General features: G+C 68.7%; 56 protein-coding genes and 1 tRNA gene (2 of these 57 cut by a window edge). 34 read left to right on the top strand and 23 right to left on the bottom strand.

Annotation, left to right across the window (positions count from 1 at the left end):
* The 4 genes from ACZ6YV_RS19700 to ACZ6YV_RS19685 form a co-directional block, all read left to right on the top strand.
* Positions 1-224, top strand: partial view of a regulatory protein RecX gene (locus ACZ6YV_RS19700; protein ID WP_378246175.1) — the end only. It extends 304 nt beyond the left edge of the window; 224 of the gene's 528 nt are visible here — the last part of the coding sequence; its start codon lies beyond the left edge, outside the window; it ends in the stop codon at positions 222-224.
* Positions 225-853: 629 nt separating this feature from the next.
* Positions 854-1477, top strand: coding sequence for a VOC family protein (locus tag ACZ6YV_RS19695; protein WP_465510951.1), 624 nt, complete (start codon positions 854-856; stop codon positions 1475-1477).
* 50 nt (positions 1478-1527) lie between these two features.
* Positions 1528-1968 (top strand): iron chaperone, encoded by a 441-nt coding sequence (locus ACZ6YV_RS19690; protein WP_465510950.1) that lies wholly within the window; start codon positions 1528-1530, stop codon positions 1966-1968.
* 86 nt (positions 1969-2054) lie between these two features.
* Positions 2055-2492, top strand: coding sequence for a GNAT family N-acetyltransferase (locus tag ACZ6YV_RS19685; protein WP_465510949.1), 438 nt, complete (start codon positions 2055-2057; stop codon positions 2490-2492).
* 45 nt (positions 2493-2537) lie between these two features.
* On the opposite strand, the gene eda is transcribed toward ACZ6YV_RS19685, so the two are convergent.
* Together eda and edd are read right to left on the bottom strand one after the other, a co-directional pair.
* Positions 2538-3158 (bottom strand): bifunctional 4-hydroxy-2-oxoglutarate aldolase/2-dehydro-3-deoxy-phosphogluconate aldolase, encoded by a 621-nt coding sequence (gene eda, locus ACZ6YV_RS19680; RefSeq protein WP_005164729.1) that lies wholly within the window; start codon positions 3156-3158, stop codon positions 2538-2540.
* Positions 3155-5044, bottom strand: coding sequence for a phosphogluconate dehydratase (gene edd, locus ACZ6YV_RS19675; RefSeq protein WP_465510948.1), 1890 nt, complete (start codon positions 5042-5044; stop codon positions 3155-3157). The genes eda and edd overlap by 4 nt, the downstream gene beginning before the upstream one ends.
* Positions 5045-5308: 264 nt before the next feature.
* Here edd and ACZ6YV_RS19670 point away from each other — a divergent pair, with 264 nt between their 5' ends.
* The 5 genes from ACZ6YV_RS19670 to ACZ6YV_RS19650 all read left to right on the top strand — a co-directional run bounded on the left by ACZ6YV_RS19670 (position 5309) and on the right by ACZ6YV_RS19650 (position 9989).
* Positions 5309-5596 (top strand): hypothetical protein, encoded by a 288-nt coding sequence (locus ACZ6YV_RS19670; RefSeq protein WP_378246133.1) that lies wholly within the window; start codon positions 5309-5311, stop codon positions 5594-5596.
* The gene (locus ACZ6YV_RS19665; protein WP_465510947.1) at positions 5593-6423 is read left to right on the top strand and encodes a hypothetical protein; all 831 of its coding nucleotides are present in this window, start codon (positions 5593-5595) and stop codon (positions 6421-6423) included. The genes ACZ6YV_RS19670 and ACZ6YV_RS19665 overlap by 4 nt, the downstream gene beginning before the upstream one ends.
* Before the next feature lie 51 nt (positions 6424-6474).
* Positions 6475-8418, top strand: a complete 1944-nt coding sequence (locus ACZ6YV_RS19660) for a fumarate reductase/succinate dehydrogenase flavoprotein subunit (protein ID WP_465510946.1) — start codon at positions 6475-6477, stop codon at positions 8416-8418.
* The gene (locus tag ACZ6YV_RS19655; protein WP_378246139.1) at positions 8415-9167 is read left to right on the top strand and encodes a succinate dehydrogenase/fumarate reductase iron-sulfur subunit; all 753 of its coding nucleotides are present in this window, start codon (positions 8415-8417) and stop codon (positions 9165-9167) included. The genes ACZ6YV_RS19660 and ACZ6YV_RS19655 overlap by 4 nt, the downstream gene beginning before the upstream one ends.
* Before the next feature lie 750 nt (positions 9168-9917).
* Positions 9918-9989 (top strand) — tRNA-Arg (locus ACZ6YV_RS19650).
* Positions 9990-10192: 203 nt separating this feature from the next.
* Here the strand turns inward: ACZ6YV_RS19650 and ACZ6YV_RS19645 are convergent.
* The 5 genes from ACZ6YV_RS19645 to ACZ6YV_RS19625 all read right to left on the bottom strand — a co-directional run bounded on the left by ACZ6YV_RS19645 (position 10193) and on the right by ACZ6YV_RS19625 (position 14085).
* On the bottom strand, positions 10193-10636 hold the full coding sequence (locus ACZ6YV_RS19645; protein WP_465510945.1) for a class I SAM-dependent methyltransferase: 444 nt from the start codon (positions 10634-10636) through the stop codon (positions 10193-10195).
* A 124-nt stretch (positions 10637-10760) separates the two neighbouring features.
* Positions 10761-11666 (bottom strand): amino acid ABC transporter permease, encoded by a 906-nt coding sequence (locus ACZ6YV_RS19640; protein ID WP_465510944.1) that lies wholly within the window; start codon positions 11664-11666, stop codon positions 10761-10763.
* On the bottom strand, positions 11663-12358 hold the full coding sequence (locus ACZ6YV_RS19635) for an amino acid ABC transporter permease (RefSeq protein WP_465510943.1): 696 nt from the start codon (positions 12356-12358) through the stop codon (positions 11663-11665). Before ACZ6YV_RS19635 ends, ACZ6YV_RS19640 begins: the two co-directional genes overlap by 4 nt.
* Positions 12359-12442: 84 nt before the next feature.
* Positions 12443-13300 (bottom strand): glutamate ABC transporter substrate-binding protein, encoded by an 858-nt coding sequence (locus tag ACZ6YV_RS19630; protein ID WP_465510942.1) that lies wholly within the window; start codon positions 13298-13300, stop codon positions 12443-12445.
* Between the two features lie 56 nt (positions 13301-13356).
* A complete protein-coding gene (locus tag ACZ6YV_RS19625; RefSeq protein ID WP_465511031.1) occupies positions 13357-14085 on the bottom strand; it encodes an amino acid ABC transporter ATP-binding protein in 729 nt (242 codons plus the stop codon).
* A 383-nt stretch (positions 14086-14468) separates the two neighbouring features.
* On the opposite strand from ACZ6YV_RS19625, the gene ACZ6YV_RS19620 reads away from it, so the two are divergent.
* A complete protein-coding gene (locus ACZ6YV_RS19620; protein WP_465510941.1) occupies positions 14469-15158 on the top strand; it encodes a response regulator transcription factor in 690 nt (229 codons plus the stop codon).
* 4 nt (positions 15159-15162) lie between these two features.
* A complete protein-coding gene (locus ACZ6YV_RS19615) occupies positions 15163-16569 on the top strand; it encodes a sensor histidine kinase (RefSeq protein ID WP_465510940.1) in 1407 nt (468 codons plus the stop codon).
* On the opposite strand, the gene ACZ6YV_RS19610 is transcribed toward ACZ6YV_RS19615, so the two are convergent.
* Positions 16559-17470, bottom strand: a complete 912-nt coding sequence (locus ACZ6YV_RS19610) for a TAXI family TRAP transporter solute-binding subunit (protein ID WP_465510939.1) — start codon at positions 17468-17470, stop codon at positions 16559-16561. The two genes, ACZ6YV_RS19615 and ACZ6YV_RS19610, sit on opposite strands and share 11 nt — an antisense overlap.
* 16 nt (positions 17471-17486) lie before the next feature.
* On the opposite strand from ACZ6YV_RS19610, the gene miaB reads away from it, so the two are divergent.
* Positions 17487-19001, top strand: coding sequence for a tRNA (N6-isopentenyl adenosine(37)-C2)-methylthiotransferase MiaB (gene miaB / locus ACZ6YV_RS19605; protein WP_465511030.1), 1515 nt, complete (start codon positions 17487-17489; stop codon positions 18999-19001).
* Entirely contained in the window at positions 18998-19471 is a 474-nt protein-coding gene (locus ACZ6YV_RS19600; protein WP_378246155.1) for an Rv2732c family membrane protein, read from the top strand. The genes miaB and ACZ6YV_RS19600 overlap by 4 nt, the downstream gene beginning before the upstream one ends.
* Here ACZ6YV_RS19600 and ACZ6YV_RS19595 read toward each other — a convergent pair.
* Both ACZ6YV_RS19595 and ACZ6YV_RS19590 read right to left on the bottom strand, forming a co-directional pair.
* A complete protein-coding gene (locus ACZ6YV_RS19595; protein WP_465510938.1) occupies positions 19468-19923 on the bottom strand; it encodes a hypothetical protein in 456 nt (151 codons plus the stop codon). The two genes, ACZ6YV_RS19600 and ACZ6YV_RS19595, sit on opposite strands and share 4 nt — an antisense overlap.
* 194 nt (positions 19924-20117) lie before the next feature.
* Positions 20118-21431, bottom strand: a complete 1314-nt coding sequence (locus ACZ6YV_RS19590; RefSeq protein ID WP_465510937.1) for a DUF349 domain-containing protein — start codon at positions 21429-21431, stop codon at positions 20118-20120.
* A 235-nt stretch (positions 21432-21666) separates the two neighbouring features.
* Here ACZ6YV_RS19590 and ACZ6YV_RS19585 point away from each other — a divergent pair, with 235 nt between their 5' ends.
* From ACZ6YV_RS19585 to dapF, 3 genes are read left to right on the top strand one after another with little or no spacing between them, the layout of a single operon-like run.
* On the top strand, positions 21667-22356 hold the full coding sequence (locus ACZ6YV_RS19585; RefSeq protein WP_465510936.1) for a class III extradiol dioxygenase subunit B-like domain-containing protein: 690 nt from the start codon (positions 21667-21669) through the stop codon (positions 22354-22356).
* Complete coding sequence (miaA, locus tag ACZ6YV_RS19580) at positions 22353-23255, top strand: tRNA (adenosine(37)-N6)-dimethylallyltransferase MiaA (protein WP_465510935.1); 903 nt, start codon at positions 22353-22355, stop codon at positions 23253-23255. Before ACZ6YV_RS19585 ends, miaA begins: the two co-directional genes overlap by 4 nt.
* 10 nt (positions 23256-23265) lie before the next feature.
* On the top strand, positions 23266-24093 hold the full coding sequence (dapF, locus tag ACZ6YV_RS19575) for a diaminopimelate epimerase (RefSeq protein WP_465510934.1): 828 nt from the start codon (positions 23266-23268) through the stop codon (positions 24091-24093).
* Here dapF and ACZ6YV_RS19570 read toward each other — a convergent pair.
* Entirely contained in the window at positions 24090-25334 is a 1245-nt protein-coding gene (locus tag ACZ6YV_RS19570) for an MFS transporter (RefSeq protein ID WP_465510933.1), read from the bottom strand. The genes dapF and ACZ6YV_RS19570 overlap by 4 nt on opposite strands.
* Before the next feature lie 61 nt (positions 25335-25395).
* On the opposite strand from ACZ6YV_RS19570, the gene ACZ6YV_RS19565 reads away from it, so the two are divergent.
* The 3 genes from ACZ6YV_RS19565 (at position 25396) to ACZ6YV_RS19555 (ending at position 29019) form a co-directional block, all read left to right on the top strand.
* Entirely contained in the window at positions 25396-25893 is a 498-nt protein-coding gene (locus ACZ6YV_RS19565; RefSeq protein ID WP_465510932.1) for an ArsR/SmtB family transcription factor, read from the top strand.
* Positions 25894-25936: 43 nt separating this feature from the next.
* Positions 25937-27370, top strand: a complete 1434-nt coding sequence (gene hflX / locus ACZ6YV_RS19560) for a GTPase HflX (protein WP_465510931.1) — start codon at positions 25937-25939, stop codon at positions 27368-27370.
* 635 nt (positions 27371-28005) lie between these two features.
* On the top strand, positions 28006-29019 hold the full coding sequence (locus ACZ6YV_RS19555; protein WP_465510930.1) for a hypothetical protein: 1014 nt from the start codon (positions 28006-28008) through the stop codon (positions 29017-29019).
* Between the two features lie 81 nt (positions 29020-29100).
* Here ACZ6YV_RS19555 and lexA read toward each other — a convergent pair whose 3' ends face one another.
* Complete coding sequence (gene lexA, locus ACZ6YV_RS19550; protein WP_378240450.1) at positions 29101-29817, bottom strand: transcriptional repressor LexA; 717 nt, start codon at positions 29815-29817, stop codon at positions 29101-29103.
* A gap of 319 nt (positions 29818-30136) precedes the next feature.
* Between lexA and ACZ6YV_RS19545 the strand changes: the two genes are divergently transcribed.
* From ACZ6YV_RS19545 to ACZ6YV_RS19535, 3 genes are all read left to right on the top strand, one after another.
* The gene (locus tag ACZ6YV_RS19545; protein ID WP_465510929.1) at positions 30137-30631 is read left to right on the top strand and encodes a LysM peptidoglycan-binding domain-containing protein; all 495 of its coding nucleotides are present in this window, start codon (positions 30137-30139) and stop codon (positions 30629-30631) included.
* Between the two features lie 301 nt (positions 30632-30932).
* The gene (gene nrdR / locus ACZ6YV_RS19540) at positions 30933-31421 is read left to right on the top strand and encodes a transcriptional regulator NrdR (protein WP_037304189.1); all 489 of its coding nucleotides are present in this window, start codon (positions 30933-30935) and stop codon (positions 31419-31421) included.
* A gap of 34 nt (positions 31422-31455) precedes the next feature.
* Positions 31456-34272 (top strand): vitamin B12-dependent ribonucleotide reductase, encoded by a 2817-nt coding sequence (locus ACZ6YV_RS19535; protein WP_465510928.1) that lies wholly within the window; start codon positions 31456-31458, stop codon positions 34270-34272.
* A 109-nt stretch (positions 34273-34381) separates the two neighbouring features.
* Here ACZ6YV_RS19535 and ACZ6YV_RS19530 read toward each other — a convergent pair whose 3' ends face one another.
* Both ACZ6YV_RS19530 and ACZ6YV_RS19525 read right to left on the bottom strand, forming a co-directional pair.
* Positions 34382-34678 (bottom strand): DUF1330 domain-containing protein, encoded by a 297-nt coding sequence (locus tag ACZ6YV_RS19530; protein ID WP_465510927.1) that lies wholly within the window; start codon positions 34676-34678, stop codon positions 34382-34384.
* Positions 34679-34986: 308 nt separating this feature from the next.
* Positions 34987-35445 (bottom strand): MarR family winged helix-turn-helix transcriptional regulator, encoded by a 459-nt coding sequence (locus ACZ6YV_RS19525; protein WP_465510926.1) that lies wholly within the window; start codon positions 35443-35445, stop codon positions 34987-34989.
* A 113-nt stretch (positions 35446-35558) separates the two neighbouring features.
* Here ACZ6YV_RS19525 and ACZ6YV_RS19520 point away from each other — a divergent pair, with 113 nt between their 5' ends.
* Together ACZ6YV_RS19520 and ACZ6YV_RS19515 are read left to right on the top strand one after the other, a co-directional pair.
* Positions 35559-36557 (top strand): outer membrane protein assembly factor BamB family protein, encoded by a 999-nt coding sequence (locus ACZ6YV_RS19520; RefSeq protein WP_465510925.1) that lies wholly within the window; start codon positions 35559-35561, stop codon positions 36555-36557.
* A complete protein-coding gene (locus ACZ6YV_RS19515; RefSeq protein ID WP_465510924.1) occupies positions 36547-37209 on the top strand; it encodes a hypothetical protein in 663 nt (220 codons plus the stop codon). The genes ACZ6YV_RS19520 and ACZ6YV_RS19515 overlap by 11 nt, the downstream gene beginning before the upstream one ends.
* On the opposite strand, the gene ACZ6YV_RS19510 is transcribed toward ACZ6YV_RS19515, so the two are convergent.
* The gene (locus ACZ6YV_RS19510) at positions 37197-37553 is read right to left on the bottom strand and encodes a DoxX family protein (protein ID WP_465510923.1); all 357 of its coding nucleotides are present in this window, start codon (positions 37551-37553) and stop codon (positions 37197-37199) included. The genes ACZ6YV_RS19515 and ACZ6YV_RS19510 overlap by 13 nt on opposite strands.
* Before the next feature lie 123 nt (positions 37554-37676).
* On the opposite strand from ACZ6YV_RS19510, the gene ACZ6YV_RS19505 reads away from it, so the two are divergent.
* Both ACZ6YV_RS19505 and ACZ6YV_RS19500 read left to right on the top strand, forming a co-directional pair.
* Entirely contained in the window at positions 37677-38750 is a 1074-nt protein-coding gene (locus tag ACZ6YV_RS19505) for a helix-turn-helix domain-containing protein (protein ID WP_465510922.1), read from the top strand.
* Positions 38747-39283, top strand: coding sequence for a PIN domain-containing protein (locus ACZ6YV_RS19500; RefSeq protein WP_465510921.1), 537 nt, complete (start codon positions 38747-38749; stop codon positions 39281-39283). Before ACZ6YV_RS19505 ends, ACZ6YV_RS19500 begins: the two co-directional genes overlap by 4 nt.
* Positions 39284-39309: 26 nt before the next feature.
* Here the strand turns inward: ACZ6YV_RS19500 and ACZ6YV_RS19495 are convergent, their stop codons facing one another.
* From ACZ6YV_RS19495 to ACZ6YV_RS19485, 3 genes are all read right to left on the bottom strand, one after another.
* Positions 39310-40359, bottom strand: a complete 1050-nt coding sequence (locus tag ACZ6YV_RS19495; protein WP_465510920.1) for a DUF2293 domain-containing protein — start codon at positions 40357-40359, stop codon at positions 39310-39312.
* Positions 40360-40377: 18 nt separating this feature from the next.
* A complete protein-coding gene (locus ACZ6YV_RS19490; RefSeq protein WP_465510919.1) occupies positions 40378-40641 on the bottom strand; it encodes a CGNR zinc finger domain-containing protein in 264 nt (87 codons plus the stop codon).
* A 93-nt stretch (positions 40642-40734) separates the two neighbouring features.
* Positions 40735-41322 carry a TetR/AcrR family transcriptional regulator gene (locus tag ACZ6YV_RS19485; RefSeq protein WP_465510918.1) on the bottom strand — a complete coding sequence of 196 codons (588 nt, stop codon included), beginning with the start codon at positions 41320-41322 and terminating at the stop codon, positions 40735-40737.
* A gap of 92 nt (positions 41323-41414) precedes the next feature.
* On the opposite strand from ACZ6YV_RS19485, the gene ACZ6YV_RS19480 reads away from it, so the two are divergent.
* Entirely contained in the window at positions 41415-42071 is a 657-nt protein-coding gene (locus ACZ6YV_RS19480; protein ID WP_465510917.1) for an FMN-dependent NADH-azoreductase, read from the top strand.
* Positions 42071-42385, top strand: a complete 315-nt coding sequence (locus ACZ6YV_RS19475; protein ID WP_378240466.1) for a DMT family transporter — start codon at positions 42071-42073, stop codon at positions 42383-42385. The genes ACZ6YV_RS19480 and ACZ6YV_RS19475 overlap by 1 nt, the downstream gene beginning before the upstream one ends.
* Before the next feature lie 70 nt (positions 42386-42455).
* Here ACZ6YV_RS19475 and ACZ6YV_RS19470 read toward each other — a convergent pair whose 3' ends face one another.
* Complete coding sequence (locus ACZ6YV_RS19470) at positions 42456-44462, bottom strand: prolyl oligopeptidase family serine peptidase (protein WP_465510916.1); 2007 nt, start codon at positions 44460-44462, stop codon at positions 42456-42458.
* A 118-nt stretch (positions 44463-44580) separates the two neighbouring features.
* Here ACZ6YV_RS19470 and ACZ6YV_RS19465 point away from each other — a divergent pair, with 118 nt between their 5' ends.
* The 3 genes from ACZ6YV_RS19465 to ACZ6YV_RS19455 are packed head-to-tail and all read left to right on the top strand — an operon-like array spanning position 44581 to position 46471.
* Positions 44581-45513 carry a neutral zinc metallopeptidase gene (locus ACZ6YV_RS19465; RefSeq protein ID WP_465510915.1) on the top strand — a complete coding sequence of 311 codons (933 nt, stop codon included), beginning with the start codon at positions 44581-44583 and terminating at the stop codon, positions 45511-45513.
* On the top strand, positions 45510-45992 hold the full coding sequence (locus tag ACZ6YV_RS19460) for a hypothetical protein (protein ID WP_465510914.1): 483 nt from the start codon (positions 45510-45512) through the stop codon (positions 45990-45992). The genes ACZ6YV_RS19465 and ACZ6YV_RS19460 overlap by 4 nt, the downstream gene beginning before the upstream one ends.
* Positions 45993-46039: 47 nt before the next feature.
* The gene (locus ACZ6YV_RS19455; RefSeq protein WP_378240471.1) at positions 46040-46471 is read left to right on the top strand and encodes a CBS domain-containing protein; all 432 of its coding nucleotides are present in this window, start codon (positions 46040-46042) and stop codon (positions 46469-46471) included.
* Positions 46472-46552: 81 nt separating this feature from the next.
* Here the strand turns inward: ACZ6YV_RS19455 and ACZ6YV_RS19450 are convergent, their stop codons facing one another.
* Positions 46553-48118 carry a DUF4139 domain-containing protein gene (locus ACZ6YV_RS19450; protein WP_465510913.1) on the bottom strand — a complete coding sequence of 522 codons (1566 nt, stop codon included), beginning with the start codon at positions 48116-48118 and terminating at the stop codon, positions 46553-46555.
* Positions 48119-48200: 82 nt separating this feature from the next.
* Here ACZ6YV_RS19450 and ACZ6YV_RS19445 point away from each other — a divergent pair, with 82 nt between their 5' ends.
* The 3 genes from ACZ6YV_RS19445 (at position 48201) to ACZ6YV_RS19435 (ending at position 52234) form a co-directional block, all read left to right on the top strand.
* The gene (locus ACZ6YV_RS19445) at positions 48201-50012 is read left to right on the top strand and encodes a Xaa-Pro dipeptidyl-peptidase (protein WP_465510912.1); all 1812 of its coding nucleotides are present in this window, start codon (positions 48201-48203) and stop codon (positions 50010-50012) included.
* Positions 50013-50166: 154 nt separating this feature from the next.
* Entirely contained in the window at positions 50167-51021 is an 855-nt protein-coding gene (locus ACZ6YV_RS19440) for a M23 family metallopeptidase (protein WP_378240474.1), read from the top strand.
* 148 nt (positions 51022-51169) lie between these two features.
* Complete coding sequence (locus tag ACZ6YV_RS19435; RefSeq protein WP_465510911.1) at positions 51170-52234, top strand: DUF4192 domain-containing protein; 1065 nt, start codon at positions 51170-51172, stop codon at positions 52232-52234.
* On the opposite strand, the gene galE is transcribed toward ACZ6YV_RS19435, so the two are convergent.
* The 3 genes from galE to ACZ6YV_RS19420 all read right to left on the bottom strand — a co-directional run.
* Positions 52209-53162, bottom strand: a complete 954-nt coding sequence (gene galE / locus ACZ6YV_RS19430; RefSeq protein WP_465511029.1) for a UDP-glucose 4-epimerase GalE — start codon at positions 53160-53162, stop codon at positions 52209-52211. The two genes, ACZ6YV_RS19435 and galE, sit on opposite strands and share 26 nt — an antisense overlap.
* A gap of 123 nt (positions 53163-53285) precedes the next feature.
* Positions 53286-54467: a galactokinase gene (gene galK / locus ACZ6YV_RS19425; RefSeq protein ID WP_465510910.1), complete on the bottom strand. Its 1182-nt coding sequence runs from the start codon at positions 54465-54467 to the stop codon at positions 53286-53288.
* A protein-coding gene (locus ACZ6YV_RS19420; RefSeq protein ID WP_465510909.1) for a metal-dependent transcriptional regulator crosses the window boundary here: on the bottom strand, positions 54464-54782 show its 3' end. Its footprint extends 401 nt past the window's final position; the window shows 319 of its 720 coding nt (coding positions 402-720); the start codon falls outside the window, past its right edge; the stop codon is at positions 54464-54466. Before ACZ6YV_RS19420 ends, galK begins: the two co-directional genes overlap by 4 nt.

Below are 54782 nucleotides of genomic sequence, written 5' to 3'. Positions count from 1 at the left end.
CCGACGAGGTGGACCGAGAGGCAGAGGAGCAGCGCGCCCGAGAGCTGGTACGGAAGCGCATGCGCTCCTTGGGCAACGTCGACGAGCAGACGGCGATCCGCCGCTTGCTGGGCTTCCTCGCCCGCAAGGGCTATCCCCAAGGGCTGGCCTACACCGTGATCCGCGACGAACTCCGCGAGTTCGGCGCCGAAGCGGCTCTCCTGGACGACCCCGCCCTCGACTGAGCTTCCCTTCACGTGACCTGTCCACCGGCCGCGCGGGCCCACTTGCCCGCCGGCCGGTGTTCTGCGTTCATGAGGCGCAGGGCTCGTGAGTGGCAAGTCGCGTTCTAACGACACTTACCACTCACGACCACCCCGCCCCACCACACGTCCTGCGCCCTTGCCCACCTGAAGTACGTGAAGGTCCCCTTCATTGCGCCTAGCGCATTGAAGGGGGCCTTCACGTACTTGCCTTCGCGCGCGAAGGCCGACTTTCCTCCGCTGAGCCGAGGCAAAGGGCCCTTCACACACCTCCACCGTGACCAGTGCCAGAAGCGGCGATACCGGACGCCGGTGAAGGCCCCCTTTACTGCCGTCAGGGTAGGGAAGGAGGCCTTCACGGACGGGCCGCCTCCAGACAGCGCCCCCTCACCGTGGTCGTGAGTGGCAAGTGCTGTTCTAACCGTCTTCACCACTCACGACAACTTGGACGAGGCGCCCTCTCTCTTGAAGTCCGTGAAGGCCTCCTTTACTACCGTCAGGGTAGGCAAGGAGCCCTTCACGGACCTCCCGGCAAGGCTCTGACCAGCGCCGACGAGACCGATCAGGAATCAAGAAGCACCAGACACCCGCTGAGAAATAGCGTTACCGGCATGAACTTCATCGACGCCATCACCCTCGAAGTCACCGACACCGAGGCCGCCGAACGCTTCTACTCCACCGCCTTCGGTCTCGGCCCCGAGCTGCGCCTGCGGGCCTCGCAGGAGCCCTCCACCGGCTTCCGCGGCTACACCCTTTCCCTCACGGTTTCCCAGCCCGCCAACGTCGACGCGCTCATCGACGCCGCCCTCGCCGCCGGCGCGACCGTGATCAAGCCCGCCGCGAAGTCGATGTGGGGTTACGGCGGCACCGTCCAGGCCCCGGACGGCGCGATCTGGAAGATCGCCACCTCGGCGAAGAAGAACACCGGCCCGGCCACCCGCGAGATCGACGACATCGTCCTGCTGCTGGGGGTCGCCGACATCGTCGCGAGCAAGAAGTTCTACACCGAGCACGGTCTCACTGTCGGGAAGAGCTTCGGCCGCATGTACGTCGAGTTCGAGTCCGGTTCGGACCCGGTCAAGCTGGCGCTGTACCGGCGCAAGGCGCTGGCCAAGGACGCCGGCGTGGCCCCAGAGGGCGCCGGTTCGCACCGCATTGCGATCTGCGGCACCGCCCCGTTCACCGACCCGGACGGGTTCGCCTGGGAGAACTCCACCCTCGCCGCCCAGTCCTGATGTGCCATTACCGGATGCCCCCGCTCGCCGCTTATCAAGGAGAAAACACCATGAGCACCACGTACGAAGGATTCTCGGCCGAAGAGAAGGCCGCGATGAAGGAACACGCCCAAGACATGAAGAAGGCCGCGCGCCGTAGCTCGGCTGCCGACAAAGCAGTGGCAGCGGAGCAGGACGTGGTCGCGAAGATCGCCGAGATGGCCGACGAGGACCGGATGCTGGCCGAAATGGTCCACGCCGTCGTGAAGGCGAACGCTCCGATGCTCGCACCGAAGCTCTGGTACGGACAGCCCGCGTATGCGCTGGACGGAAAGCTCGTCTGCTTCTTCCAGGCGGCGGCCAAATTCAAGACGCGGTACGCGACGCTCGGTTTCAACGAAGCGGCCCAGCTGGACGACGGCGAGATGTGGGCGACAGCCTTCGCGCTGACCGCGGCCACCCCCGCGGTGAAGAAGCGCATCGCCGCTCTGGTGAAGCAGGCCGTCAGCTAAGAGTGGCAATGCGCTTTACCGCGTGATTGGCCACTCCCGCCCCGGTAAAAGAACCCTAGGCTCGGGTGGATCACTGGGAGGGTCACATGATCAGCATCGAGCCACTGAAGCCCGAAGACCGCGAAGCCTGGGAAAGCCTGTTCCGCGCGTACATCGCTTTCTACGAACGTGTTGCGCCCCAAGAGGTCTACGACCGCGCCTGGCGCGAATTCTCGACCGGGGAGCGGATGCACGCGCTCGGGGCCCGGCTGGACGGCGAGCTCGTCGGGATCGTGCACTTCCTGGTGCACCCCAGCACTTCCGCGCTCACCGACGTCTGTTACCTGCAGGACCTGTTCACCGAACCGGAAGCCAGGGGCAAAGGCGCCGCGAGGGCCTTGATCGAGGCTGTCGCCGGCTGGGCGCGCGACCGCGAGTACGACCGCGTTTACTGGCACACCAAGGAATCCAACGCCACCGCGCGCCGCCTGTACGACCGGGTCGCGATCAACCGGGGTTTCATCCAGTACCAGCTCCCGCTCTGAAAGCCGTGAAGGCCACCTCCGCGAAGGCGGCCTTCACGAAAAGGATCAGAGCTTCGAAGCCTCCGCCGCGAAGGCTTCGATCTTCCCGAAGTCCTTGGCCGCCAACGCGTCCTTCGGCGTCAGCCACGAACCACCGATGCAGCCCACATTGGATAGTGCGAGGTAGTCCGGCGCGGTCTTCACGGTGATCCCGCCGGTCGGGCAGAACCGCAGCCCGGGCAGCGGCCCGCCGATCGACTTCAGGTACGCCACACCGCCGCTGGCTTCGGCGGGGAAGAACTTCAGCGCGGTCAGCCCGCGTTCGGCCAGCCGCATCGCCTCCGAAACCGTGCTCGCGCCCGGCAGGAACGGCAGGCCGGTGTCGAAAGCGGCGTCCAGGACCGAGTCCGTGCAGCCCGGCGTGACGAGGAACTTCGCGCCGGCGTCGGCGGCCTGCTTGGCGTGCTCGGGCGCGGTGACCGTCCCGGCGCCGATGACGATCTCCGGGACCTCCGCGGCGATCCGCTCGATGGAGGCGAGTGCCGCCGGGGTGCGCAGGGTCAGCTCGATCACGCCGATCCCGCCCGCGAGCAGGGCCCGCGCGGTGGGCACCGCGTCGGCGGCGTCGTCGAGCACTACGACGGGCATCACGGGGGACAGGCCGAGCAGGTCCGCGCCGGTGGTCACTGGGTTACCTCCACAGGGTTCAACGTGTGCGCCGGAGCGCCGAAGTGTTCCGGCGTGAGCGGTCCGAACACGCTCGCGCCCTGATCGGCGGGGCCGACCGCGCGGCGCAGCGCCGCGAACAGCTCCCGGCCGGTGCCGGTCCAGGATGCCTCCGAAGGCGGGGAGTCCACCAGTTCACGGCGGGCGAGTTCTTCGTCACCCACGAAGACGTCGAGTGTCCCGGCCCTGGCGTCGAGGCGGACGACGTCGCCGTCGGCGATCCGCGCGATCGGGCCGCCCACTGCGGCTTCCGGGGTCACCTGGATCGCCGCCGGGATCTTGCCGGACGCGCCGGACATCCGGCCGTCGGTGAGCAACGCCACCTGGTGCCCGCGGTCCATCAGCACCCCCAGCGCCGGGGTGAGCCCGTGCAGTTCCGGCATCCCGTTGGCCTGCGGGCCCTGCTGCCGGATGACCACGACGACGTCGCGGTCCAGCTCGCCGGCCTCGAAAGCGTCCTTGAAGGACTTCTGGTCGGTGAACACCCGCGCCGGGGCCTGGACGATCCGGTGCTCCGGGGCCACCGCCGACACCTTGATCACCGCGCGGCCGAGGTTGCCCGCGACCATCCGCAGCCCGCCGTCGGCAGCGAAGGGACGCCACGCCGGGCGGAGGACGTCCTCGTCGAGGCTGTGCGTCGGGACGTCCCGCCAGACCAGTTCGCCGTCGGAGAGGATCGGCTCCTGCCGGTAGCGGTGCAGTCCCGGTCCGGCGACGGTCTGGACGTCCTCGTGCAGCAGACCGGCGTCGAGCAGCGTGCCGACCAGGAACTGGATGCCCCCGGCGGCGTGGAAGTGGTTGATGTCCGCGCTGCCGTTCGGGTACACGCGGGCCAGCAGCGGGATCACCGACGACAGGTCGGAGAAGTCGTCCCAGGTCAGCTGGATGCCCGCGGCCGCGGCGATCGCGACGAGGTGCATCGTGTGGTTGGTCGAGCCGCCGGTGGCGAGCAGCGCGATGACGCCGTTGACGACGGCCTTCTCGTCGATCACCCGCGAGACCGGCGTGTACTCCTCGCCGCGCGACAGCTTCACGACGCGGCGTCCGGCCTCTTCGGTGAGTACGCGCCGCAGCGGCGAGTTCGGCTGCACGAAGCTGGCGCCCGGCAGGTGCAGGCCCATCACCTCGACGACCATCTGGTTCGAGTTGGCTGTGCCGTAGAAGGTGCACGTCCCCGCTGAGTGGTACGAAGCCGCTTCGGCGTCCAGCAGGTCTTCACGGGTCGCCTTGCCCTCGGCGTAGAGCTGGCGCACGCGCGCCTTCTCCTTGTTCGGCAGGCCCGAGTTCATCGGCCCGGCGGGCACCAGGATCGCCGGGAGATGCCCGAACGACAGCGCGCCGATCAGCAGGCCGGGCACGATCTTGTCGCAGACGCCGAGCAGCAGCGCCGCGTCGAACATGTCGTGCGAGAGCGCGATCGCGGTCGACATCGCGATCACCTCGCGGCTGAACAGCGACAGCTCCATCCCCGGGCGGCCCTGCGTGACGCCGTCGCACATCGCGGGCACGCCGCCGGCGAACTGGGCCACGCCGCCCGCCTGGCGGACCGACCCCTTCAGCATCGCGGGGTACTCCTGCATCGGCTGGTGGGCCGAAAGCATGTCGTTGTAGGACGAGACGATCGCGACGCCCGGCGCCCGCACGGCGCGCAGTGCCGCTTTGTCGACACCTTCCATGGCGGCGAAGCCGTGGGCGAGGTTGCTGCAGTCGAGGCCTCGCCGCATCGGCCCTTCTTCGTGGGCGGCGGAGACGCGCTCGAGGTACGCGGCGCGGGTCCCGGCGCTGCGGGCGGCGACGCGCTCGGTGACTTCGGCGATGATGGGGTGGACGTTCGGGGCGGTGCTCATTGTCCGGCTCCGGATCACTGATCGTGGTGGTCCGCGGGACGGCAACGCTGACGTCGCTGGGTCGTGACAGTGGCCACAGTAACCCAGGGGAAAGCCCGGATCAAAATCGATACAGAAGATCGACTCGCGTGACCTCCGTCACGTCACTGGGTTCTACTGTGCTACTTGTCACATTGCACAACGCGCGGCAGAGTCGAGACGGCGAGGAATCGCTTGCCTTCGAAGGCTCAAGCGGCCAACCGAACCGACCATCGGGAGGTACCGATGTCCACCACAGAGATCGCCGAGCTTCGGCGAGCCATCGGTCAGTTGAGGCAGTGCGTCGGCGCACTGCGGTCCCGATACGGCGACGCCTCGGCGGTGAAGCGCCTGGCGAACGACGTGGAGCGTCTCGACATCGACGCGACCGACCTCGACACGACCCCGCACGCCGTCCCGGCGCAGGCGAAAGCCGCCGAACGTGTCCCTGTCCCCGACACGCCTTACGACCCGGCGCTGTGGCACGGCGCCGATGACGAGGGTGTCGGCGGCTACAAGCGCGACCAGCGGTGAGCGCCCCCGCCGGCAAGAAGGCCGGACGGGGTACGGGGGTCCACGCACCGACGCGGGCCCGGATCGCCGAACGAACGCTGCGCACCGACCGGTGGTGGCTCTCCCCGCTGCTGACCGTCCTCGGCCTCTCCACCTTCATCATCTACGCGACGATCAGGGCCTTCGTGCGCACCGCGTACTGGGTGCCCGAGTACCACTACCTGACGCCGTTCTACTCGCCCTGCGTCTCGGAATCCTGCGTCGAAGGCTCCCGGCATTTCGGGGCCTGGTTCGGTGAACTGCCGGGCTTCATCCCGCTCGGCTTCCTCGTGCTGCCGTTCCTGCTGGGCTTCCGGCTGACCTGCTACTACTACCGCAAGGCCTACTACCGGGCCGTCTGGTTCTCGCCGCCCGCGTGCGCGGTCGCCGAACCGCACGCGAAGTACACCGGGGAGACCCGGCTGCCGCTGATCATCCAGAACGTCCACCGCTACTTCTTCTACGTGGCCGTGGTCGTCTCGCTGGTCAACACCTACGACGCGATCACCGCGTTCCACGGCATCGACGGCGGGTTCGGTTTCGGGCTCGGCAACATCGTGCTGCTCGGCAACGTGGTCTTGTTGTGGGCGTACACGTTGTCGTGCCACTCGTGCCGGCACGTGACCGGCGGCAGGCTCAAGCACTTCTCGAAACATCCGGTCCGCTACTGGATCTGGACCCAGATCACGAAGCTCAACACCCGCCACATGGCGCTGGCGTGGACGACGCTCGGCACGCTCGTGCTGACCGACCTCTACGTGATGCTCGTCGCCAGCGGCGCGATTTCGGATCTGCGGTTCATCAACTAGCGGCGCGGGAATCTCCCGTCCCCGGCGACAAGCTTTGAGGTGGCTCTTTCTATGACCGAGGTCGAACGGCTCAACTATGACGTGGTGGTGATCGGTGCCGGCGGCGCCGGTCTCCGCGCGGTCATCGAAGCCCGTGAACGCGGCTTCAGCGTCGCGGTGGTGTGCAAATCGCTGTTCGGCAAGGCGCACACGGTGATGGCCGAAGGCGGCTGCGCGGCGTCGATGGGCAACGCGAACTCGAACGACAACTGGCAGGTGCACTTCCGCGACACCATGCGCGGCGGGAAGTTCCTCAACAACTGGCGGATGGCCGAACTCCATGCCAGGGAGGCACCGGACCGGGTCTGGGAACTGGAGACCTACGGCGCGCTGTTCGACCGCACCGCCGACGGCCGGATCAGCCAGCGCAACTTCGGCGGGCACACGTATCCGCGGCTGGCGCACGTCGGCGACCGGACCGGGCTCGAGCTGATCCGCACGATGCAGCAGAAGATCGTTTCGCTGCAACAAGAGGACTTCAAGGAGACCGGCGACTACGAGGCGAGGATCAAGGTCTTCGCCGAATGCACGATCACCGAGCTGCTGACCGATGGCCCGGGTCCGGGTGCCCCGGATGGGCGGAGCCGGATCTCGGGCGCCTTCGGGTACTGGCGCGAGAGCGGCCGGTTCATCCTGTTCGAGACGCCGGCGGTGGTGCTGGCCACCGGCGGCATCGGGAAGTCGTTCAAGGTCACCTCGAACTCGTGGGAGTACACCGGTGACGGGCACGCGCTGGCGCTGCGGGCCGGGGCGACGCTCATCAACATGGAGTTCGTCCAGTTCCACCCGACGGGCATGGTCTGGCCGCCGAGTGTGAAGGGGATCCTCGTCACCGAAGGCGTCCGTGGTGACGGCGGGGTCCTCAAGAACACCGAGGACAGGCGGTTCATGTTCGAGTACGTCCCAGACGTCTTCAAGGGGCAGTACGCGGACAGCGAGGAAGAAGCCGACCGCTGGTACACCGACCAGGAGAAGAACCGGCGCACCCCGGACCTGCTGCCGCGCGACGAGGTGGCGCGCGCGATCAACTCCGAGGTCAAGGCGGGCCGGGGGTCACCGCACGGCGGGGTCTTCCTCGACATCGCCAGCAGGCTGCCCGCGGAGGAGATCCGCAAGCGGCTGCCGTCGATGTACCACCAGTTCAAGGAACTCGCCGACGTCGACATCACCAAGGAGCCGATGGAGGTAGGCCCGACCTGTCACTACGTGATGGGCGGGATCGAGGTCGACCCGGACACCGCGTCGTCGAGCGTGCCGGGGCTGTTCGCCGCCGGTGAGTGCTCGGGTGGCATGCACGGATCGAACCGGCTCGGCGGCAACTCGCTCTCGGATCTGCTCGTCTTCGGCCGCCGGGCGGGGCTCGGTGCCGCGTCCTACGTCGCGGAACTGACCGACCGCCCCAAGGTCAGTCAGTCCGATGTGGACGCCGCCGCGACGATGGCGCTCGCGCCGTTCGACCCGCCGGGCGACGGTGTCGAGGAGAACCCGTACAGCCTGCACACCGAACTGCAGCAGTCGATGAACGACCTGGTCGGCATCATCCGCAAGTCGGAGGAGATCGAGCGGGCGCTGGAGAAGCTCGGGGAGCTGCGCGAGCGGATCAAGCGGGTCACCGTCGAAGGGCACCGGCAGTTCAACCCCGGCTGGCACCTCGCCGTCGACCTGCGGAACATGCTGATGGTCAGCGAATGCGTCGCCAGGGCCGCGCTCACCAGGACCGAGAGCCGGGGCGGCCACACGCGGGACGACCATCCGGGCATGGATTCCCAGTGGCGCAACAAACTCCTGGTCTGCTCGGCCGCGCCGGGCGAGAACCCGGTGGTGCCGGACATCGACATCGAGGTCAAGGCGCAGCTCCCGCTGCGGCAGGACCTGCTGGAGTTGTTCGAGCTGTCCGAGCTGGGGAAGTACTACACCGACGAAGAACTGACTTCGCACCCCGGGAGTCCGGCATGAGCTACAAGGCGAGTTTCCGGGTCTGGCGCGGCGACGCCGACTCGGGTGAGCTGCAGGACTACAGCGTCGAGGTCAACGAGGGCGAGGTCGTCCTCGACATCATCCACCGGCTGCAGGCCACCCAGGCCTCGGATCTGGCGGTGCGGTGGAACTGCAAGGCGGGCAAATGCGGTTCGTGCTCGGCGGAGATCAACGGCAAACCGCGGCTGCTGTGCATGACCCGGATGTCGACCTTCACCGAGGACGAGGTCATCACCGTGACGCCGATGCGGACGTTCCCGGTGATCCGCGACCTCGTGACCGACGTGTCGTTCAACTACACCAAGGCCCGCGAGATCCCGTCGTTCACCCCGCCAGCGGACCTGAAGCCGGGGGAGTACCGGATGCAGCAGGTCGACGTCGAGCGCTCGCAGGAGTTCCGCAAGTGCATCGAATGCTTCCTGTGCCAGAACACCTGCCACGTGGTCCGCGACCACGAGGAGAACAAGGAGTCCTTCGCCGGGCCTCGGTACCTGATGCGGATCGCCGAACTCGAAATGCACCCCCTCGACGTCGCCGACCGGCGTGACGAGGCGCAGGAGGAACACGGGCTCGGCTACTGCAACATCACCAAGTGCTGTTCGGACGTGTGCCCGGAGGGCATCCACATCACCGACAACGCGCTGATCCCGATGAAGGAACGCGTCGCGGACCGGAAGTACGACCCCATCGTGTGGCTGGGGAACAAGCTGTTCCGCCGGGACAAGTAGCCGATCGTCACGCGGGTCGTGAGTGGTGACTCGGCTTATTGAGGGGTAAGGCAAACCTGGCGTGTTTGTGGCCGGTGTCGGTGACTCTGCGCGACACCGGGCCTGTGGCGTCGACTGTGTGGATTTTGGTGCGTTGGATGACCAGAAATCCACACAGTCCTGTCGTGACCGGACCGGTCACGACAGTCGGACAGGGAGGGTGTGTGGAAATAGGGACGTTGAGCGTCCCTATTTCCACACACCCCTCACCCTGAGTAACAACACGCGCCCTCCTCGACCCGACACCTTTGCCTTACCCCTCAATAACCCGAATCACCACTCACGACCACCTGAACCGGCCTGTTTCGCCGAGCCCGAATGCGTAACTCGCGTGATCAGACGGCGAACTCGTGTGATCAGACGGACGACACGCTCGCGGTAGGGGTCTGCCGCGTGTCGTCCCTTCAGACACACGGATCCCTGGTGGTAGTGGGTATCCGGAAGACGGTGGGCTCTAAGCCTCTTCACCATTCACGACCCCGTCGGAAGTAAAAGAAATTGACCATCATCGGGTGGTCACGCAAGATGGGCTCATACACCGATCGAGGGAGTGCGAATGACGAACATGATGTGGCGACGTGAGTGCGCCGACGCATGTCCGGCTCGTCTCGGCATGGTGGAAAAGAACGGCTCCCCGCCGTCGTAGTGATACGACGTCGCTTGTGTGGAGCCGCCCTTCGGGAAACCGAACGGGCGGCTTTTTCGTGATGAACCCTTGTAGCTCAACGGAAAGAGTACGGCGCTACGAACGCCGGGGTCCAGGTTCGATTCCTGGCAGGGGTACTTCTGGAACGCGGCATTCCGGTGCGCAGTGTGCGCCGGAATGCGTTCCAGGCCAAACCCCCGGCACGGCGGGGAAACCTGTTCCGTCGTACCGGTGCGGCGGTGTGGGCTCCGTGCGGTTCACACCGCCAGACGCGCACGGTCCGGCGACCGGCCGGGATTCATAGCCCCGGCCAGCCTGGCTCGACACCAGGGTGCGCGACTCAGGCCACCTTGCGGGCGCTGTGCACGTCGCCGCTTTCGTGGCGGTGCAGCACGATGTCCTGGAAACCGTTGGCCCGCAGGGCTTCTTCCAGGGGCAGGCCGTTCGTGGCCACGACGACGAGCAGCCCGCCCGTCACCAGGCTTGCGGCGACCCGGCCGAGATGGCCGGGGGAGTCCAGCAGGGCCACGACGACGTCGAAAGCTCCCATCACCGGCAGCCGGGCGAACTGGTGGACCTCGTAGGAGATCCCGAGGGGGTCGCGTTCCTCTTCGCGTTGCGCGACCGCGATCAGCGCCTGATCCGCGTCGACCCCGACCACCCGGCGAGCGCCGTCGCCGCGGAACAGTCGGGGAAAGCGGCCATCGCCGCACCCGACGACCAGGACCGACCTGCCCGCCAGGTCCGGTAGCGCTTCGAGCAACGCCGCGGCCTGGTCCGCCATACGGCCGACGCTAGTCGACCGGACCGCCGTCACGACAGGACCAACAGGCCTATCCCGGAATACACGAAGGCCCCCTTCCTGTACCTAGGCGCAAGGAAGGGGGCCTTCATGTATTTCTCCGGAGCTAGACCGCCCCGCCGCTCGCGTCGTCGCGAGTGAGGACGACGTTCGACGCCGCCGCAGTGACCGGCTTGGCACCGCGTGGCGCCTTCTTCCGCCGGGCCAGCTTGTTCTCCAGCCAGCTCGCGAACTTGGTCAGGAGCAGGTTCAGCACGATGAAGATGATCGCGACGACGATCAGCGTCGGGATCGTGTTGCTGTAGAGACCGGTGAGCGGCCCGGAAGCCCGGATCAGCTCGTCGAAACCGATGGTCAGCTGACCGGCCAGCGCGGTGTCCTTCAGGATGACGACCAGCTGGCTGACCAGCGCGGGCAGCATCAGCGTGACGGCCTGCGGAAGCAGGACGTTGATCATCGTCTGGGTCTTGCGCAGGCCCAGCGCGGACGAGGCCTCGGCCTGCCCCTTGGGCAGCGCCAGGATGCCCGCACGGAACACCTCGGCCATGACCGAGCCGTTGTAGAGCACCAGGCCCGTCACCGCGGCGAACAGCGGGCGGATCTCCGCGTCGATGCCCGTGTAGAACGAGTAGAACGCGGCGGCGAAGACCATCAGCAGCAGCACCGGGATCGCCCGGAAGAACTCGACGATCCAGCTGACCGGCAGCCGGATCCATTTGTGCTCGGACAGCCGGCCGATGCCCAGCAGCGCACCGATCGGCAGCGCGATCACGATCGAGAGCCCGGCCGCCTTCAGCGTGTTGAGCAGGCCGGGAAGCAGGAACTGCGTCCACGTCGCACCGTCGACGAAAGGCTTCCAGAGCGCGCCCGCCCACTGCCCCTTCTCGTCGAAGCCGGTGTAGACGAGGTAGATCACCAGCGCCAGGACGAGCACGAAAAGCACGCTGTAGAGCCAGTTCCGTGCTCGTGCCTTCGGGCCGGGGGCGTCGTAAAGGACAGCCTGTGTGCTCATCGCTTGACCTCGACCTTCTTGGCGACCCAGCCCAGCAGCAGACCGAGGGGGAGGACCAGGATGACGAACCCGACGGCGAAGATGAGGAAGACCAGCAGCAGCGAGTCGGACTCGTTCTCGATCATGTCCGACATCAGCAGCGAAGCCTCGGCGACACCGATGATCGAGGCGACCGTGGTGTTCTTCAGCAAGGCGATCATGACGTTGGTCAGCGGCGCGATCACCGACCGGAACGCCTGCGGCAGCACGATCAGCGTCAGCACCTGCAGGAAGCCGAGACCGAGTGCGCGGGCCGCTTCCGCCTGGCCGACCGGGACGGTGTTGATGCCCGATCGCAGCGATTCACAGACGAACGTGGCGGTGTAGGCGATGAAGCCGAGGATCGCGAGCCGGAAGGCGTTGTCCTCCAGCGACGTCGTCGACTCCGACGAGGCCAGGTTGATCCCCAGGGTGGAGGACAATCCCAGCGACGTGAAGACGATGATCACCGTCAGCGGGGTGTTCCGGAAGATGTTGACGTAGGCGGTGCCGAACGCCCGCATGATCGGAACCGGGCTGACCCGCATCCCCACCAGGATCGTCCCCCAGATCAGGGAACCGATGGCGGAGAAGAAGGTCAGCTTGATCGTCATCCAGAAGGCGCCGAGCAAGTCGTAATTGGGATTGTCGAGGAAATCGAACAAGGTGCTCAACCCAGCCTCGGTATGGGAACGGTGCGCCGCGGTACACGGCGCACCGTTCGATTCCTTCAGTTCAGCGGCTCAGTGAGCCGGGTGTCAGGAGATGGCCGGGGGCTCCGGGATCTTGTAGCCCGACGGACCGACGTTCTTCTCCAGAGCGGCCTTCCACGCGCCGTCCTGCTGCATCTTCTTGATCGCGTTGTTGATCGCGGTGACGCTCTCGGTGTCGTCCTTCTTCAGACCGACGCCGTACTTCTCGTCGGTGAAGCCCTTGCCGACCAGCTTCAGCTTGCCGGGCTGCTGCGAGGCGTAGCCGGCGAGGATCACGTCATCGGTGGTCATCGCGTCGACGGTCTTGTTGAGCAGCGAGGTGACGCAGTCGGTGTACTTGCCGCGCTCTTCGAGCTGAACTTCCTTGGCGTACTTTTCCTTGACGTTCTGCGCCGGGGTGGAACCCTTGACCGAGCAGAGCTTCTTGTTGCCGGTCAGCGACTCCGGGCCGGTGATGTCGGCGGTGTCGGCCCGCACGAGCAGGTCCTGGTGCGCGATGAAGTACGGGCCCGCGAAGGACACGTCGTTCTTGCGCTTGTCGGTGATCGAGTAGGTGGCGACGATGAAGTCGACCTCACCCTTCTTGATCAGGTCCTCACGCTGCGCGGACTGCGCTTCCTTCCACGTGATCCCCGACTCTTCGACGCCGAGCTCCTTGGCGATGTACTTCGCCACGTCGACGTCGAACCCGGCGTAGCTGCCGTCCTGCTGCTTCTGGCCGAGGCCCGGCTGGTCGAACTTGATGCCGATGGTCAGCTTCTTGTCGTTCTTGGCCTTCGCCACCAGGTTCTTGGCGCCGCTGGAGCCGCTGCCGGCGTCGGACCCGCCGCCGCCACAGGCGGACAGGGCGAGACCGGCCGCCACGACGGCCGCGCTCATTCGCAGAACTCGGTTCAACCGCATTGTTCTCAGTTTCCTTCCGGATCTTGTCCAGCCACAACCGGCCGGCGGGGAAGTCCTCAGTGGGTCAGGATCTTGCCGAGGAAGTCCTTGGCACGGTCCGTCTTCGGCTTGGTGAAGAAGTCGTCCGGGGTGGAGTCCTCGACGATCTCGCCGTCGGACATGAACACCACCCTGTTCGCCGCGCGCCGCGCGAAGCCCATCTCGTGGGTGACGACGAGCATCGTCATCCCGTCCTTCGCGAGCGTGGTCATCACGTCGAGGACCTCCTGGACCATTTCCGGGTCCAGTGCCGAGGTCGGCTCGTCGAACAGCATCACCTTGGGGCGCATGGCCAGCGCGCGGGCGATCGCCACGCGCTGCTGCTGCCCGCCGGAAAGCTGCGCCGGGTACTTGTCGGCCTGGTTGGCGATGCCGACGCGTTCGAGCAGGTCCATCGCGGTCTTGCGGGCTTCGGCCGAGTTGGTCTTGCGGACCTTCATCGGCGCGAGCATGACGTTCTCGACGATCGTCTTGTGCGCGAACAGGTTGAACGACTGGAACACCATGCCGACGTCGGCGCGCAGCGCGGCCAGCGCCTTTCCTTCGGCGGGCAGCGGAACACCGTCCACCGCGATCTCACCGGAGTTGATGGGTTCCAGCCGGTTGATCGCCCGGCACAGTGTCGACTTGCCAGACCCGGACGGCCCGAGCACGACCACGACCTGCCCACGCGGCACCTCGAGGTTGATCTCCTTGAGCACGTGCAGGTCGCCGAAGTACTTGTTCACGGCGGCCGCCTTGATCATCGGCGCCGCCACCTCCGCGGTCATCTGGCCTCCAGGAGCGTTCGTTTGCAGGGGACTGCGGGGTCAGGCACCACGCGATGGCGGAAACCTACTCCCGTCGGACCGCTTGTAAAGACGGCTTGACCAATACTTAGGGTTTCAAGTCCGTATCGTTCTCAAGCCACCGGACGGCCCGATCCGCCACCGTCCGGCGCTGATCAGCCTAGACAAGCCAGGGGTGTCCCGTAACCGGGGTCACACAAGATCTGTGACGCATCGTGACCATTACCGCCTGCGACGGATCGCTCACAAGGCCGGGACAGGCAGCGCGAGGGGTGACTCACCCCATAGAGTCGTTCTTCAAGTCGTCGCGGTGCGGGGACGGCGTGAAAGGGAAAACACGGGTGCGGGTACTGCTGGTGGAGGACGACGACAGGGTCGCGGGCGCCTTGACGCCCGCGCTGACCCGGCGCGGCCTGACGATCAAACGCCTGGCCTCCGGCGCCGGGGTGCTCGATCTGGTGCACGACGTGGACGTCGTGCTGCTCGACCTGGGGCTTCCCGACGTCGACGGGATCGTCCTGTGCCGCCGGATCCGCGCGGTCAGCGACGTCGCGGTGATCGTGGTTTCGGCGCGGGGCGAGGTCGACGACCGGATCCAGGGCCTGCGGTCCGGTGCCGACGACTATCTGGTGAAGCCCTACGACGTCGACGAACTCGTCGCCCGCGTCGAGGCCGTGCGCCGCCGCCGCGGCGAACGCCCCGTCGCTCCCGAACCGCCGGGCGTCATTCGGGCGGGTGATGTCTCGGTCGACATCGGGCGCCACGAGGTGCAGGTCGACGGCCAGCCGGTTTCGTTGTCCCGCAAGGAGTTCCAGGTCCTCGCGCTGGTGGTCACCGCGCGCGGCGCGGTCTGCGCCCGTGACCACGTGCTGAGCGAGGTCTGGGGACACCGGGGGCCCGCGGAGAGCCGCTCGCTCGACGTCCACGTCGCCACCCTGCGGACCAAACTGGGCAGGCCGGCGCTGATCGAGACCGTCCGCGGCGTCGGGTACCGCCTCGGCGGCGCCTACGGCCCGGCCGAAGAGAGCTGAGCCGGTGCGAGTCCGGCTCCAGGCGATCGTGCTGACGCTGGTCGCGGCGCTCGTGTTCGGCCTCGGTATCCCGCTCGCGCTCAGCGTGGCGGCCAGTGTGCAGCTCGACCTCTTCCTCGACCGTCTCACCGACACCTCCCGGTTCGCGTCGCTGGCCCAGCGCCCGCTGGTGGAGAACCGGCCGGACCTGATCGTGGACGAACTCCGCCGCTATACCGAGGTCTACGGGGTGCCGGTGGCGATCGCCGACCAGGACGGCGAGGCCGTGGCCCGGGTGCCCGGCGAGACGGCCGGGATCGACCTCAAGGACCCCGTCATCGCCTCTCATCTGCAGGAAGCGCTGGCGGGACGGCGTTCCGAGCCCGGCCCGCTGCTGATGCCGTGGACCACCGAGCCGCTGGTGCTGGCCGAGCCGATCCTGATCGACGGCGAGGTGCGGGGCGCGGTGATCACCCTGTCCTCGACAGACAAGGCCCGCGCCGATCTGTTGCGGTGGTGGCTGCTCATCGCGGCGGGCGCGCTGCTTGCCTTCGGGTTCGCGCTGCTGGTCGCGGTGCCGGTGGTGCGCTGGATCCTGCGCCCGGTCCGGCGGCTCGACGACGCCACCGGCGCGCTGGTCGCCGCCGTGGTCAGCGGACGCGAGGTGAAGCGGGTGGAGGAGTCCGGCGGGCCGCCGGAACTGCGTCAGCTCGAACGGTCCTTCGACCGGATGGCCGCTAGCGTCGACGAGGCGCTGACGGCGCAGCGCGCTTTCGTCGCCGACGCCTCCCACCAGCTGCGGAACCCCTTGACGGCGTTGAAGATCCGGCTCGGCAACCTCGACGGGCACGTCGACGACGACCTGGCCGCGGCGGACCTCGAAGCCGCCGTCGTCGACGCGCGACGGCTCAACCAGATCCTCGACGAGCTCCTTTCGCTGGCCCGCGCCGAGGCCTCGGGCGGCGAACTGGTGCCGGTCGGTCTCGACGAGGTGGTGGGCGCCCGGGTCGCCGACTGGACCGTGGTCGGCGCGGCACGCGACGTCTCGCTGGTCGTTTCCGGGCTGGGCGGCGGGTTACGGGTGCTCACACCCGCGCGCGGGCTCGAAGTGGTGCTCGACGCGCTGCTGGACAACGCGCTCAAGTTCACCGAGCCGGGGACCGAGGTCACCGTCACCGTCGGCGTCGTGGGGGAGAAGGTCGAGATCGCCGTCCGCGACCACGGGCCCGGCCTCCGCGACGACGAACTCGACCGCGCGGCGGACCGGTTCTGGCGCAGCACCGCGCACCAGAACGTGCCCGGCTCCGGCCTCGGCCTGGCGATCGTCACCGAGATCCTGGTCCGTTCGGACGGTTCGCTGCGGCTGGGCTCGCCCGAGGGCGGCGGCCTCGAAGTGACCGTGACCCTGCCTGTCGTCGCACCTAGTCCTTGAGCGACCGGAAGTACCGCAGCGCACCGGGATGCAGCGGCAGGGGAGAGGTCTCGATGGCGGGATGGACGTCGATCGACAGCGCCGCCCCGGCCGCCTTGACCAGCTGATCCCGTGCGTCGAACAGCCCGCGCACCAGCGCCTCGGCGACGTCGTCGCGCATCGACGTGGGCACCACCAGGAAGTTCGGCAGGACGAGCGTGGTCACCGGCTCCGCCAGGTTGTAGGCCGTCACCGGAATGGTCGCCGTGCGGTAGACCGGGCTGGTGGCCCGCAGGGCGTCCGCGAGGTCGGTGATGTCGAGCAGCCGCAGCCCGACCGTCCGCACCCGCTCCGTGATCGACGGCGTCGGCAGGCCACCGGACCAGATGACGGCGTCGATCTGGCCGCTTTCCAGCGCGGGCAGCGCCTCGGTGAGCCCGAGATTGCGCCGGTCGATCGCGCCGGTCAGCCCGGACGCCTGCAGTAGCTGCTGCGACAGGAACTCGACGCCGGAGTCCGGCGAGCCGATCGCGACCTTGCGCCCGCGCAGCTGGGCGAACGACTTGATCGACGAGTCGGCCCGCACGATGACGTGCAGGTAGTCGTCGTGCACCCGGGCCAGCGCGGCCAGCCCTGCGGACTTCGCGGCGGCGACGTCGGCGGCCACGAAAGCGACGTCGGCCCTCCCCGCGCGCACCCGGTCGATGTTGTCCGGGGAGCCCTGCGTCTCCTGGATCTCCGGCCGCTCGGTGTCCAGCTGCGAGGCCCACGCGTCGGCCAGCGCCTCGGCCAGTTTGTCGTAGACGCCGCCGTTGAGCCCCGCCGCTATCCGCACCTTCGTCCCGGACAGATCCGGCCCGCACCCGGTGACCAGGGCGCAGACCACGGCGATCACCGCCGCCAGTACCCCTGGTCTCCTCATGAGGGTCGATCGTGCCATGGAACCCCGCCCGCGTACCCTCGAAGGCGAGATGAGCGCGCGCACTTACCAGATCCGCACCTTCGGCTGCCAGATGAACGTGCATGACTCCGAACGTCTTGCCGGGCAGCTCGAGGACGCCGGCTACGTCCCGGGTGACGGCGAGGCCACACCCGACCTGATCGTGTTCAACACCTGCGCCGTGCGGGAGAACGCGGACAACAAGCTGTACGGCACCTTGGGGCACATCCGGCCGCAGAAGACCGCGAAACCGGGTATGCAGATCGCCGTCGGCGGCTGCCTCGCGCAGAAGGACCGCGGCGAGATCGTCAAACGCGCGCCCTGGGTCGACGTCGTGTTCGGCACGCACAACATCGGCGCGCTGCCGACGCTGCTGGAGCGCGCGCGGCACAACGCCGAGGCCGAGGTCGAGATCCTCGAAGCACTCGAGACCTTCCCCTCGACGCTCCCGGCGAAGCGCGACTCGGCGTACGCCGGCTGGGTGTCGGTTTCGGTTGGCTGCAACAACACCTGCACCTTCTGCATCGTCCCGGCGCTGCGGGGCAAGGAACGCGACCGCCGCCCCGGCGAGATCCTGGCCGAGGTCGGGGCGCTCGTGGCCGAAGGCGTGCTCGAAGTGACCCTGCTCGGCCAGAACGTGAACTCCTACGGCGTCGAGTTCGGCGACAAGCTCGCGTTCGGAAAGCTCCTGCGCGCCTGCGGTTCGGTGGAGGGCCTGGAGCGCGTCCGCTTCACCTCGCCGCATCCGGCGGCGTTCACCGAGGACGTCATCGACGCGATGGCCGAGACGCCGAACGTGTGCCACCAGCTGCACATGCCGCTGCAGTCCGGCTCGGACCGGGTACTGCGCGAGATGAAGCGGTCCTACCGTTCGGCGCGCTACCTCAAGCTTCTCGACCGCGTGCGCGAGTCGATGCCCGACGCCGCGATCACCACCGACATCATCGTCGGCTTCCCCGGCGAGACCGAGGAAGACTTCCAGGCGACGCTCGACGTCGTCGCGCAGGCACGGTTCTCCAGCGCGTTCACCTTCCAGTACTCGATCCGGCCCGGCACGCCCGCCGCCGAGATGGACGGGCAGCTGCCGAAGGAGGTCGTGCAGGAGCGCTACGAGCGCCTCGTGAAACTGCAGAACGACATCTCCTGGGACGAGAACAAGAAGATCGTCGGACGACGGGTCGAGCTGCTGGTCGCCTCCGGCGAGGGCCGCAAGGACTCAGAGACCCAGCGTATGAGCGGCCGCGCCCGCGACGGCAGGCTCGTGCACTTCACACCGACGGGGTCGCTGGTGGACCGCTCGGTGCGGCCGGGCGACATCGTCGAGACCGTGGTGACCTACGGCGCTCCGCACCACCTGGTCGCCGACGGCGATATCCTGTCGCACCGCCGCACCAAGGCGGGCGACAACTCCGAGGCCGGGCTCCGGCCGAAGACCAACGGCGTGACGCTGGGCCTGCCGGGCTTCGGTGCCCCGGCCGTCACGCCGGAACCGGTGAGCGGGTGTGCACTGTGACCGAACCGAAGAACCACCCCGAGATCGACGAGCTCGCCGCCGAGATCGACGAGGTCGGCCAGCGCGCGGCCAAGACGATCGAGCTGGGCAGGCGCGGGTTCTCCATCGCCGTGCTGGCTTTCGTGCTGCTGGTCGCCCAGCTGCTGCCGTGGGTCGGCGAGCACGCCGGCTGGGAGGTGCTGCTCGGCCGGGGCGGCGGGATCCCGCAGCTGTTCGCCGTGACCTCCACCGGAGTCGGCGTCTTCGCCTCCGCGGTGGCGCTGGTGACCCGGCGCTGGTGGCTGGCCTGGGTCTGCGCCGCGGGCGGCTGGTTCGCCTCCGTCGACGGCATGCTCGCGATCTGGTCCCAGCAGTCCTCGCACGCGACCGGCGCGGCCGGTGGCGGACCGGGCTTCGGGATGCTCCTCGCCTGGTTCGCCACCGTCGCGCTGGCCATCTACTGGATGCGGGCCGCTTTCTCGCGCAGCTAGACGACTACCACACCGAAAACGCTCGACGTCGCACTGGCGTAGAGCGTGGTTTCCGGGTGGTACACCCTCAGCGTGAGCGAAGCCTTGACGCTGAAGCTCAGGCTGAGGGAGAAGCTGCCGTTCGGCCTGCAGGAACCATTGCTCAGGTCGACCCAGACGCCCGCGACGAGCTTCTGGACCACGATGAGTTCCAGGGCTTCGGTCGCGTCGCCGTCAGCTCCGTCGGGAACGACGTCGAGACGGCCCTTGAGCTTGGTCTCCTCGCCGACCTTGACCTTGCTCTTGTCGGCCCTCGCTTCGAGTTTGACCTTTTTCTTGTTGTGGACGCTCGTCTGCGCGGACGAGGCCGGAGCCGCGACGGCCGTTGCCGCCGGGACGAGCCCGGCCAGGACGATCCCTGTCACCAGGACGGCGAAAGTCTTGGTGATCCGTGAAATCGGCGTGTGGTTCATGCTCGAAGTTGAGCACGGCTGAGCGCGGAGAGCGCCCCGATACGCACGAACGTGCGAGCCTTCGCTCCACAATGGAGTGAAGCGCGTGACGGGCGAAGGTGGTGTGATGCGCTTGCTGCCCAAGTACATGAAGGCCCCCTTCCTTGCGCCAGGCGCAAGGAAGGGGGCCTTCATGTACTTGGACGGGGCTGTGCCTACCGGTCCGCGATGGCCGCTTCCGCCGCTTCGAGCCACTCACGCCACTGCGCGGCCTGCTCGTCCGCCTTCTTCGCGCGCCGCTCGTCACCGGCCGCGCGGGCCTTCTCCGCCTGCGACTCGAACTGCTCGACCCGCTCGCGGAACTGCGCCGCCCTGGCCTGTGCCTCCGGGTCGGTCCGCCGCCACTTGCTGTCCTCGGCCGACTTGATCGAGTCCTGCACGGTCTTCAGGCGCCCGTCCAGCTCGCGGATGCGCTCGCGCGGGACCTTGCCGATCTCGTCCCACTGCTCCTGGATCTTGCGCAGGTGCTGCTTCGCCGCGTCGAGGTTCGCAGCGGGGTCGATCTTCTCGGCCTCGACGAGCAGCTCTTCCTTCTGCTGCGCGTTGGCCGTGAACTCGGCGTCCCGCTCGGAGAACACCGAGGAACGGCGTGCGAAGAACTTGTCCTGCGCGGCGCGGAAGCGCTGCCAGAGCGCCTCGTCGCTGTCCTTGGGGGCGCGACCGGCGGCCTTCCACTCGGTCATCAGGTCCTTGTAGCGGCCCGCCGTGTCACCCCACTCCGACGACTCCGCGATCGACTCGGCTTCGGCGATCAGCTCTTCCTTGCGTTGCTTGGCGCCGGCGCGCTGCTTGTCGAGCTCGGCGAAGTGCGAGCCACGGCGCCGGTTGAACGCCTCACGGGCCTTGGAGAACCGCTTCCACAGCTCGTCGTCGGTCTTGCGGTCGACGCCCTTGACGGTCTTCCACTCGTCCAGGATGGTGCGCAGCCGGTCTCCGGCGGCCTTCCACTGGGTCGACTCGGAGGCGAGCTTCTCGGCTTCGTCGGCGAGGGCCTGCTTGCGGACGACGGCGGCCGCGCGGGCTTCTTCACGTTCCTGCTTGGCCGAGGCCAGCGCTTTCTCGGCGTGGGCGATGACCTGCTCGATGCGGCCGCCCAGCGCGGCGAGGTCGCCGACGACGGCGGCTTCGGCGAGACCGTCGCGCAGCTGCGTGGCCGTGGCCAGCGCGTGCTTCGGGTCGCCCGCGCCGGACTCCAGCCGCGTCTCCAGCAGCTCGACCTCGGTGCGCAGGTCGTCGAAGCGCCGCGCGTAGTGGAGCAGACCCTCGTCCGGGCTTCCGGCCTGCCAGACACCGACCGCACGCTCGCCGTCGGCCGTGGTGACGTAGACCGTTCCTTCGTCGTCGACCCTGCCCCAAGCGGACGGGCTGGGTTCGGCGGGCGGCACGGGGGGTGCGGCGTGCCCGCCACCGAGCGCGTGCGGCACCGGGTGCGGTGCCGGGGTACCGGTGGACGTGTTCTCCTGGGCCATCGCAGGCTCCTTATCGCCTGTACGCCCGCTGGTGCGGGCGCCCCGCCTAGCGGCGGGGCCGGGTAATGCGTTGCCGTCTTGCTTCGGGGGCATCAACCCCTTGCGGCATTCAAGCAGCTCAGCGTCCACCGTGGTACCAGATGAATCACCAGAGGGCAGTGATCCTACTTCCGGTGGACCCTCCGTGTCGGTCGGTTGCGGGGTGTCAGAAGCGGGGAAGGTAACGTCGGCGGCCGTGATCCGCCGTGTCGCCGTGCTTCCGCAACCCCCGCTGCTCATCCCCGAACTGGCCGCCGGAGCGGCGGACGAGTGCGCCGAGCTGCGCGAAGCCTGCCTCGCCGCCGCGCGGCGCCTGACCAGCGCTTCGCCGGACTGGGTCGTCGTCGGCGCCGCCGCGGGGGCGCCCGAGGTGCCGGAACACGCGAGCGGTTCCTTCCGGGGATTCGGCGTCGACCTCGGTGTCTCACTCAGCCGGGTGACAACGCCCGAAACGGAGCTGCCGTTGCCCGCGCTCGTGGCCGGCTGGCTGCGCGAGCAGGGCGGCGCGTCCTCCGTCCGGGTCCACCTCGTTGATCCCGCGACCCCTCCCGGCCAGTGCGAACTGTTCGGCCGTGAGCTCGGGGAGCCCGTCGCGGTCCTAGTCCTCGGCGACGGTTCGAGCCGGCATGGGCCCCGTTCCCCCGGTGGCGAGGACGAACGGGCGGGGTTCTTCGACAACCGGGTCCGCGACGCGCTGGCCGAGGCCGACGCGGGGGCGCTCGCCGGACTCGATCCGGACTTCGCCGCCGAACTCGGGGTAGGCGGCCGCGCGCCCTGGCAGGTCCTCGCCGGGCTGGCGGCGGGCGGGGGATGGACCGCCGAGGTCCTCTACTCGGCCGCGCCGTTCGGCGTCGGCTACCACGTCGCCGTCTGGGAGCAGGCGTGATCCGGCCGGTCGCGGTCGTCGGGCCCACGGCGACCGGGAAGACCGCGCTGGCCGTCGAACTGGCCCTCACCCTCGGGGGTGAGGTGGTCAACGCCGACGCGCTCCAGCTGTACCGCGGGATGGACATCGGGACGGCCAAGGCGACCGCCGAGGAACGGCGGGGCGTGCCGCATCACCTGCTGGACGTCCTCGACGTCACCGAGACGGCGTCCGTCGCCGCGTACCAGCGTGACGCGCGCAAGCGTGTCGAAGAGCTCCTCGACGCCGGCCGCGTGCCGGTCCTCACCGGCGGGTCGGGCCTCTACGTCCAAGCGGTGCTCGACGACCTCAAGTTCCCGGGCACCGATCCCGGCGTGCGCGCCCGGCTGACCGCCGAAGCCGACGAAATCGGCGTCGCCGCGATGCACGCCCGGCTCACCGAGCTGGATCCGATCGCCGCCACGGCCATCCTCCCGACCAACACCCGTCGGATCGTGCGCGCGCTGGAAGTCATCGAGATCACCGGCGAACCGTTCTCGGCGAACCTGCCGAAACCGGGGCCCGCGCGCTACGACACGGTCCTGATCGGTATCGATCGCGAACCGGCGGAACTCGACGCCCGCGTCGACCGCCGCGTCGAGATCATGTTCGAAGCCGGGCTCGTCGGCGAAGTGCGGACGCTGCTGGGCGAAGGACTCCGCGACGGACTCACCGCGTCGAGGGCGCTGGGCTACCAGCAGGTGATCGCCGCGCTCGACGGCGACGGCGATTTCCAGGCCGCCGCCGAGGCCACCGCGCAGGCCACCCGGCGGTTCGTGCGCAGGCAACGTTCCTGGTTCCGGCGGGACAAGCGGATCGCGTGGTTCGACGGCGGGTCGGACCGGCTGGCCGAGCGCGTCCTCGAGGTGACGGCCCAGTAATCTGGATGCCATGGGCGGCATCGAATTCCTTAAGGGACACGGCACACAGAACGATTTCGTGCTGCTTCCCGACCCTGACGGCCGCCTCGAGCTGACCGAGGCGCGGGTGGCGGCGCTGTGCGACCGCCAGCGTGGTCTCGGCGCCGACGGCGTGCTGCGTGTCGTGCGGTCGGCCGCTCTCGGCAAAGAGTCCGAAGGCGAATGGTTCATGGACTACCGCAACGCCGACGGGTCCATCGCGGAGATGTGCGGCAACGGCGTCCGGGTCTTCGTCCGGTACCTGGTCGATTCCGGGCTCGTGCCCGAGCGCGACTTCGTCATCGGCACCCGCGCCGGCGATCGGCCGGTCCAGATGCACGCGGACGGGTCGGTGACCGTGGGGATGGGGCCGGCGACGATCACCGGCACCTCGGTCACCGTCGTCGCCGGGAAGCCGTTCTCCGGCGTCGCGGTGAACGTCGGCAACCCGCACCTGGTGTCGGTCGTCGAGGACGACGTCGACGAGCTCGACCTGCGTGACCAGCCCGACTTCGACTCCGACGTGTTCCCGGAAGGCGTGAACCTCGAGTTCATCAACCTCCTGGGGGACAACGCGCTGAAGATGCGCGTCCACGAACGCGGCGTCGGCGAGACGCGGTCCTGCGGCACCGGCACGGTCGCCGCTGTCGCCGCCGCGCTGCACCTCGCGGGCACCGACACCGGCGAAGCGACCGTCGACATCCCCGGCGGCCGCGTGGTGGTCGAGGTGCGTCGCGGCGCGTCCACCCTGACCGGCCCGGCGGAGATCGTCGCCCGCGGCGAACTCGACGAAGCCTGGTGGGCCGGTCTCGGCGCTTAGCCGACCGCGACAGGCTCCTGGGGAAGGTCGCGAAGCTTCCGGATCGGCGAGAAGACCACCCACAGCAGCGCGGCCGTCTCGCCGACCGCGACGAACCACAGCGTCCCCCGGATCCCGATCGCCTCACCCAGTACGCCGCCGATCAGCCCGCCCAGCGGCAGCATGCCCCACACCACGAAGCGCACGCTGGCGTTCATCCGGCCGAGCAGCCTGTCCGGGCAGACGGCCTGCCGGTAGGTGACCTGCGCGACGTTGTAGACGATGATCCCGAACCCCGCGATCGCCAGGGCCGCGGGGAACAGCACGATCCGCCAGCCCGGCGCGGCGAGCGGGAGCAGCAGCTGGAACGGCCAGGTCAGCAGCGGGACGAGCCAGATCGACCGTGCTTGCCCGATCCGCCGGGTGATGCGCCCGGCCAGGATCGCCCCGACGATCCCGCCCACGCCGCCGGTCGCCAGGACGACGCCGACGACAGCCGGGGAAAGGCCCAGCTCGCGGTTCAGGAACAGGATCTCCACCGCGGTGAAGGCGCCGTTGAACAGGTTGGCTGTCGCGGTGCAGGCGACTATCGAGCGCAGCGCGGGGTCGGTGAACACGAACCGCAGTCCCTCGGCGATCTGGGGGAGCAGCTTCTCTCCACCGTTCCGCTCGGGAACCTCTTCGACGGTGCGGATCCGCAGCAGGCACAGCGCGGAGGTCAGGAACCCCACCCCGGTCATCAGCACGGCGTTGGCGGCGCCCGCCAGCTGGACCAGCCCGCCGCCGATGCCCGGTCCGGTCAGGAACGCCACCGATTGGCTGGCCTGGAGCTTCGCGTTGCCCTCCAGCAGGTGTTCCCGGCCGACCAGGGACGGCAGATACGACTGGTAGGCGACGTCGAAGAACACCGTCGCGACGCCGACGAGCGTGGCCACCACGAGCAACTGCGTCAGCGACAGCACGTCGGCCCACCAGGCGAGGGGGATGCTGAGCAGCAGCGCCGCGCGGACGAAGTCGGCCCGCAGCATGAGCACCCGCCGCCGCATCCGGTCCACCCACACCCCGGCGGGCAGCCCGATGATCAGGAACGCGATGGTCTCGGCCGCGGTCAGCAGTCCCATCTCGAACGGCGTCGCGGCCAGCACGGTGGCCGCGAGCAGGGGGATCACGGTGTGGCCCGCGAAGGCGCCCACCTGACTGGCCGTGTCGCCCGCCCAGAGCCGTCGGAAGTCCGCGTGGAAGAAGAGGGAGTCTCTGCGCACGACGCCACCCTGGCCTGAGTGATTGGAAACTGTCAATCACTTTCGGCTCTAGGCTGTCGCGGTGCCTACTCCACGACGCGCCGCCACCGAGGCCGAGATCGCCGCCATGGCCTCCGGAATAAGGCTGCGCATCATCCGGTTGACCTACTCCGAGGCGCTGACCAACAAGGAACTCGCCGGACGACTCGATCGCGACCCGGCGACGACGTTGCACCACGTGCGGAAGCTCGTCGACACAGGGTTCCTCGAAGCGCTCCCGCCACGACGCGGTACACGCGGTGCGAAAGAAATTCCGTATCGCTCGACCGGGTTGTCGTGGCATCTTGATTCCCAGGACAGGGGTATCGATCAGGCGATCTTCGAGGCCTACCTGGCCGAAATCGCCGACGTGGGATTCGACGAGGTGCAGCAGACTCGCATGGTCGTCCAGGTACCGGACGAGCAGATCACCGAGTTCGAAACCCGGTTGATGGAGTTGCTCGACGATTTCATCAACCGGCCGGTCGACCCGGACGCGAAACGCACGGCCATCTACCTGTCGAAGTATCCCAGCAGGTAATGAATTCGGTCCCGCCGCCGAAACGTGGGACCATGGAGGCACGATGACGGAACTGACACACAACGATCTGAACGACAAGGACCCTTCGACCGGCGAACTGGAGCTCGAGGACCGCGCCTCGCTCCGCCGGGTAGCGGGCCTGTCCACCGAACTCGCGGATGTCACCGAGGTCGAATACCGGCAGCTGCGCCTGGAGCGCGTCGTTCTGGTCGGTGTGTGGACCGAGGGCAGCGCCCTCCAGTCCGAGGCCTCGCTCGCCGAACTCGCCCGGCTCGCCGAAACGGCGGGCTCCGAGGTGCTGGAAGGCCTGGTGCAGCGGCGGATCCGCCCGGATCCCGCCACCTACATCGGCTCGGGCAAGGTCAAGGAACTGCGCGAGATCGTGGCGGCCACCGGGGCCGACACGGTGATCTGCGACGGTGAGCTCTCGCCCGGCCAGCTGCGCCAGCTGGAGGAGAAGGTCAAGGTGAAGGTCATCGACCGCACCGCTCTGATCCTCGACATCTTCGCGCAGCACGCCAGCTCCAAGGAGGGCAAGGCGCAGGTCGAGCTGGCCCAGCTGCAGTACCTGATCCCGCGGCTTCGCGGGTGGGGTGCGGCGCTGTCCCGGCAGGGCGGTGGCCGGGCCGGCGGTGCCAACGGTGGTGTGGGCCTGCGTGGTCCCGGTGAGACGAAGCTCGAAACCGACCGGCGGCGGATCAACAAGCGCGTGTCGAAGCTGCGCCGCGAGATCGCCGCGATGGACACCATCCGCGAGACCAAGCGTGGTCGCCGGGTGGCCAACGAGGTGCCGAGCGTCGCGATCGTCGGCTACACCAACGCCGGCAAATCGAGCCTGCTCAACGCGCTGACCGGCGCCGGGGTGCTGGTCGAGGACGCGCTGTTCGCCACGCTGGATCCGACGACCCGGCGGGCGCAGACACCCGACGGCCGCACCTACACGCTGACCGACACCGTCGGTTTCGTCCGGCACCTGCCGCACCAGCTGGTGGACGCGTTCCGTTCGACGCTGGAGGAGGCGGCGAGCGCCGACCTGCTCGTGCACGTCGTCGACGGTTCCGACCCGACGCCGGAAGAGCAGGTCAACGCGGTCCGCGAAGTGCTCGCCGAGATCACGAAGCGCCGCTCCGAGCCGCTCCCGCCGGAGCTGCTGGTGATCAACAAGGCCGACGCCGCCGACGAGGTGTCGCTGGCCCGGTTGCGGCACCAGATGGCCGGTTCGGTGCAGGTGTCGGCGCGCGCCGGCACCGGTATCACGGAGCTGGCCGAAGTGATCGCGGAGCGGCTGCCGAGGCCGGAAGTCGTGGTCGAGGTGCTGATCCCGTACTCGCGGGGCGAACTCGTCTCCCGCGCCCACGGCGATGGCGAGGTCCTGGAAGAGGAGCACGTCGAGACCGGCACGCGCCTGCTCGTCCGGGGCAGGCCCGAGCTGGCCGCGGCGCTGAGCGAGTTCCAGACGGACGGCTCGGCTCTGTAAGCAAGTACGTGAAGGCCCCCTTCCCCGCGCTGGACGCGGGGAAGGGGGCCTTCACGTTTCTGCGGGGACGACGATGGAGGCGCTCGTGGGTGAATTCGTGCCCGTCCCGACGCGCGCTGAGGTGCGAAGGGTGCTGGACGACCTCGCCACCGGTGCGCTCACGCGTACGCAGGCTTCCGACTGGGCGCGCCCATGGGTCGTCGAGGTTTATTTGAGGGGGTAAGGCAAACCTGGCGTGTTTGTGGGCGGTGTCGGGTGACTCTGTGCGACGCCGGGTCGTTGGCGTCGACTGTGTGGATTTTGGTGCGTTGGATGACCAGAAATCCACACAGTCCTGTCGTGATCGGACCGGTCACGACAGTCGGACAGGGGGGTGTGTGGAAATAGGGACGTTGAGCGTCCCTATTTCCACACACTCCTCACCCTGAGTGACACCTCGCGCCCTCGCCGGACACGTCGACCCGACACCTTTGCCCTACTCGCCACTAGAACCGTCCTTACCACTCACGAGCCGCTATCCGCTGAAAGTGGCCTACGCGACATTCCGCGCCATCTCGGCGTTCGCACCGAACTGCGCGCCGTCCCGGACGTCTCCGTAGTGTGGGCTTCAGGGGTTCCACGGTACGGAGGTGGATGTGCGGGGGCTTATCGCGACTGCGGTCGTGCTGGTGGCGTTCCTCGGCGGGACGGCTCCCGCCGTGGCACAGGAAGTCCCGGCCCCGCAGCCGGTGTGCAAGAACAGCGACTCCCGGCTCAGTGAGCTTTCCGGCCTGGTTTCCGACGGCGACCATCTGTACGCGCTCAACGACGGCGGCACCAAGACACAGGTCTTCGTGCTCGGCCGCGACTGCAAGGTCCAGAAGGTCATTTCGTCCTCGACGGATCCGTACGACCCCGAAGACCTCGCCCGCACCGCGGACGGCACCTTCTGGCTTTCCGACACCGGCGACAACCGCAAGCGGCGGGACACGGTCGCGCTGATCTCGCTGACCCCGCAGGGCGAGGCGAAGATCCACCGGCTCACTTATCCCGACGGGCAGCACGACGTCGAGGCGCTGATCATGGATCGTTCGGGCACGCCGTACCTGGTCACCAAGGACGTGTTCGGCGACGCGAAGGTGTACCGGCCGACAGGGCCGCTCGCCAGCCCTGGTCCGACCCCGCTGGAAAGCGTCGGGTCCTTGCAGATCAAGGAGACCTCGACACCGGGAGGGCCGGTCGGGTCGATCGGATCGATGACCGTGACCGGGGCGGCGTCGATGGCCGACGGTTCGGTGGTCGCGTTGCGGACCTACACCGACGCCTACCTCTACGCCGTCACCGACGGGGACCTGAAGAGCGCGCTGCAGCGCGAACCCGTGCGGGTGCCCCTGCCGAACGAGAAACAAGGGGAGGCGATCGCCTTCGATCCGGACGGGACCCTGCTGTCCGGTGGGGAGGGCGTCGGAGAGCAGATCCGCGCGGTGAAGGGCGCGGCGGCACTTGCCGTCGACGCGGCCAAATCCGAGGGCAGCACGTCGGGAGGGACGTCCGCGGCCGGTGGCACGGGCCAGGGATCCGACTTCCCGTACGTGCAGGTCGGTATCGCCGCGATCGTCGTGATCGGCGGCTTGCTCCTCGTCGGAAGGCTCCGCAAACGCCGCGCCTGACCGAAGCTTGCCGAGCCTGACCCGGGCCTCGAACGGCCCGGGATCCCGGCGCACTCCGGTTTGGACTACGGCGGCTCTCGGCTACAGCCGGCGCAGAACGGCGACGACCTTGCCGAGGATCGTGGCGTCGTCACCCGGGATGGGCTCGTACGCGTCGTTGTGCGGCATCAGCCAGATGTGGCCGTCCTTGCGCTTGAACGTCTTGACCGTCGCTTCGCCGTCGATCATCGCCGCCACGATCTCGCCGGGGTCGGCCGTGGGCTGCTGGCGCACGACGACCCAGTCGCCATCGGTGATGGCGGCGTTGATCATCGAGTCACCGGTGACGCTGAGCAGGAAGAGCTCACCCTCACCGACGATCTCTCGCGGCAGCGGGAAGACGTCTTCGATCGCTTGCTCCGCAAGCACCGGTCCACCGGCGGCGATCCGGCCGACAAGCGGCACGTACGCGGCCTTCGCGGCCGACTGCGGCTGCTCGACGTCGATGCCCATCGGGTTGTCGTCCGTCGTGGCGAGCACCCCCACCGCACGCGGGCGGTTCGGGTCGCGTCGCAGATAACCCTTGCGCTGCAGGGCCTGCAACTGGTGCGACACCGACGAGGTCGAGGTCAGCCCGACCGCCTCGCCGATCTCACGCACACTCGGCGGGTAGCCGAAGCGGCTCACCCACAGTTTGATCACGTCGAGAACCTGCTGCTGCCGCACGGTCAGGGTCTCGTCCACCTCGTAGACCTCGGGCAAGGCGCGCACCTTACCCGAGCCCCTAGGCGCTTTCCCCGCCTTGCTCTCCTTAGCCACTGTCTCGCTCCTTCATCTCTGCGTCGCCTCCCAGTACGTCCGGTTCCCCGGACCGACTTCGCGTGTCTTCGCCGGTGGCGGACGATCTTCCCGCCCACGGCACCGGCGGCGTCCGCGCAGCAGACGCCCTGGTCAACGACGTTAGCCCGCCGGGACGATGATTTCAAACATCTGTTCGATGGACACGCCGTGTCGCTCGATTTTTGTCGGTGGAAGGTGGTACACATTCGCACGGGCGTTCGATAGAACGCGTGTTCGATCTTGGCCGCCGGGTTCGGGCCCGGCGCCGAGTGCGGCAAGGACTTGCGAGGAGGTTCCGATGTCGATTCTGGCCGATCGGGGACTGGCGCGGCCCAGTTCCCCCGGGTCCGTTCCGGCAGGGCTCACCAGGCCCGTGCGGGTGGTGCGAGGCAGGCGCGCCGAACCCTTGCGCCCGCCGACGAGGGCGCGGGTCGTGGCGGGCCGTCGTCCCGGCGTGGCCACTTCCTCCCCGGCGTGCCCGGCGCCCCGGCGGCTCCCGCTCCGGTGGCCTTCGCTCGTCGGGATGGCCTTGCTCGTCGCCGGGTTCGTCACCGGATTGGGTCTGATCCTGGCCGGTGTTCCGGGCGCCGCGGTGCCCCAGCAGACCACGACGGTGTCCGTTTCCAAGGGGGAGACGCTCGCGGATCTCGCGGCACGATTCGCGCCAGGCAGTGACACCGGCGCGGTCGTCGACAAGATCAAGGAACTCAATTCCCTGGAAGACACCGTTCTCGTGCCCGGACTGCCGCTCACGGTCCCGGTCGCGGCAGGTGTCGCGGAGGGCGGGAGGTGATCCTGAAGGCCGCTCTCACCCGCCGTGGGTGAGCTCCCCTTTCGTGTCTGATCGACCCGGCCGTTGCGCTTGCGTGCGTCCGACCTGCGATCTAGTCTCCACCGCTATATGTAGTAGTTACATGGCTGTAGTTGGTCCATAGCTTGGGGTAGACTCGGTACCAGTTGTCCACAGCTGACCGGTGTTCACCCACCGGATGTCCACAGATCGATCCACAGGTCGATCTTTTCCGTCGTTGCGTGGCGACGGGAGCGGGCGTCCACTCGGGACCGGCCGGCGCGGAGGGGAAGGTGATCGGCGGATGAGGTGCCCGTTCTGCCGGCATGCGGACTCTCGGGTCGTCGACTCCCGAGAGGTGGATGAGGGTCAAGCGATCCGGCGGAGGCGCTCGTGCGCCGCTTGCGGCCGGCGCTTCACCACTTCGGAGACGATGGTGCTCGCCGTCGTCAAACGGTCCGGAGTCACCGAGCAGTTCAGCCGGGACAAGGTGGTCCGGGGGGTGCGCCGCGCCTGTCAGGGCAGGCCGGTCGACGACGACGCGCTGCAGCAGCTCGCGCAGCGGGTCGAGGAGTCGATCCGGTCGGCGGGGCTGGCGGAGATCCCGAGTCACGAGGTCGGCCTGGCGATCCTGGGCCCCCTGCGCGAACTCGACGGCGTCGCCTATCTCCGGTTCGCCAGTGTCTACCGCTCCTTCTCCTCGGTCGAGGACTTCGAGAAGGAGATCTCGGACCTTCGTGAGGCCATGGCTGCCGCACCGGACGAGAGCGATCAAGACGCGAAAGACGGCTGATGCCGCCTCCCGCGTGGGAGTGAGGGAAAGACCCATGACCGAGACCGTGGGAACAGGCAACCCGGCCACAACGCGGACGAGTGGGAAGAAGAAGCAGGCCGGTGGGCTCACCGTGCGGCGCGTCTTCACCACCGAGGGCGTCCACCCGTACGACCAGGTCACCTGGGAGAACCGGGACGTCGTGATGACGAACTGGCGCGACGGCACGGTCAATTTCGAGCAGCGCGGCGTCGAGTTCCCCGACTACTGGTCGGTCAACGCGACGAACATCGTCACCAGCAAGTACTTCCGCGGCGCCGTCGGCTCACCCCAGCGCGAGCAGAGCCTCAAGCAGCTGATCGACCGCGTCGTCCACTCCTACGTCAACGCGGGCCGCGAACACCGCTACTTCGCGAGCCCCGCCGACGCCGAGGTCTTCGAGCACGAGCTGACGTGGATGCTGCTGCACCAGGTGTTCAGCTTCAACTCCCCGGTGTGGTTCAACGTCGGCACGACGTCGAAGCAGCAGGTCTCGGCGTGTTTTATCCTTTCGGTGGACGACACCATGGAGTCGATCCTCAACTGGTACCGCGAGGAAGGCCTGATCTTCAAGGGCGGCTCCGGTGCCGGCTTGAATCTCTCCCGCATCCGTTCCTCGCGTGAGCTGCTGTCCTCCGGCGGCACCGCGTCCGGGCCGGTCTCCTTCATGCGCGGCGCCGACGCCTCCGCGGGCACCATCAAGTCCGGCGGCGCCACCCGGCGCGCGGCGAAGATGGTCGTGCTCGATGTCGACCACCCGGACGTCGAAGAGTTCGTGCAGACCAAGGCCCGCGAAGAGGAGAAGATCAAGGTCCTCCGCGACGCCGGGTTCGACATGGACCTGTCCGGTTCGGATATCGCCTCCGTCCAGTACCAGAACGCGAACAACTCGGTCCGCGTCTCCGACGAGTTCATGAAGGCCGTCGAGTCCCAGGGCGACTTCGGCCTGCGGTCCCGGATGACCGGCGAGGTCCTCGACCGGATCGACGCCAAGAAGCTGTTCCGCACCATCTCGCAGGCCGCCTGGGAATGCGCGGATCCGGGTCTGCAGTACGACGACACGATCAACGACTGGCACACCTGCCCCGAATCGGGCCGGATCACCGCGTCCAACCCGTGTTCCGAGTACATGCACCTGGACAACTCCAGCTGCAACCTGGCCTCGCTGAACCTGCTCAAATTCGCCACCGAAGACGGCGGTTTCGACGCGCCGCTGTTCGCGAAGGCCGTCGAGCTGGTCATCACCGCGATGGACATCTCGATCTGCTTCGCCGACTTCCCGACCGAGGCGATCGGCGACACCACCCGCAAGTTCCGCCAGCTGGGCATCGGCTACGCGAACCTCGGCGCGCTGCTGATGGCGCTCGGGCACGCCTACGACTCCGACGGCGGCCGCGCGCTCGCCGCCGCGATCACGTCACTGATGACAGGCGTCTCGTACCGGCGCTCGGCCGAACTCGCCGCGGTCGTCGGGCCGTACGAGGGCTACGCGCGCAACGCCGAGGCGCACCAGCGGGTCATGCGCAAGCACGCCGCCGCCAACGAGCTGGTGCGGACCCACCACGCCAACGACGCCGAGGTCCGCGCGCTCGCGACCCAGGAGTGGAAGCGCGGCATCGAACTGGGCGAGGCCGGCGGCTGGCGCAACGCGCAGGCCTCGGTGCTCGCCCCCACCGGCACCATCGGGTTCATGATGGACTGCGACACGACCGGCATCGAGCCGGACTTCTCGCTGGTCAAGTTCAAGAAGCTGGTCGGCGGCGGTTCGATGCAGATCGTCAACCAGACCATCCCGCGCGCCCTGGCCGCGCTCGGCTACCAGGCCGAGCAGGTCGAAGCGATCGTCGAGTACATCGCCCAGCACGGTCACGTCGTCGACGCCCCGAGTCTGCGCCAGGAGCACTATGAGGTGTTCGACTGCGCGGTAGGGGAGCGGTCCATCGCGCCGATGGGGCACGTCCGGATGATGGCCGCGGTGCAGCCGTTCCTGTCCGGCGCGATCTCCAAGACGGTCAACATGCCGGAGTCGGCGACCGTCGAAGAGGTCGAGGAGATCTACTTCCAGGGCTGGAAGTACGGCCTCAAGGCGCTCGCGATCTACCGCGACAACTGCAAGGTCGGCCAGCCGCTGTCCAGCGGCAAGAAGGAGAAGGCCGAGCCCGAGGCCGAAAAGGTCGTCGAGTACCGGCCGGTCCGCAAGCGCCTCCCGAAGAAGCGTCCGAGCCAGACGGTGTCGTTCACCGTCGGCGGCGCCGAGGGGTACCTGCACGCCGGTTCCTATCCGGACGACGGGCTCGGCGAGATCTTCGTGAAGCTCGGCAAGCAGGGTTCGACCCTCTCGGGCGTGATGGACGCGTTCTCGATGTCGATCTCGGTCGGCCTGCAGCACGGGATCCCGCTGGAGTTCTACGTTTCGAAGTTCTCCAACCTGCGCTTCGAGCCCGCCGGCATGACCGACGACCCGGACATCCGGATCGCCACCAGCGTCATGGACTACCTGTTCCGCAGGCTGGCGCTGGACTACCTGCCGTACGAGAAGCGCTCGCAGCTCGGCATCTTCACCGCCGACGAGCGCTCGGCACAGGTCGAGGCGAGCTACGGCGCCACTCCCGCCACGGAACCGGAGAACGTCGACATCGACGCCCTTCGGTCCACTGTGGACTCGTCGGCCGCGGCTCCCGCCAAGGTGGCGCATTCGACGGCGGAGCTGGTGGAACTGAACCTCGGCACCGCCTCCGACGCGCCGCTCTGCATGACCTGCGGCACCAAGATGCGGCCCGCCGGTTCGTGCTACGCCTGCGAAGGGTGCGGAGCGACCTCCGGCTGCAGCTGACGATCGGACATCTTCCGCATAGCCGGATGATGTGCGGCCTGGAAGGGGAGCCCGCCGTCGAGGCGGGCTCCTGACAGGGTCCTTCAGCGAAGGTCCGGCTGGACCTCGGTCAGCCGATTCCCTCAACGATGCGGAAGTCGCGCTCGAAACCGTCGGGGAGCGCGGCCAGCGCCTTCTGGTAGGCCGCACTCTCGTATGCGGCGGTCGCCTGTTCGAAGCTGTCGAACTCGATCAGGACGACGCGCTCGGCGATTCCGGCTTCGTGTGCGACGACCCGGCTGCCACCGCGGGCGAACACCCGCCCGCCCGCGGCCTTGACGGCCAGACCGGCCAGTTCGTTGTAGACATCAAGCCCCTCAGGGTCTGTGATGGTGGGGTAGACGCTGACCCAGTAGCCCTTGGGCATGGAACCTCCAGTGTTGCGACGAGTGCATCTGACTTACGGGGTGGTCTCGGACGAGCGTCGGCGGGCGAGAGCGAGGCCTGCCAGCGTCGTGATCGCCATGGGCGCCGATGCCGACCAGCGCCGCGGTGGTGTAGGCGCTGTCGTCGGGGAAAAGGGTGCCGGGGCCGGTGCCCGCGGCGAGGATCAGGCCGCCGATGGCGCTGCCCAGGGGTGTACCCGACGCTGCGCCACGACCAGAGCGATGAACATCAAGGCGGGGACCAGCAAACGCGCCACCGGGAACGCCCTCACCGCGACCCGCCGACCGGTCACCGCTTCGGCCCTTCGCGGTCCTGGCTTTCGAGCTCTGCCAGATGCTTCAGCGCCGGAAGGGCCGCCACCAACGCCTCGACCTCGTCGCCGGTCAGCTCGCCGATCAACCGCTCGAACGCGTGGACGCCCGCCTGGCGCCGCGTCCGGACGTAGGAGGCGCCGGCCTCGGTCAGGCACACCAGCGTGACCCGCTTGTCGGACGTGTCGCCTCGCCGCTCGACCAGGCCGGACTCCTCCATCACCCGGACCAGGGTGGTCATCGCGGGCTGGGTGACGCCCTCGACCGCGGCCAGATCGGTGATGCGCCGCGGGCCGGTCCGGTCCAGGGTGGCCAGGGTGGCGGCGGACGTCAGGCTCATGTCCCGGGGCAGGCGTCTCGCGGCCCTGGTGGCCAGGCCGTAGAGGGCCGCGCCGATGGCGGCGGACGCGCCAGGAGCGGTGTCGCGACGGCTCATGTTCGAAGCATAGCAGATTTATATTCATAGTTTATGTACTCCACGTCAGTATCCGGACGCCTGCTTCGGCGAACTCTGTTGCGTGGTGGCCGGTCGGCTGCTGAACTGATCTCGTGTTCGACGTCCGCTGGGAACGGCCGCTGCATCAAGCCGGTTCGCCGTCTGCGATGGCGGTCACCGCGCGGCATCTGGTCGTGCATGAGCGGAGCACGAGAGTGGTCGGTCTCGAGCCCGCCGATGGTTCGGTGCGCTGGGACGTCCCGGTCGGGACGTGGCCGCGAGACGTCGTGATCGCAGGGCAGTACTGCCTGATGATCCCCCAGAACGTCAGCCGATTGCGCTGCCTGGACGTCGAAACCGGGGAGGACGTCTGGCAGGTCGAGCCGGGCTCGTTCGCAGGGCATGTCGTGGTGCACGGAGACGTTGTCCTCGTGGGCGGCTGGCGCGGCTACACGCCACTGTCCGCTGTGGACCTCCGCACCGGTGATATGCGTTGGCGAGCGAAGGATCGCCGCGGCACGGCGCTTCCGGCCGCCACCGCTGACGGGTTCCTGATCGGCGAGCCGGGCGGCGATTCCGTGTGCTTGATCGACCGGGACGACGGCCGTGAGTTGGCCACCTGGTCCTTGCCGAGGCCACTCGTCGGACCCGACAGCGGGCCCGCCTTCGTCCCGGACGACGAGGGCGGCTTCCTGGTGCGGTGCGGCGATCGCTCGGTCGTCCGCATCCGGCTGTCCGAAAGGAAAGCCGAGACACTGGTCCACGCCGAGCACGATCTTTTCCCCCGCGCGGTGGAACGACGCGGTGGCCTGCTGTGGCTGGCCGAGCGGCGGGGTGGCTGCGCGGTGGTCGACGCGTCGGACGGGACAGCGCGCTGGAGGATCGACCTCGACCGGCGATTCGTGCCCTCGGTCGCGTCCGTCGACGGCGGGTTCGTGATCGCCGACGAGGGCGGGCTTCTGATCCGGATCGAGCAGGACGGCGCGGTCCGCGAGCGTGTCCGGATCACCCAGCGAATCAGGTGCCTTCGCGGTCAGACACCGTCGAGGCTGGCCCTGCTCACGAAGGGGTCTTTGCTCGCTGTCGGGACTGGAGGCCTCGATGACCCTTGACGGCGGAATCGCCGATCCGTTCGGCACACTCGGGCGAGCATTGTGGATCTGCGGTGGCCAGTGGGCGGGGAAGTCCACCGTCTCCCGGCTGCTGGCGTACCGCCTCGGCCTCACCGTCTACCACTACGACTTCCACGACGCGCGTGCCCACCAGGATCGCCGCGTGGTCCACCGGGTCCGCAACGGTTTGCCCGCCACGGATCCCGACCCGGACTCCGTCTGGGTGGACACCACGCCCGAACGGATGGCGGCCGACACGATCGCCGGATTCCCGGCGCGGTTCGAGTGGGCTCTGGACGATCTGCGCGCGCTGGTCTCCGGGCGGCCGATCCTCGCCGAGGGCTGGGGACTGCGCCCGGAACTCGTCGCGCCGCTCCTGGATTCGCCGCGGCGAATGATCGTCATGGTGCCCACCGACGACTTCCGTGAGCATCAGCTCAGAGTCCTGCCTCGCGCCGCTGCGGTGGTGCACCGGGTCAGCGATCCCGAGCGGGCGCAGCACAACCGGATCGAGCGAGACCGGCTTGTCGCCGAGGACGCCGTCCGTACCGCGAACGGTCTCGGTATCCGGGTGCTGGAGATCGACGGCTCATGCGACGCCGAAGCGGTCGCGGACGTCGTCGCCGAGCACTTCGGTCCCTACCTGGCCTGAGTGAGATCGAGGGCGAAGGTCGCCACTGCCAGCGCGAGGAAACCGGCGGGGAAGGCGATGTTGTAGAGGACGCGGGCGCGCACATGGGTGGCGACGGCGCCGACGTAGAACAGCACGAGCCCGACGGCCGCCGCGGTCCCGACGAACGGCACCCCGAGCAGGCCAAGCAGCAGACCGGCCGCGCCCGCTGCCTTCAGCGAGGCCAGCGGCGGGATCCAGGACGGGGGCACGTCGACTTCGGCGGAATTCTTGAGGACGAACGGGACACGCGCGAGGTCGGCGGCGGCGATCCCGGCGTTGATCACGATCGTCACGATAGCCACGGTCAGATAGGCGGAAGACATGCTCTCCGGACGAGACCGGCGCCCGGAACGTGACAGTGGTCAGGAACGCCGGCGGTCGAGCTTGTTCGCAGGTGATGGGCTCCCGACTTGACGAATGTGCGAAAATCGCACCACACTGGTCCGGTGGAATGGGCTGAAGTGGGCGAGCGCGTCCGAGAGAGCCGACTGGCGGCTGGCCTGTCGCAAGCCGGTTTGGCGAGCGCTGTCGGTTTGGAGCGCACGAAGATCGCCAAGATCGAGTCCGGTGGTCGGCAGATCGACGCGCTTGAGCTGGCGAAGCTGGCTGCCGTGCTGCAGGTGCCCATGGGGCACTTCCTCCGCGAGCAGCCGCCGGTCCTGTCGCGGCGGACCAGCCTGGTCGATGACACGGACAGCGCCCTCTCCAGAGATTCGTACCGGTTGGAGGCCAAGCTGACGGCCTGGCTGGACGATGTCCGGCAAGTGGTCGCGCTTGACCTCCTCAGGCCGGGTAAAGCGGCTGTGTACGACCGCGCTGTCACAGATCCGCAAGGAGCGCGCGAGGCTGCCTTGTGGCTGAGAAGCCGGCATGGGTTGGGGCAAGAACCGATCCGGACGCTGGTGGCGGAGTGTGAACGGGCGGGGCAGTACGTCTTGGTGGCCGACCTCCCTGGGGACGGGGCCTCGCTGATCGACGGGGACTTCGGCGTGTCCGTCGTCAGCAGATCGGCCGATCCGGGCAGGCGCCGCGCGACAGCCGCCCACGAGTTGGGGCATCTGGTGCTGGGGGACGAGTACTCGACCGATCTCGGCGTATCGACTTCTCGTGAGGACAGGGAGCGCGCCATCGACGCGTTCGCGGCGGAATTCCTGCTTCCGTCCAGTGTGCTGGAACAGGTGGCGAAGAGCGGCCTGCGTAGCGAACTGATCAAGCTGTCGGCGGTCTTCCGTACTTCGTGGTCACTAACGGTGCGACAGGCGGGACACGCCGGTCTGCTCGATGGGGATCGCCTGGCGAGATGGTTCTCCGCCGCGCCGACGAGAGCGGAGCTCAGAGACGCCGTCGGGTGGGTTCCACAGCCCGATCTCGAAGGGGTACGGGTTCCTCCCGGCTACGCCCACGCGGTGATGGAGGCCCTGCGTCAGGACTTCGTCACGCCCGCGAGAGCCGTTGAGCTCATGCACGGGGAGATCGAGATCGAGGACCTGCCGGGAGTCGAGACGGGCGCCGGCTCGTGACCGTTCATCGTCCTTTGGTTCTCGACGCGATGTGCCTGAATCACTTCGCGCGCGCGGACCGGCTGGAGGTGCTTCGGGATCTGCTCGTCTCCGATGAATGCCGCACGACTTATGTGGTCATCGAGGAACTGCGTCTTGGATCGGCGGCTCATCCGGCTCTTCAGGATGCCTTGGAGCTCGAATGGATCAAAGTGCATCGACTCGACACGATCCGTGAACTCGAATGTTTCGTGAAGTGGGCGGAAAGGATCGGAGCGGGCGAGCGGGATCGGGGCGAGGCCAGCGTTTTCGCCGTCGCGGAACTGGAGGGCTGTACCGCGATAACCGATGACCAGGCAGCGATCCGAGTGGCCAGGCGGTATGGCCTGGAGGTTCACGGAACAGTCTGGCTCCTGGCCCGAGCGTGCCGGGATGGGAAGCTGACCGAGGTGGCCGCTGGGAACCTCATCGACCTGGTCCGCGACACGGGCATGCGCTTACCCTGCACCGGCGCCGAGTTCGGCGGGTGGGCTCGTTCTCACGGCTTGCTGTGAGGTTCGCGCCCGGAACGTGACGGTGGTCAGGAACGCCAGCGGTCGAGCACGGTTTCGATGGCGGAGTGGATGCGGTCGCGTGCGGCCTGCCGCTCCACGCCTGCCATGAGCAGGTCGTCGTAATCGGTGTCCAGGTGCCGGATCGAGGCGACGACGGCGAGGAACACCGCCCGTTCGGCCAGTTCCTGCCCGGCGGCGGAGCGGCCCACCCGGCCGCTGCCGCGCAGGCCCGCGTGTTCGGCGATGGCGCGTGCTCGGTCCGTCGGGCAGCCAGGGAACATCTCGGTGATCGCGGTGAAGAACCGGGCGGTGAACTCGACGTCTTCCTGCGCGCGCCGCACGCGATCACGGCCGCGGCGTCGTTCCCGGACGTCTTCGTCGGCGAGGCATTGTTCCTCGGCGCTGCGCAACGCCGCGTCTTCGACCAGAAGCCCTTGCCGCTCGCTGCGTTTCCGCGACCGGTTGAAGCGGGTGACCACGGCGGAAAGCCGGCTCGCCTTCTTCGCGCGGCGGGTCAGGGCGGTGTCGCCCGAGGGCAGGAAAACGAGGTGCCCGAGGTCGGCGCAGTCGAGGCAGTGCGGCTTTTCGTTCTCCAGGAACAGCAGGTCGCCGGTGCCGCCGCAGTCGGCGCAAGTCCAGTCCTTCAGCGCCACGGACACGACGAGATCCGGCGCCTTCTTCTGCCGGGCGACGACTTGCGCTCGTTTGGCCTCGGACAGCCCCGGCATGATCCACTGCGTCCGGAACAGGGGGTCGAGGGCGGCCAGTTCACCCGAGGTGGCCTTCAGCTGAGTCCTGTCGCGGGTGGCCCCGACGTGCTCGATCTCCGTGCTTTCGAGGGCTTTTCCCTTCGCCCATCGCTGAAGCGCGCCGAGGGTGAAGGTCAGCTTCTCCGCGTTCACCGGCAGCGCCTCGGACAGAACGGGGACCCGGCCCTGGTGCCAGGCGTTGAGGACCGTGTCCGGCAGCCAGCCGATCCCGGCCAGGACGTCGAGCGCGGTCACCGACTTCCGTTTGGCCAGCAGCTTTTCCGCCGTCTCCACGACGCGCTGTTCCAGTTTCGCTTCACCTTGCATCGCCGGGAATCCTAGCGATCAGGCGGTTTCGGTGCGCGCGCGGTAGGCCCGGATCTTGGCGCGGTTGCCGCAGCGCTCCATCGAGCACCAGCGGCGGTTGCCCGACCGTGAGATGTCGAAGAACAGCAGGTAGCAGTCGTCCGCGGAACATTCGCGGACGCGGCCGGACCGTTCGCCCGCGACGAGGCCGATGGCGTCGCGGGCGACGGCGCCGACCACGAAAGCACGGTCCAGGTCGGGCTCCGTCCGGTCGGGCCGGGCAAGACGACCGTGGTCTTCCATCAGGAGCGGCTCGCCGGGCCCGAGGAGCGCGCCGCGCAGCGTGAGCACTGGCAGGCCGTGATGAAGGTCGTCGTCGACGGCCTCGCCGGTTGATCAGGACAGCGCTCGCCGCGCCTGCTCGCTCAACGCGTCCGTGATCCGTTCGGTGCTCAGGCCGAGTTCGCCGGTCTGGTAGAGGAACACCTCCGGGGCGAGCGGCGCCAGCAGGACGTCGGCGAGCGCCTCCGGGTCCTTCGCGTCCGCCTGCTCGGCGAGGAACCGGACGTGGGTGCGCCACAGCCGGTACGGGCCGGTGGTGAACCGTGAATGCCCGACTTCGGTGCCGAGGACGAGATGCGCGTGCCGGGCCAGCAAGCCGATCATCGCCGCGTAGAACGCGGCCAGCCGCTCGGCGGGTGGCGCGCCCGGGCCCAGCGGGGGAGGGCCGGTGAGCAACCGCTCCTGCAGTTCCCGCTCGTGCTCGTCCAGTAGGGCGACGGCGATCGCCGAGCGGTCCGGGTAGCGGCGGTACAGCGTGGCGCGGCCGACTCCGGCGGCTTTGGCGATGTCTTCCATGGTGACGTCCGCGGCCGGACGTGCGGCGAAGAGCTCTTCGGCGGCCTTCAGGATCTTCGCGCGGTTACGGGCGGCGTCTGAGCGTTCCCGTCCGGGACCGGTCGCGAGCAGATCTTCTGTCGGCATGTCCGCAGCCTAGGGAATATCCGGACGCGTCGTCCACTTGTACCCGGCGAAGCAAGTGGACGCCGTGTCCACTTCCTGGTCCGGGAGGCCCGATGAGCCACCTTCTCCACCTCGACTCCAGCGCCCGCAGCGCGTCGTTCTCCCGCGAGCTGAGCGCTCGCTTCGCCGAGGTCTGGCGTGCCGCACATCCCGGCGCGGGCTACACCTATCGCGACGTGGCGGCCGCTCCGGTGCCGCCGATCGGCCAGGCCTGGACCGAGATCTGCGACGCCCTCCTCACCGCGGGAATCACTGATCCGGCCGGCTACGCCTCGGTGGTGAAGACGCCGGAGCAGCGCGAGGCCTGGGCTGTCATCGAGCCGCTGCTGGCCGAACTGCTCGCCGCCGACGTCGTGCTGATCGGGGCGCCGATGTACAACTTCTCGATCCCCGCGACGCTCAAACTGTGGATCGACCAGGTGACGTTCCCGAAGATGTCCTTGGCGGGCAAGGCTTTCGTGGTCGCGGGAGCGCGTGGCGGCACCTACCTGCCGGGCACACCCAGGGAGCCTGTCGACCACCACGAGCGCTACCTGCGTGACTTCTTCGCCGGGCACTACGACGTTCGAGACGTCACGTTCCTGCATTCCGAACTCACGAACGCCCTCGTCGACCCGCGGCTGAGTCCGCGCGATCCCGACAGGATCGCGTCGCGGGAACAGGCGCTTCTGACGGCCGAAAAGGTGGCCGCGGCCGGAACGGAAGCCTGATGGGCTGGGGAATCCTGCTGGCGGCCGGAGTCGTCGAGGTCGCCTGGTCGCAGAGCATCAAGCCGACGGAGAACTTCACCCGGCTCTGGCCGACCGTGCTGTGCTTCGTGCTCGGCGTCGCGGCGGTGTACCTGCTGTCGAAGGCGATGGACTCGCTCCCGGTGGGGACCGCGTACGCCGTGTTCACCGGCATCGGCGCGGTGGGCGCGATCGTCTTCGGCATCGTGATCCACAAGGACCCGCTCAGCTTCGGCCGCTTCGCCGCTATGGCGCTGATCGTGGGCGGGGTGGTGCTGGCGCGGGTGGCGGAATGAGCCCCGAGTGTCATGAAAGGGGCGTTCAGGACGAAAAATGTCCTGAACGCCCCTTTCATGACACGTGTCGTCAGGCGAGCTTCTCCCACAGGAATTCCAGCATCAGCGCCCATTTGAACGCCAGCTGCTCGTTGTCGGCCGCCGCGCCGTGCCCGCCTTCGATGTTCTCGTGGTAGCGCACGTCGTGGCCCTGTTCCAGCATCCGCGCGACCATTTTGCGCGCGTGCGCGGGATGCACCCGGTCGTCCCTGGTGGAGGTGACGAACAGGACCGGCGGATACCCGGCCCCGCTCCGGACGTTCTGATATGGCGAGTACTTCCCGATGAAGTCCCATTCCGCCGGGTCGTCGGGGTCGCCGTACTCGGCCATCCACGACGCTCCCGCGAGGAGCTTGTGATACCGCTTCATGTCCAGCAGCGGCACCTGGCTGACGATCGCGCCGAACAGGTGCGGGTAGCGCGTGAGCATGACCCCCATCAGCAGTCCGCCGTTGCTGCCGCCCTGGATCCCGAGGCGGGAAGGCTCGCTGATGCCGCGCTCGACGAGGTCGGCGGCGACGGCCGCGAAGTCCTCGTAGACCTTGTATCGCTTCGCTTTGGTCACCGAGGTGTGCCAGTCCGGTCCGTATTCGCCGCCGCCGCGGATGTTCGCGACGACGTACGTGCCCCCGCGTGACAGCCAGCCGCGGCCGATCACGCCGCTGTAGCTGGGGGTCAGCGAGACCTCGAAGCCGCCGTAGCCGGTCAGCAGCGTCGGTCCGCCCTCAGAGCCGGAGGGACGTACGACGAAGTACGGGATCTTCGTGCCGTCTTCGGACGTCGCGAAGTACTGCGAGACCGTCATCCCTTCGCTGTCGAAGAACGAGGGAGCGCGTTTGAGGACCTCGACGTCGCCGCCGATGTGTCCATACGTCAGCGTCGACGGCTGCGTGTACCCGCTGGAATCGAGCAGGTACTCGTCGCTGACGTCGGGATCGGTGCCGATGATCTGCGCCGTGCCCAGTTCCGGGGCGCCGGCGAGCGGCTGGGAGGTCCAGCCGTCCGACGGCGTGAGCACGCGCAGTTCCGTCCGGACGTCGGACAGCGTCGAGAGCAGCAGGTGGTTGTGCGTCCACGCCCAGTACTCCAGGGACGTGTGCGCGTCCGGCGTGAAGAGGGTCGTGAAGGTGCGCTCACCCGCCATGAACGCGTCGAACCCGGAGGCGAGCAGGGTGCCGGAGGGGTACGTCGTGCCTTCGACGGTCCAGTCCGAGCGAAGCCGGATCAGCAGCCACTCGCGGTGTGAGGACGTCTGCGCGTCTTCGGGGACCTCGATCCGCTCCAGGCCGCCTGGCGTCCGGAGGTACCGCTCCGTGCGATAGAAGTCGATCGACCGGTAGACGAAGTCGCGTTCCCAGCCCTCGGTCGGGTCATGGTGGGCGGACACCGACACGTCGTCCGGCTTGCCCTCGAAGACCACCGTCGCCTCTTCGAGCGGGGTGCCGCGCCGCCATTCCTTCGCCAGCCTCGGATAGCCCGAGCTGGTCAGTGTCCCGGTGCCGAAGTCGGTGCCGATGTAGACGCGGTCGCGGTCGATCCAGCCGATCCGGGTCTTGGCTTCGGGTACGAAGAACCCGTCTTCGACGAAGCGGCGCTCGTCGAGGTCGTACTCGCGGACCACGGTCGCGTCGGCGCCGCCCCGCGACAGTTCGACCAGCGCCCGGTGATAGCCCGGACGGAGGACGGCCGCGCCCTGCCACACCCAGTTCTCGCCGTCGGCCTCGGCCAGCGCGTCGACGTCGAGCAGGAGTTCCCACTCCGGCGTGTCGAGCCGGTACTGCTCGAGGGTGGTGCGGCGCCACAGGCCGCGGGGATGGGCCGAGTCCTGCCAGAAGTTGTACAGGTATTCGCCCCGGCGCCGGACGTACGGGATCCGGTTGTCGGCGTCGAGGACCTCGCGGACCTCGTCACGGATCCCGGCGAACCGCTCGCCGGTGGACAGCGCCTCCAGAGCCTCGGCATTGCGGGCTCGCACCCAGTCCAGCGCCTTTTCGCCGGTCACGTCTTCCAACCACAGGTACGGGTCCTCGTCGCTCATGCCGACAGTCTCGCCGGGGCCCGCGTCCCGGCGCCACCAGGTGTCCGTTTACGGCGCGTGTCTTCGCCTGGGCCACCCCTGCTCCGTATGCTGGGAGCTCGCACATTTGGGGGACACCATGACCGGCACCGACGGGGTACCCGGACCCTTCGCGCCCGCTCCGCCTCGTCCTGAAAGCCCCCGTAACACCGGCGCCGCCGTGGTCGGTCTGCTCATCGTCGTCGCCTTGACCGCCACCGGGATGGCGATGGCGGGAGGGCCGCGGAAGATCGACGGCCACGCACTCCCGGCGTCCGGCACGTTCACCTCGGAAGGGGCGAAGGCACCGGCCGGGACCGCGAAACCCGCGCCCAAGGAGGTGCGGGAACTGGAGACGAACCCGCTGCTGGCCGAAGGGATCGCCCTCGGCGCGGTCACCTGCCGCCTGCCGGCGATCAGCCGTGACCCCGCGAAGCTGGAGACCTACTACAAGACCTTCGCCTCCTGTCTCGCCGAAGCCTGGAAACCCGCCCTTGACCAGGCGAACGAGCCCACATCGACGGTGACCGTGCAGGTCACCCTGCCCGAGACCAGCGCCTGCGGGAAAGCGCCGAGCGAGGACGAAGCCGTCGCCTACTACTGCGGCGGCGACACCACGATCTACGCGCCGACCCAGTGGATGCTGAGCGACGCGGGCCTCGAACGGTCCCGTCACCTCGCGACGATGGCCCACGAGTACGGGCACCACGTCCAGCGCTCCAGCGGGATCCTGTCTGCGGCCGCGGAGAAGATGTCGTCGCCGGACGAAGACTCGCCTGCCGACAAGCAACTCGTCCGCCGCATCGAACTGCAGGCGAACTGCTTCGGCGCCCTCGCCCTCGCCGCCGCCGCCGGACGCGGGTCGATCAGCAGGTCACTGGCGGGCGCGGCGCTGGAGGACTACGGCCGCGCGGACGACAGCGACACCCACGGCAGCCGTCGTAACCAGCTGAAATGGGCGAAGGCCGGGTTCTCCGGGAAGACGACGTCGGCGTGCAACACCTGGGCGGCGCCGGCCGCGGACGTCAAATGAGCGACGAGGTGATGGCCGAGATCAACATCGGCCTCCAGCTGCACATCTCCGGTGGCCGGGCGGGCGCGCGGGAGAAGTTCGCGACGCTGTGGGAACGGATCGGCGAGGAAGGCGACCCGCTGCACCGGTGCGCGCTCGCGCACTACATGGCCGACGTCTGCGACGACCCGGCCGATGAACTCGGCTGGGATCTCCGCGCGCTCGCGGCGGCGGATTCGCTCACCGACGAACGCGCCAAGGAGTACCACGCGACCTTGGCCGTGCGCGGGTTCTACCCGTCGCTGCACCTGAACCTCGCCGAGGATTACCGCAAACTAGGTGATCACGAGGCCGCGAAGGCCCAGTGGGAGCTCGGGCGGGGCACCCTCGGCGCGCTCGGCGACGACCCCTACGGCCTCGGGATCATCGAGGCGTACGACGCGCTCGCCACCAGGCTGGGTATCGAATCGGACTCTCCGGACTTTCGCGCGGGCCGGTGAGGCCATAACCTGGAGTGACTCAGGTCACCCATCCGGGAGGAGCGCGTATGCGGATTTCCGATCTGTTGCGGAACAAGGGGGCGGCCGTCGCGACCGTCTCGCCGGAGACGAACGTCACCGATCTGCTCGAGAGACTCGCGGAGCACAACGTCGGTGCCCTGGTGGTCGTCGACGCCGAGGGCGAGATCGTCGGGATCGTCTCCGAACGGGACGTGGTGCGCCGGCTCAACGAGCGCGGACCCCAGCTACTCGACGGATCGGTGGCCGGGATCATGACGAAGCTGGTCGCCAGCTGCACCCCCGAGGACTCGGTCGATCAGCTGTCGGTCCTCATGACCGAACGCCGGATCCGGCACGTCCCGGTCCTGGTGGACGGCAGGCTCGCGGGGATCGTGAGCATCGGTGACGTCGTGAAGACGCGGATGGAACAGCTGGAGAAGAGTCAGGAACAGCTGGAGGCGTACATCTCGCAGGGCTGATCCGGCTCCGGCAAGTGCTATGAAAGGTCCTTTCCTTGCAAAATTTGCAAGGAAAGGACCTTTCATAGCGTTCCCCAACGGCTACTCGCGCCACCCCGACAACTCGACACCCTTCGCGACGTCCACCCGGTACCCGAGCGTCACGACGCCCTTCGCGCCCGGAGCGAGCGTCAGCCGCCAGGTGAACTCACCCAGCTCGGTCCGCTCCACCGGATCCGGCACGGTGCGGACGTCGCGGACCGTGATCGCGTCGTCCCGGGAGACCGGCGCCTGGTCCAGCACGGTCACGACGGCCTCGCGCGGGCTGTGGTTGACGATCGTGGTGGTGTAGGCGGCCTCCCGCTTGCGGACGCCGGACAGCGTCGCCTTGCTCGCCGTGCGGTGCGCGAGTTCCCGTTCGACCCGGATCCGGTCGTCCACGCCGAGGGCGAGTTCGAGTTCCTCACCCGGCGCCCAGACGTCGAGCCGCGTGGTGCCGACGAACTCCGTCTCGTGGAACACCGACGCCTTCCCCGGCCGCAGCGTGTGCTCCGAGGTGTTGACTACGGTCGCCCGCAAGAACGCCTCCGGTGACGCCGCCGGAGCGGTGATGTAGCCCAGTTTCGCCGTCAGGTCGAGCTGCGCGAGCGTCGTGCGGTGGCCCTGTGCTCCTGACGGCACCGCCACCGGACGGCCCGGCCGGTAGGTGACCGCGGTGGTGCCCTGTTCGACGGACGCGGTCCGCGCCACCATCGCGGGCGCGCCGGGTGCCACCATGCCCACCGCCTCCGGGATCCCGCCGCCCGCGGGCGACGCGCTGCCGTAAGGGGCGCGCGCCATCAACGGCTGGACCGGTCGCACGCGGTCGAGGAACCACGGTTCGAGCTCCGGCACCTCCACGGTGTTCGCCGGTCGCGCGGTGGAGAGGGCCAGTTCGCATTCGGGCCAGTCCTCGCCGGTGTGCTGGGTGATCCGCCCGTACCAGGTCACCGCGACGTCTTCCCCGCGCACGCGAACGTCGTACCCCGGCTCCCAGCTGGCGTTCGCGACCACATAGGACAGCTCGAGACCGATTTCCGCGCCGTCCTCCTGGCTTTCCAGCTCGACCGTGACCGTCGCGCTGTCCACTTCGGACATGCCTTGCTTCGCTTCGATTTCCCGGTCCAGCGCCTTGAGGTCGTCACGGAGCCGGGCGAGGCGGATGCCGAGTTCGCGGCGTTTCCCCAGCGCCTCGGCCAGTTGGGTGCCGAGAGCGTCGGTGACTTCCGCGACCCGGGGCGGTTCCGCCGTGCCTGCCGCGAGCGCCTTCGCGAAGCTCTTGCCGCTGCGCGTCGCCAACCCCGTCAGCAGGTCGACCTTAGCGGTCTCCGCCGAGACGGCGTCCGCAACCTCGTCGACCACGGCCTGATCGGCCCGACGCTGTTCGGTCAGCGTGCGCAGGGAAGCGTCGGCGGGCGCGGGATGGCGCTCGACGGCGACGTCGACCCCGGCGATGACCGCCGGGCCGGAACCGGTGACCCGGACCGAATCAGTGTCCAGATTCCACGGCAGGCCCGCGAAGGCGAAGCGCGTTTCGCCGTCGAGACGTGCCGATGCCCGCCTCGTGATCCGGGCATGGTGCGGATAGACGGTGACGGCGACGATCGGTGCTTCCACGGTGCTGGGCATGCCTCCGACGTTAGTCTCTTGACACCCGTTCGGGGGGCCGGAAACCTCAGCTGGGTCTTGCCCGCCCGCCTTTGGGGGTCCTGTGAGAGTCGCCAGGCTCGCCGCTTTGTTCACCGCTGTCCTGGTCCTTCCGGCGACGGCTTTGCCCGCTCAAGCCGACGCTCCACCGGCGCCGGTTTTCAAGGACGGCCAGGCGCAACCGGTGTTCGACCCGGCGGACGTCATCCGGGAGAACGTGTGGGTCACCGCGCCGGTCGACAGCGACCATGACGGCAAGGACGACCTCGTGCACGCGGAGGTGGTGCGTCCCCGCGCCACCCAGCAGGGCATGAAGGTCCCGGTCGTCTACCAGGCCAGCCCGTACTACGCGGGCGGCAACGACGTCGCGAACCACAACGTCGACGTGGAGCTGTACGTGCCGGGCGCCAAGCGTGCCCCCGCGGGGCCGCGGATCGCGACGAAGACCGTCGGCCCGAGCGCGGCGCCGATCAACTGGGGCTACCAGAACTACTTCATCGCCCGCGGTTTCGCCGTGGTGTACGGGGAGTCGCTCGGCAGCGGCCAGTCCACCGGCTGCCCGAGCACCGGTGACGTCAACGAGACCATCGGCGCCAGGTCCATTGTGGACTGGGTGAACGGCCGCGCGGCGGCACGGGACGCGGCGGGCAAGGCCGCGGTCGCGGACTGGAGCACCGGCAAGACCGGCATGATGGGCGTCTCCTACAACGGGACGCTGCCCAACGCGGTGGCCAGCACCGGCGTCAAGGGACTGGAGACGATCGTCCCGATCGCGGCGATCTCCAGCTGGTACGACTACTACCGCAACGACGGCGCCGTCGTCGCGGCGGGCGGTTACCAGGGCGAAGACGCGGACGTGCTCGCGGACTACGTCTACACGCGCCAGGATCGCGCCGTCTGCCGTCCGCTGATCGACAAGATCGCCGTCGACCAGGACCGGGTGACCGGGGACTACAGCCGCTTCTGGGACGTGCGGAACTACCGCAACGACGTGAGCAAGGTGCGGGCCTCGGTGCTCGTGGTGCACGGCCTCGGTGACTGGAACGTCAAGACCGACCAGGGCACCCGGTGGTACGAAATGCTCAAGGCACACGGTGTCGAGCACAAGATCTGGCTGCACCAGGCCGGGCACGCCGACCCGATGAGCCTCCGCCGCGACGTCTGGCTCGCCACGCTGAACAAGTGGATGTCGCACTACCTCTACGGCATCGACAACGGCATCGAGCGCGAGCCGAAGGCCACCATCCAGCGCGAGGACAAGTCGTGGGTGGACGAGCCGGAGTGGCCGCTGCCCGGCGCCCAGGACGTGAAGCTCTACCCGTGGCCCGGTGGCTCCTCGAAGGGCACGCTCGACACGCGTAACCCCGTTCCGGGCAAGGCCACCGTCGAAAAGCTGGCCGACGACGCGAGCAAGACCGTCGCGCAGCTCGCCAACGCGGCCTCGTCGGGCAACAGGCTGCTGTATTCGACCACTGCGGCGAAGCAGCCCGTTCGCCTCTCCGGCACCGCGAAGACCGACCTTTCGGTGTCCTTCGACAAGCCGGCCGCGAACGTGACGGCGGTGCTTCTCGACCGCGCCCCGGACGGGACGGCGAAGGTGATCACCCGCGGCTGGACCGACCCGCAGAACCGGCGTGACCACGCCAAGACCGAGCCGATCACCCCTGGTGAGAGCTATAAGGTCGAGGTGGAACTGGTCGCGAAGGACTACCTGCTCGCGGCAGGGCACAAGATCGAGTTCCTGGTGGCCTCCAGCGACCACGACTACACGCTCCGGCCGAAGCCCGGCGCCGGTCTCTCGGTCGAGCTGAACCGGACTTCGCTGGTGCTTCCGGTGGCGGGAGGCAAGCCCGCGCTGCGCGCCGCCTTCGGCTGAGTCCGGACCACCCCGAATGCCACGCCCCCGCCCGGGACGTGGCATTCGGCGTTTCCGGTCGGAAAACGCCGACCGGACCTCGCGCTTGTATGGAAAATGTATTTCCTCCGTCTTTGCTTCGACGGGTCCGGCTTCCCCACCCGATGGAGGTCCCATGTCCAGGTTGCGCCGCTTCGCAGTGCTCGCCGCGGCGGCCGTCGTCCCCGCGCTCGGCCTGACTCTCGCCGGCACGACGCAGGCGTCGGCCGCCCCGAACTTCCAAGTCCCGTTCAAATGCGGTGTCACGGTCACGGCCGCCACGTTCAGCGGGCACAGCCCGGCGAACTCGGTCGACTTCCAGAAGTCGGGGATCACCGGGATGCCGGTGGTGGCCGCGGCGGGCGGCACCGTCAGCCGGGTCGCCAACGAAGGCAGCACGAGCTACGGGCGCTGGGTCGAGGTCGATCACGGCGGCGGCTGGACCACCCGGTACGCGCACCTTTCGGCGCAGTCGGTGTCGGTCGGCCAGGCCGTCAGTCTCGGCAAGCAGCTCGGCACGGCCGGGGCGACCGGCGGGGTGAGCGGTCCGCACCTGCACTTCGAAGAGCGGCTCAACGGCGTGGCCCAGAAGGCGAAGCTGAACGGCGTCGCGGTGCCTTACTACGCCCACACCAACTTCACCAGCAAGAACTCGTGCGGCGGCAACCCGTACGAGGCCACCGAGGTGTGCGGCAGCGGCTTCTCGGTGGTCGACTCGCAGGCGCTCGCCGGGGGCTCCGGCACGGCGTACCTGCTCTACAACTCTTCGACCAAGTCCAACTGCGCGACCACGTTGAAGGCGGTTTCGCTCGGCACCGCGTCGCCGGTGTCGGCCTTCCTCGAAGTCCAGGGCGCGGCTCGCACGACCGATTCCGGCAGCTTCACCTACTACGCCGGGCCTGTGAAGAAGACGGCCGCGTCCACCTGCGTCAAGTGGGGCGGCTCGGTCGGGTCGAACGTCTACGAGAGCCCGTTCGAGCACTGCGACTGACCCCGCGGGGCCGGGCACAGTAGACCACCCCACCGACAATCGGCGTCCCCTGCTCGGGTCCCGGTGGCGGTTGTGCACAACGGTCCCGGCTGTCCACAGATCTGCCATGCCCCCACCCGGCGGCCCCATTCCGCCGCAGGGTGGGGGCATGACCACAACCACCCCGACCGGCAGGACCAAGGTCGATCTGAAGGATCCGGCGGACCTGCTCGCCGCGATCCCGTACATCCTCGGGTTCCACCCCGAGAACTCCGTCATCGTGTTCGGGCAGCGAGGGCCGGACCGCAAACGACAGGGCCTCACCCTGCGCGTGGATCTCCCGCCGCCCGGCGTGGAGCTGGATCAGGCGCTCGACCTCGCGACCAGGCTCGCCTTGACCGCGCACACCGGTGCCACGGTGGCCGTCGTCGGCGGCGGTTCCCCGAATCCGGCCGGGCGGCCGCCGCGCCGCCGCTTCGTCCGGCGGCTGGAAGCCGCGCTCGCCGAGTACGGCATTCCCGTGCTGCACCCGCTTTGGGCACCGTCCATCACCGAGGGCGCGCGGTGGCGGTGCTACCGCGACAGGGACTGCGGCGGTCTCCTGCCCGACCCTCGTGAGTCGGTGATCGCCGCGGTCGCGACCAGCGAAGGCCACATCGCCCGCGAGAGCAGGGCGGACGTGGAGCGGCTGTTCGACGCCGGCCCGGTGGAAACGCTCGCGCGCCGTGCCGACCTCCTGACCAGGCTGGCCGACCCGCCCTGGGGAAACGACGACCGCGTCGAGGCAGGACTCGCCGAGGTCAACGCCGCACTGGCCCGCGTCGATCGGGGCGATGAGGCGATCACCGACGACCAGGCCGTCCGGCTGGCGTGGGCGCTTTCCCTCGTCGAGGTCCGGGACGCCTGCCTGCTCACCGCCGCTCCGGTCGGCTCGCCGCTGGCCAGGGCCGCGGAAGGTCTCTGGCTCCGCCTCGCCCGTGAGCTACCCGAACCGGAATCGGCCGAGGCACTGTGCTTGAAGGCGCACGCCGCCTACGCCCGCGGTGACCTGGCCGTCGCCGGTATGGCGCTGGCCAGGGCCCGCGAAGTCGACCCGGAACACAGGATGGCCGGGCTGCTGACAGCCGCCTTGGACGGGATGCTGGCCCCGTCCGAAGTGGCCGGGATCGTGCTGAAGCAGCGGGCGGACGAGCCGCCCGCGCTCAGCCTCAGACCGTCTGGCGGGACTGAGTGAACGCCCAGGCGTCGGCCACGATGCCGTCGAGGTCGGTGCGCTCGGGCTTCCAGCCGAGTTCGCCACCGGCGCGCTCGCTGGAGGCCACCAGCACCGACGGGTCGCCCGTCCGGCGCGGCGCGACCGCGGCGGGGATCTCGTGACCGGTGGTGCGGCGGCACGCCTCGATCACCTCGAGCACCGAGAAACCGGTGCCGCTGCCGAGGTTGTAGATGCGGTGCTCGCCGTCGGCCGCGTGGCGCAGGGCCAGCAGGTGCGCGTCGGCGAGGTCGACCACATGGATGTAGTCGCGGATGGCGGTGCCGTCCGCGGTCGGGTAGTCGTCACCGAAGATCTGGATCCGCTCGCGGTCCCCGGTGGCGACCTGGAGCACGAGGGGGATCAGATGGGTTTCGGTGGTGTGCCGCTCGCCGAAGGTGCCGTAGGCGCCGGCGACGTTGAAGTAGCGCAGGCTGACGGCGGCGATGCCGTGGGCGCGCGAGAACGACGTGATCGCGTGGTCGATGGCCAGCTTCGTCGCGCCGTAGGTGTTGGTCGGCTGCGTCGGCGCCGTCTCCGGGATGGGGGAGGACTCGGGTTCGCCGTAGGTGGCCGCGGTGGAGGAGAACACCAGTCGCTTCGTGCCGTGGTCGCGCATCGCTTCCAGCAGGCGAAGCGAGGTCAGGACGTTGCCTTCCCAGTACTTCGCCGGATCCGTCATCGACTCGCCGACAAGAGACTTGGCGGCGAAGTGGAGCACACCGTCGAAACCGTCGCCGAGAACACGCCGGGCGACATCGGCGGCGTCACCCTCGATGAAGGTGGCGTCCGGGTGCACCGCGTCGGCGTGCCCGGTGGAGAGGTCGTCGACCACCGTGACGTCGTGCCCGGCCTCGATGAGGCGGGCCGCGCAGACGCTGCCCACATAACCGGCTCCGCCCGTCACCATCAGCTTCAGGGTCTTGGTCGGTTCGTCGGTCACGTTCGCGCCTTTCTGCTGCGGATGCGGTCGCGGCCCAGTGTCCTCGCCCCCGGGCACCCGGCTCGCCCGGGGGTCTTCCGCCGGCGGGCGCTACAGCTCGTCGCGGCCGGCGCCGCGCGACGGCACCGCGGTGAACAGCCTCGGATGGCGCAGATCCGCCGCCTCGTACGCGGCCTTCACCGCTCGTCCGACAGTGTCCACATCGGACTCGCGGACCAGTGCGATCGCCGAACCGCCGAAGCCGCCGCCGGTCATCCGCGCACCGAGAGCCCCGGCTTCGCGCGCGGAATCGACGGCGAGGTCGAGTTCACGGGTGGAGATCCGGTAGTCGTCGCGCATGCTGATGTGCGAGGCGTCCAGCTGAGGGCCGATCTCGGTGATCCGGCCGGCGCGCAGCAGGTCCACGGTGTCGAGGACCCGCTGGTTCTCTGTCACCACGTGGCGCACCAGCGGAACGAGGTCTCCCGGCAGCTTGGCGAGCGCGGCGTCCAGCCCGTCGACGCCGATGTCCCGCAGCGCTTTCACCTCCAGCCGCTCCGCGGCGCGCTCACAGCCCCTCCGGCGTTCGCCGTAGCCGCCCTCGGCGTGCGAGTGTTTTGTGCGGGTGTCCATGATCAGGATCCGGACGCCGGATTCCTCCAGCGGGAACGGCACCTGTTCCATCTCGCCGGAGCGGACATCAAGGAACAGCACCTTCGATTCCATGCAGCACAGGGACGCGGTCTGATCGAGCAGGCCAGTCGGCGCCCCGACGAAGTCGTTTTCCGAACGCTGCACCCAGCGGGCCACTTCGTGCAGACCCGGCGAACCCGCGCCGGAACCCGGAGTGATGCCCGCCAGGCCGAGGAGGGCGAGCGCGACGGCGCATTCGAGCGCGTGGGAGGAGGACAGGCCAGCCCCCGAGGGCACGTCCCCCGCGATCGCCACGTCCGCGCCGTTACCGAGGCCCTGATCACGCAGCACCCAGGCGACCCCCGCCGGGTACGCGGCCCACCCCTCGACCGAGCCGGGCTTCAGGTCGCCGATGGTGAGCGGTCCCGATTCCTGGACCCGGCCGTCCGAGCCGAGCGTGGCCACGGTGAGGACACCGTCCTCGCGCGGGCTCGCCGCCGCGGCGAGCCGGTGCGGGAGGGCGAACGGCAGCACGAAACCGTCGTTGTAGTCGGTGTGCTCACCGATCAGGTTCACCCGGCCCGGCGCGGACCAGACCCCGGCCGGAGCCCGGCCGTGGAGGGTCCGGAACGTCGCCGCGGCGTCGGACGCGGCGCTCACCTGGCCTGCGCCAGCACGGCGTGCAGCGCCGAGGTGGCCACCTGCGCGGTGTTGTTCCCGCCGGTGACCTCGATGGTCCCGCCGGGCGCCGCCTTGCCGACCTTGACCCGGCTGCCGGGCACGATGCCGACCGACTTGAGCTCCGTCATCAGCGTCTCGTCCAGCTGCACGTGCTCGGCGATACGGCGGATCTCGACTTCGCCGCCACCCATGCGGGCGAATTCGTCGAGCCGCACGAGGTCGGCTTCGGCCGGCGGGGCGGGATCGCCGTCGCCGAGCTTGTCCAGCCCCGGGATCGGGTTGCCGTAGGGCGAG

The sequence above is a fragment of the Amycolatopsis sp. NPDC102522 genome (assembly GCF_055584485.1).
Note: the sequence above shows the minus strand (reverse complement) of the source record. Positions and strands in the feature narration are given on the sequence as shown.

What these genes read in the sequence shown, in the direction of transcription:
- ACZ6YV_RS19450 (WP_465510913.1), bottom strand. Translation starts at nt 48,118, where the DNA reads ATGCCCAGCACCGTGGAAGCACCGATCGTCGCCGTCACCGTCTATCCG.
- ACZ6YV_RS19455 (WP_378240471.1), top strand. Translation starts at nt 46,040, where the DNA reads ATGCGGATTTCCGATCTGTTGCGGAACAAGGGGGCGGCCGTCGCGACC.
- ACZ6YV_RS19465 (WP_465510915.1), top strand. Translation starts at nt 44,581, where the DNA reads ATGACCGGCACCGACGGGGTACCCGGACCCTTCGCGCCCGCTCCGCCT.
- ACZ6YV_RS19525 (WP_465510926.1), bottom strand. Translation starts at nt 35,445, where the DNA reads ATGAGCCGTCGCGACACCGCTCCTGGCGCGTCCGCCGCCATCGGCGCG.
- ACZ6YV_RS19470 (WP_465510916.1), bottom strand. Translation starts at nt 44,462, where the DNA reads ATGAGCGACGAGGACCCGTACCTGTGGTTGGAAGACGTGACCGGCGAA.
- ACZ6YV_RS19545 (WP_465510929.1), top strand. Translation starts at nt 30,137, where the DNA reads ATGTCGATTCTGGCCGATCGGGGACTGGCGCGGCCCAGTTCCCCCGGG.
- galE (WP_465511029.1), bottom strand. Translation starts at nt 53,162, where the DNA reads ATGGTGACGGGCGGAGCCGGTTATGTGGGCAGCGTCTGCGCGGCCCGC.
- edd (WP_465510948.1), bottom strand. Translation starts at nt 5,044, where the DNA reads ATGAGCACCGCCCCGAACGTCCACCCCATCATCGCCGAAGTCACCGAG.
- ACZ6YV_RS19485 (WP_465510918.1), bottom strand. Translation starts at nt 41,322, where the DNA reads ATGCCGACAGAAGATCTGCTCGCGACCGGTCCCGGACGGGAACGCTCA.
- dapF (WP_465510934.1), top strand. Translation starts at nt 23,266, where the DNA reads ATGGGCGGCATCGAATTCCTTAAGGGACACGGCACACAGAACGATTTC.
- ACZ6YV_RS19690 (WP_465510950.1), top strand. Translation starts at nt 1,528, where the DNA reads ATGAGCACCACGTACGAAGGATTCTCGGCCGAAGAGAAGGCCGCGATG.
- ACZ6YV_RS19630 (WP_465510942.1), bottom strand. Translation starts at nt 13,300, where the DNA reads ATGCGGTTGAACCGAGTTCTGCGAATGAGCGCGGCCGTCGTGGCGGCC.
- ACZ6YV_RS19495 (WP_465510920.1), bottom strand. Translation starts at nt 40,359, where the DNA reads ATGCAAGGTGAAGCGAAACTGGAACAGCGCGTCGTGGAGACGGCGGAA.
- ACZ6YV_RS19515 (WP_465510924.1), top strand. Translation starts at nt 36,547, where the DNA reads ATGACCCTTGACGGCGGAATCGCCGATCCGTTCGGCACACTCGGGCGA.
- ACZ6YV_RS19490 (WP_465510919.1), bottom strand. Translation starts at nt 40,641, where the DNA reads ATGGAAGACCACGGTCGTCTTGCCCGGCCCGACCGGACGGAGCCCGAC.
- ACZ6YV_RS19435 (WP_465510911.1), top strand. Translation starts at nt 51,170, where the DNA reads ATGACCACAACCACCCCGACCGGCAGGACCAAGGTCGATCTGAAGGAT.
- ACZ6YV_RS19610 (WP_465510939.1), bottom strand. Translation starts at nt 17,470, where the DNA reads ATGAGGAGACCAGGGGTACTGGCGGCGGTGATCGCCGTGGTCTGCGCC.
- ACZ6YV_RS19535 (WP_465510928.1), top strand. Translation starts at nt 31,456, where the DNA reads ATGACCGAGACCGTGGGAACAGGCAACCCGGCCACAACGCGGACGAGT.
- ACZ6YV_RS19590 (WP_465510937.1), bottom strand. Translation starts at nt 21,431, where the DNA reads ATGGCCCAGGAGAACACGTCCACCGGTACCCCGGCACCGCACCCGGTG.
- ACZ6YV_RS19625 (WP_465511031.1), bottom strand. Translation starts at nt 14,085, where the DNA reads ATGATCAAGGCGGCCGCCGTGAACAAGTACTTCGGCGACCTGCACGTG.
- ACZ6YV_RS19475 (WP_378240466.1), top strand. Translation starts at nt 42,071, where the DNA reads ATGGGCTGGGGAATCCTGCTGGCGGCCGGAGTCGTCGAGGTCGCCTGG.
- ACZ6YV_RS19685 (WP_465510949.1), top strand. Translation starts at nt 2,055, where the DNA reads ATGATCAGCATCGAGCCACTGAAGCCCGAAGACCGCGAAGCCTGGGAA.
- ACZ6YV_RS19640 (WP_465510944.1), bottom strand. Translation starts at nt 11,666, where the DNA reads ATGAGCACACAGGCTGTCCTTTACGACGCCCCCGGCCCGAAGGCACGA.
- ACZ6YV_RS19460 (WP_465510914.1), top strand. Translation starts at nt 45,510, where the DNA reads ATGAGCGACGAGGTGATGGCCGAGATCAACATCGGCCTCCAGCTGCAC.
- ACZ6YV_RS19480 (WP_465510917.1), top strand. Translation starts at nt 41,415, where the DNA reads ATGAGCCACCTTCTCCACCTCGACTCCAGCGCCCGCAGCGCGTCGTTC.
- ACZ6YV_RS19670 (WP_378246133.1), top strand. Translation starts at nt 5,309, where the DNA reads ATGTCCACCACAGAGATCGCCGAGCTTCGGCGAGCCATCGGTCAGTTG.
- ACZ6YV_RS19595 (WP_465510938.1), bottom strand. Translation starts at nt 19,923, where the DNA reads ATGAACCACACGCCGATTTCACGGATCACCAAGACTTTCGCCGTCCTG.
- ACZ6YV_RS19655 (WP_378246139.1), top strand. Translation starts at nt 8,415, where the DNA reads ATGAGCTACAAGGCGAGTTTCCGGGTCTGGCGCGGCGACGCCGACTCG.
- ACZ6YV_RS19645 (WP_465510945.1), bottom strand. Translation starts at nt 10,636, where the DNA reads ATGGCGGACCAGGCCGCGGCGTTGCTCGAAGCGCTACCGGACCTGGCG.
- miaB (WP_465511030.1), top strand. Translation starts at nt 17,487, where the DNA reads ATGGAACCCCGCCCGCGTACCCTCGAAGGCGAGATGAGCGCGCGCACT.
- hflX (WP_465510931.1), top strand. Translation starts at nt 25,937, where the DNA reads ATGACGGAACTGACACACAACGATCTGAACGACAAGGACCCTTCGACC.
- nrdR (WP_037304189.1), top strand. Translation starts at nt 30,933, where the DNA reads ATGAGGTGCCCGTTCTGCCGGCATGCGGACTCTCGGGTCGTCGACTCC.
- ACZ6YV_RS19510 (WP_465510923.1), bottom strand. Translation starts at nt 37,553, where the DNA reads ATGTCTTCCGCCTATCTGACCGTGGCTATCGTGACGATCGTGATCAAC.
- ACZ6YV_RS19660 (WP_465510946.1), top strand. Translation starts at nt 6,475, where the DNA reads ATGACCGAGGTCGAACGGCTCAACTATGACGTGGTGGTGATCGGTGCC.
- ACZ6YV_RS19440 (WP_378240474.1), top strand. Translation starts at nt 50,167, where the DNA reads ATGTCCAGGTTGCGCCGCTTCGCAGTGCTCGCCGCGGCGGCCGTCGTC.
- ACZ6YV_RS19530 (WP_465510927.1), bottom strand. Translation starts at nt 34,678, where the DNA reads ATGCCCAAGGGCTACTGGGTCAGCGTCTACCCCACCATCACAGACCCT.
- ACZ6YV_RS19695 (WP_465510951.1), top strand. Translation starts at nt 854, where the DNA reads ATGAACTTCATCGACGCCATCACCCTCGAAGTCACCGACACCGAGGCC.